Origin of the sequence: Dysgonomonas sp. PF1-14, from assembly GCF_029892965.1 — a bacterium.
Taxonomy (GTDB): domain Bacteria; phylum Bacteroidota; class Bacteroidia; order Bacteroidales; family Dysgonomonadaceae; genus Dysgonomonas.
This window is the reverse complement of record NZ_JARXWN010000022.1, coordinates 1-57,671: the sequence shown is the minus strand read 5'-3', so window position 1 is coordinate 57,671 and position 57,671 is coordinate 1. Positions and strand designations below refer to the sequence as shown.

Annotated in this window: 53 protein-coding genes, 1 tRNA gene, 1 rRNA gene and 1 pseudogene; 52 read left to right on the top strand and 4 right to left on the bottom strand. The window is 37.4% G+C overall.

All coding sequences use genetic code 11. The features are described from left to right. The first annotated feature begins 120 nt into the window (after positions 1-120). From M2448_RS18845 to M2448_RS18605, 49 genes are all read left to right on the top strand, one after another. Positions 121-3,096: a T9SS type A sorting domain-containing protein gene (locus M2448_RS18845; protein ID WP_280647738.1), complete on the top strand. Its 2,976-nt coding sequence runs from the start codon at positions 121-123 to the stop codon at positions 3,094-3,096. Positions 3,097-3,114: 18 nt separating this feature from the next. Then, positions 3,115-13,023: an RHS repeat-associated core domain-containing protein gene (locus M2448_RS18840; RefSeq protein ID WP_280647739.1), complete on the top strand. Its 9,909-nt coding sequence runs from the start codon at positions 3,115-3,117 to the stop codon at positions 13,021-13,023. Between the two features lie 54 nt (positions 13,024-13,077). Beyond that, positions 13,078-13,671 (top strand): hypothetical protein, encoded by a 594-nt coding sequence (locus M2448_RS18835; protein WP_280647740.1) that lies wholly within the window; start codon positions 13,078-13,080, stop codon positions 13,669-13,671. 174 nt (positions 13,672-13,845) lie between these two features. Beyond that, a complete protein-coding gene (locus M2448_RS18830) occupies positions 13,846-14,793 on the top strand; it encodes an RHS repeat-associated core domain-containing protein (RefSeq protein WP_280647741.1) in 948 nt (315 codons plus the stop codon). Positions 14,794-14,827: 34 nt separating this feature from the next. Beyond that, entirely contained in the window at positions 14,828-15,388 is a 561-nt protein-coding gene (locus M2448_RS18825; RefSeq protein ID WP_280647742.1) for a hypothetical protein, read from the top strand. Next, complete coding sequence (locus M2448_RS18820) at positions 15,375-16,070, top strand: hypothetical protein (RefSeq protein WP_280647743.1); 696 nt, start codon at positions 15,375-15,377, stop codon at positions 16,068-16,070. Before M2448_RS18825 ends, M2448_RS18820 begins: the two co-directional genes overlap by 14 nt. Positions 16,071-16,344: 274 nt before the next feature. Further along, the gene (locus M2448_RS18815; RefSeq protein WP_280647744.1) at positions 16,345-16,641 is read left to right on the top strand and encodes a hypothetical protein; all 297 of its coding nucleotides are present in this window, start codon (positions 16,345-16,347) and stop codon (positions 16,639-16,641) included. 616 nt (positions 16,642-17,257) lie between these two features. Then, positions 17,258-19,294, top strand: a complete 2,037-nt coding sequence (gene mobC / locus M2448_RS18810) for a conjugal transfer protein MobC (protein WP_280647745.1) — start codon at positions 17,258-17,260, stop codon at positions 19,292-19,294. Positions 19,295-19,722: 428 nt separating this feature from the next. Next, complete coding sequence (locus tag M2448_RS18805) at positions 19,723-20,334, top strand: hypothetical protein (RefSeq protein ID WP_280647746.1); 612 nt, start codon at positions 19,723-19,725, stop codon at positions 20,332-20,334. A gap of 74 nt (positions 20,335-20,408) precedes the next feature. Continuing rightward, complete coding sequence (locus M2448_RS18800) at positions 20,409-20,960, top strand: hypothetical protein (protein ID WP_280647747.1); 552 nt, start codon at positions 20,409-20,411, stop codon at positions 20,958-20,960. Between the two features lie 703 nt (positions 20,961-21,663). Continuing rightward, entirely contained in the window at positions 21,664-22,209 is a 546-nt protein-coding gene (locus tag M2448_RS18795; protein ID WP_280647748.1) for an antirestriction protein ArdA, read from the top strand. Positions 22,210-22,237: 28 nt separating this feature from the next. After that, entirely contained in the window at positions 22,238-22,699 is a 462-nt protein-coding gene (locus M2448_RS18790; protein WP_280647749.1) for a hypothetical protein, read from the top strand. A gap of 23 nt (positions 22,700-22,722) precedes the next feature. Beyond that, positions 22,723-23,619, top strand: coding sequence for a PRTRC system protein E (locus M2448_RS18785; RefSeq protein WP_280647750.1), 897 nt, complete (start codon positions 22,723-22,725; stop codon positions 23,617-23,619). Between the two features lie 11 nt (positions 23,620-23,630). Further along, on the top strand, positions 23,631-23,846 hold the full coding sequence (locus M2448_RS18780) for a PRTRC system protein C (RefSeq protein WP_280647751.1): 216 nt from the start codon (positions 23,631-23,633) through the stop codon (positions 23,844-23,846). 16 nt (positions 23,847-23,862) lie between these two features. Further along, positions 23,863-24,906, top strand: coding sequence for a hypothetical protein (locus M2448_RS18775; protein WP_280647752.1), 1,044 nt, complete (start codon positions 23,863-23,865; stop codon positions 24,904-24,906). Beyond that, positions 24,887-25,576 carry a PRTRC system protein B gene (locus tag M2448_RS18770; protein ID WP_280647753.1) on the top strand — a complete coding sequence of 230 codons (690 nt, stop codon included), beginning with the start codon at positions 24,887-24,889 and terminating at the stop codon, positions 25,574-25,576. Before M2448_RS18775 ends, M2448_RS18770 begins: the two co-directional genes overlap by 20 nt. Beyond that, complete coding sequence (locus tag M2448_RS18765) at positions 25,573-26,346, top strand: PRTRC system ThiF family protein (protein WP_280648050.1); 774 nt, start codon at positions 25,573-25,575, stop codon at positions 26,344-26,346. Before M2448_RS18770 ends, M2448_RS18765 begins: the two co-directional genes overlap by 4 nt. Before the next feature lie 275 nt (positions 26,347-26,621). After that, entirely contained in the window at positions 26,622-28,424 is a 1,803-nt protein-coding gene (locus M2448_RS18760; RefSeq protein WP_280647755.1) for a DUF3945 domain-containing protein, read from the top strand. Between the two features lie 27 nt (positions 28,425-28,451). After that, on the top strand, positions 28,452-28,724 hold the full coding sequence (locus M2448_RS18755; protein WP_280647756.1) for a DUF4099 domain-containing protein: 273 nt from the start codon (positions 28,452-28,454) through the stop codon (positions 28,722-28,724). A 65-nt stretch (positions 28,725-28,789) separates the two neighbouring features. Beyond that, positions 28,790-30,901: a type IA DNA topoisomerase gene (locus tag M2448_RS18750; RefSeq protein WP_280647757.1), complete on the top strand. Its 2,112-nt coding sequence runs from the start codon at positions 28,790-28,792 to the stop codon at positions 30,899-30,901. A gap of 2 nt (positions 30,902-30,903) precedes the next feature. Next, on the top strand, positions 30,904-31,095 hold the full coding sequence (locus M2448_RS18745) for a DUF1896 family protein (RefSeq protein WP_280647758.1): 192 nt from the start codon (positions 30,904-30,906) through the stop codon (positions 31,093-31,095). Positions 31,096-31,237: 142 nt separating this feature from the next. Further along, positions 31,238-32,023: a hypothetical protein gene (locus M2448_RS18740; protein WP_280647759.1), complete on the top strand. Its 786-nt coding sequence runs from the start codon at positions 31,238-31,240 to the stop codon at positions 32,021-32,023. Positions 32,024-32,626: 603 nt separating this feature from the next. Further along, the gene (locus tag M2448_RS18735; RefSeq protein WP_280647760.1) at positions 32,627-37,507 is read left to right on the top strand and encodes an N-6 DNA methylase; all 4,881 of its coding nucleotides are present in this window, start codon (positions 32,627-32,629) and stop codon (positions 37,505-37,507) included. Positions 37,508-37,608: 101 nt separating this feature from the next. Further along, positions 37,609-37,836: a hypothetical protein gene (locus tag M2448_RS18730; protein WP_280647761.1), complete on the top strand. Its 228-nt coding sequence runs from the start codon at positions 37,609-37,611 to the stop codon at positions 37,834-37,836. Positions 37,837-38,064: 228 nt separating this feature from the next. Beyond that, on the top strand, positions 38,065-38,463 hold the full coding sequence (locus M2448_RS18725) for a hypothetical protein (RefSeq protein ID WP_280647762.1): 399 nt from the start codon (positions 38,065-38,067) through the stop codon (positions 38,461-38,463). 148 nt (positions 38,464-38,611) lie between these two features. After that, a complete protein-coding gene (locus M2448_RS18720; protein ID WP_280697222.1) occupies positions 38,612-39,184 on the top strand; it encodes a hypothetical protein in 573 nt (190 codons plus the stop codon). Continuing rightward, the gene (locus M2448_RS18715) at positions 39,181-39,681 is read left to right on the top strand and encodes a hypothetical protein (RefSeq protein ID WP_280648071.1); all 501 of its coding nucleotides are present in this window, start codon (positions 39,181-39,183) and stop codon (positions 39,679-39,681) included. Before M2448_RS18720 ends, M2448_RS18715 begins: the two co-directional genes overlap by 4 nt. 14 nt (positions 39,682-39,695) lie before the next feature. Further along, the gene (locus tag M2448_RS18710) at positions 39,696-39,980 is read left to right on the top strand and encodes a DUF4120 family protein (RefSeq protein ID WP_280648070.1); all 285 of its coding nucleotides are present in this window, start codon (positions 39,696-39,698) and stop codon (positions 39,978-39,980) included. A gap of 34 nt (positions 39,981-40,014) precedes the next feature. Next, positions 40,015-40,440, top strand: a complete 426-nt coding sequence (locus tag M2448_RS18705) for a hypothetical protein (RefSeq protein WP_280697220.1) — start codon at positions 40,015-40,017, stop codon at positions 40,438-40,440. Continuing rightward, complete coding sequence (locus M2448_RS18700; RefSeq protein WP_280697134.1) at positions 40,437-40,664, top strand: hypothetical protein; 228 nt, start codon at positions 40,437-40,439, stop codon at positions 40,662-40,664. Before M2448_RS18705 ends, M2448_RS18700 begins: the two co-directional genes overlap by 4 nt. Before the next feature lie 78 nt (positions 40,665-40,742). Next, positions 40,743-40,919, top strand: coding sequence for a hypothetical protein (locus M2448_RS18695; protein WP_280697218.1), 177 nt, complete (start codon positions 40,743-40,745; stop codon positions 40,917-40,919). A gap of 40 nt (positions 40,920-40,959) precedes the next feature. Further along, entirely contained in the window at positions 40,960-41,196 is a 237-nt protein-coding gene (locus tag M2448_RS18690; RefSeq protein ID WP_280697216.1) for a hypothetical protein, read from the top strand. Further along, positions 41,193-41,621, top strand: a complete 429-nt coding sequence (locus M2448_RS18685) for a hypothetical protein (protein ID WP_280697214.1) — start codon at positions 41,193-41,195, stop codon at positions 41,619-41,621. Before M2448_RS18690 ends, M2448_RS18685 begins: the two co-directional genes overlap by 4 nt. 12 nt (positions 41,622-41,633) lie before the next feature. Further along, on the top strand, positions 41,634-42,320 hold the full coding sequence (locus M2448_RS18680) for a radical SAM protein (RefSeq protein WP_280697212.1): 687 nt from the start codon (positions 41,634-41,636) through the stop codon (positions 42,318-42,320). Positions 42,321-42,334: 14 nt separating this feature from the next. Continuing rightward, on the top strand, positions 42,335-42,865 hold the full coding sequence (locus M2448_RS18675; protein WP_280697210.1) for a hypothetical protein: 531 nt from the start codon (positions 42,335-42,337) through the stop codon (positions 42,863-42,865). A gap of 15 nt (positions 42,866-42,880) precedes the next feature. After that, positions 42,881-43,639, top strand: coding sequence for a phosphoadenosine phosphosulfate reductase family protein (locus M2448_RS18670; protein WP_280647904.1), 759 nt, complete (start codon positions 42,881-42,883; stop codon positions 43,637-43,639). Between the two features lie 13 nt (positions 43,640-43,652). Beyond that, positions 43,653-43,925 (top strand): HU family DNA-binding protein, encoded by a 273-nt coding sequence (locus M2448_RS18665; RefSeq protein ID WP_280647905.1) that lies wholly within the window; start codon positions 43,653-43,655, stop codon positions 43,923-43,925. A gap of 393 nt (positions 43,926-44,318) precedes the next feature. Continuing rightward, on the top strand, positions 44,319-44,843 hold the full coding sequence (locus M2448_RS18660; RefSeq protein ID WP_280647906.1) for a hypothetical protein: 525 nt from the start codon (positions 44,319-44,321) through the stop codon (positions 44,841-44,843). 299 nt (positions 44,844-45,142) lie between these two features. Then, complete coding sequence (locus M2448_RS18655; protein WP_280647907.1) at positions 45,143-45,382, top strand: hypothetical protein; 240 nt, start codon at positions 45,143-45,145, stop codon at positions 45,380-45,382. Between the two features lie 13 nt (positions 45,383-45,395). Further along, entirely contained in the window at positions 45,396-45,557 is a 162-nt protein-coding gene (locus tag M2448_RS18650) for a hypothetical protein (RefSeq protein WP_280647908.1), read from the top strand. Beyond that, complete coding sequence (locus M2448_RS18645; protein WP_348523110.1) at positions 45,547-45,855, top strand: DUF4326 domain-containing protein; 309 nt, start codon at positions 45,547-45,549, stop codon at positions 45,853-45,855. Before M2448_RS18650 ends, M2448_RS18645 begins: the two co-directional genes overlap by 11 nt. A 69-nt stretch (positions 45,856-45,924) precedes the next feature. Continuing rightward, positions 45,925-46,890: a hypothetical protein gene (locus M2448_RS18640; protein ID WP_280647909.1), complete on the top strand. Its 966-nt coding sequence runs from the start codon at positions 45,925-45,927 to the stop codon at positions 46,888-46,890. A gap of 40 nt (positions 46,891-46,930) precedes the next feature. Further along, positions 46,931-47,506, top strand: a complete 576-nt coding sequence (locus tag M2448_RS18635; RefSeq protein ID WP_280647910.1) for a hypothetical protein — start codon at positions 46,931-46,933, stop codon at positions 47,504-47,506. Positions 47,507-47,510: 4 nt separating this feature from the next. Then, positions 47,511-48,047 carry a hypothetical protein gene (locus M2448_RS18630; protein WP_280647911.1) on the top strand — a complete coding sequence of 179 codons (537 nt, stop codon included), beginning with the start codon at positions 47,511-47,513 and terminating at the stop codon, positions 48,045-48,047. A gap of 19 nt (positions 48,048-48,066) precedes the next feature. Further along, the gene (locus M2448_RS18625) at positions 48,067-48,468 is read left to right on the top strand and encodes a hypothetical protein (protein ID WP_280647912.1); all 402 of its coding nucleotides are present in this window, start codon (positions 48,067-48,069) and stop codon (positions 48,466-48,468) included. Positions 48,469-48,566: 98 nt separating this feature from the next. Beyond that, positions 48,567-48,956: a hypothetical protein gene (locus tag M2448_RS18620; protein ID WP_280647913.1), complete on the top strand. Its 390-nt coding sequence runs from the start codon at positions 48,567-48,569 to the stop codon at positions 48,954-48,956. A 350-nt stretch (positions 48,957-49,306) separates the two neighbouring features. Beyond that, complete coding sequence (locus tag M2448_RS18615; RefSeq protein WP_280647914.1) at positions 49,307-50,368, top strand: zincin-like metallopeptidase domain-containing protein; 1,062 nt, start codon at positions 49,307-49,309, stop codon at positions 50,366-50,368. Between the two features lie 290 nt (positions 50,369-50,658). Beyond that, complete coding sequence (locus M2448_RS18610) at positions 50,659-50,976, top strand: hypothetical protein (RefSeq protein ID WP_280647915.1); 318 nt, start codon at positions 50,659-50,661, stop codon at positions 50,974-50,976. Between the two features lie 12 nt (positions 50,977-50,988). Beyond that, positions 50,989-53,388 carry a ParB/RepB/Spo0J family partition protein gene (locus M2448_RS18605; RefSeq protein WP_280647916.1) on the top strand — a complete coding sequence of 800 codons (2,400 nt, stop codon included), beginning with the start codon at positions 50,989-50,991 and terminating at the stop codon, positions 53,386-53,388. A 12-nt stretch (positions 53,389-53,400) separates the two neighbouring features. On the opposite strand, the pseudogene M2448_RS18600 reads toward M2448_RS18605, so the two are convergent. Next, positions 53,401-53,788, bottom strand: a pseudogene (locus M2448_RS18600) (transposase); the annotation flags it as partial. 330 nt (positions 53,789-54,118) lie between these two features. On the opposite strand from M2448_RS18600, the gene M2448_RS18595 reads away from it, so the two are divergent. After that, positions 54,119-54,973 carry a hypothetical protein gene (locus tag M2448_RS18595; protein ID WP_280647917.1) on the top strand — a complete coding sequence of 285 codons (855 nt, stop codon included), beginning with the start codon at positions 54,119-54,121 and terminating at the stop codon, positions 54,971-54,973. 633 nt (positions 54,974-55,606) lie between these two features. Here the strand turns inward: M2448_RS18595 and M2448_RS18590 are convergent. The 3 genes from M2448_RS18590 to M2448_RS18580 form a co-directional block, all read right to left on the bottom strand. Next, positions 55,607-55,888: a helix-turn-helix domain-containing protein gene (locus M2448_RS18590; RefSeq protein ID WP_280647918.1), complete on the bottom strand. Its 282-nt coding sequence runs from the start codon at positions 55,886-55,888 to the stop codon at positions 55,607-55,609. A gap of 16 nt (positions 55,889-55,904) precedes the next feature. Then, positions 55,905-56,276 carry a helix-turn-helix domain-containing protein gene (locus M2448_RS18585; RefSeq protein WP_280647919.1) on the bottom strand — a complete coding sequence of 124 codons (372 nt, stop codon included), beginning with the start codon at positions 56,274-56,276 and terminating at the stop codon, positions 55,905-55,907. A gap of 112 nt (positions 56,277-56,388) precedes the next feature. After that, positions 56,389-56,970 carry an RteC domain-containing protein gene (locus tag M2448_RS18580; protein WP_280647920.1) on the bottom strand — a complete coding sequence of 194 codons (582 nt, stop codon included), beginning with the start codon at positions 56,968-56,970 and terminating at the stop codon, positions 56,389-56,391. Positions 56,971-57,327: 357 nt separating this feature from the next. Between M2448_RS18580 and M2448_RS18575 the strand changes: the two genes are divergently transcribed. Then, positions 57,328-57,401, top strand: a tRNA-Ala gene (locus M2448_RS18575). Between the two features lie 187 nt (positions 57,402-57,588). Then, positions 57,589-57,671: ribosomal RNA gene (locus tag M2448_RS18570) — 23S ribosomal RNA — on the top strand; the annotation flags it as partial.

The window sequence follows — 57,671 nt, the reverse complement described above, 5'->3', positions numbered from 1 at the left end:
TTCTTTTATTCAATAAATAAAATCTATATAGTATGCTTTTATGTATAGTTTGTAATGTGTTATAATGTGTTTGTTTTCGAAAATAATTTAGAAAAATAACTAATATTAAATCATTTATTTATGAGGAAAAAACTACTCCTATTCTTCCTTACGATATGTATAGGAGGAATATACGCCCAATCCCCTGGTGGCATTGGCTCTCCGGAGCTTTGGTTTCAGACCAAATCCCTGAGTTCCAACTTGAACGGGGAATACCGCTGGGTGGATTACAGTGGCGACTCACTTCGCCTGAATGTCTATGATACACAAGGGGCTTCTGCCGGAGAAGAATATAAAACCTCTACCTTCCGCAGTTACAACGGTCATCCGGCAATCAGCCTTGACAAGTTGTTGGATACCAAGACCCGTGAGGTCATGCTCAAACGAACCAACCTGTCGCAAGCTACCATCTTTGGAGTGTTTGCACCCAATATCAACTTCAACTCCGAGATGCTCCTCTACGGGCTGAACGGACGAGGTGGACAAGGTATTTGGCTGAGCACCGATAAGATATATCCGAGCCGTGAAAGCAGCAAATCCGTATTCGACTACGGGCAAAGCGAAGGCATGGATCTGATGTACTCCGCTAACGACCGGGAAACCGATGTAAATAAATTTCGTGAAGGCTCCATGCGCATTGTTGCCTACTACCGTAGCATCCCGCCGAGTACAGGTATCTGGGGCGAGAGAGACAAAGCTGTTATCTCCTTCGGGTACTATAAGAGCAACAACACTAACAATACGGCTTCCTTCTCTATCCCTGTCTCTGCTAACAGACAGTTTACAGGCTATATCCCTGAATTTATCGCCTACAACCGCTTGCTTAACCCATTAGAACGCAGACAGGTAGATTCTTATCTCGCCGTCAAATACGGACTGTCACTGCCCGTATCCTATTTTGGCAGCAAGGGGCAACTACTGTGGGACTACGATGAAAATACAATATACAATAACCGCATTACAGCCCTTTATCGTGACGATGCCAGTGGATTGAACCAATTGGAATCGTCTACAAGTTACGAGGAAGGACCCAACTATGCAGACCTTGTAACTCATGATTATTACTATCTGAACAATCCCGGTAACCGCACCTCTTCCTCACGCTTGTTGGTTATCGGACGCCAGTATGGAAATAACCTGAGCAACGACTCCTATATGTTCTGGGGCGATAACAATGCCTCTACCAATGTTTACGAAATAGAAGGCCGACTCGGCATGAAAATGATGGATCGCCGCTGGCTTCTGAAAACCAATATAACCAATGCCCCCGAAAGCGAACGTGTATTGGACTGGCAAGTACAGGATTTAAATTTTAGCACATCGGGATATGTAACCCGCCTCGAAAAGACAACAGGACTTAGTGCCCCCGAAACAGGATACGCTTATACACAAAAACCGCTGAAAGGTAGCTCCGGGTATATCGGTATTGATTACACAAGCATATACGGTGATATCTATCTGAAATTCGGCGGACAGGGATTCGCCACAGCTGGAGGTTATGACTATGGTTATTATATCGCTTCCGATTACAAAGTCTACCCAATAGTCAGAGGAGTTGTATCAGAAACTTCCCTGACTACACTTGTATTGACCTCCCGGTTAGAAGTAGAGAAGCACAGCAATAAAATATTCCTGCGCATAGACGGTATCCGTCTGACAGCAAGTGAAATTACTCTTGACCCACAAGATGATAACAAGGCGTGGTACGCCTCGCTTGCCTTCACCAAAGGTGTATTTTCCACGAATGTGAACCTGCGTCATGGCGGCTTTACAGATACGGGCAACAGAGTGGAACTCTCTTATGCCACAAACAGAGCATCCGATTTCAAGGACAATAATAAAGGAACGAGCTTCCTTGTCATCGACCGTTCCGGCACAGGCAATTTTAATACATCGGATGTAGTCTATATACAAGCCGATGAGATTGACATTCTTCGCCAGAAAGTCATCTTCAACAATGTGTTCTTCGATGCCGATGCCAACGGAAGCGATGTCTTTACATTCGCCTACAATGAATCCGATATAGCCGGAGAGATAGACATTATCGACCCAAGTTGTAACGCTTCAGACGGAGAAGTAAAGATTATGCTTACCTCTGGTACGCGGGCATTTAAATACACCCTGACAGATACGAGTAGCAACACTGTCATCAGGTCGGGTCGTGAGAATAGTTATACCATCCATCTGACCGGGCTTTCCGCAGGCGACTACCAACTCAAGGTGGAAGAAGCAGGAGGCTTCAATGTAGAAGGTAGCAACAGCAGCGGTACTCCGACCCGTGTCAAGACCACGAACTTCTTCCCTGTCTTTGAGGGCAGCCTCGAATGGATGGTCACCAATACCACAGATACCTATATGATAGGTTATACCACTTTTGTGGAAGACGTGAATAATGCTAAAAACATTATCCACTACGGGCTGAAAAAACAAGGGAACAAGTTATACAAAATAGTCAGTGGCAAACTCGAAAGTACCAATGTTACCGTAGAGACAGGCGACGTGCTGACCATCGCCAAGACCATGAATAAGGTCACATACTATAAAAACGGGGAACAGTTCAGTTCCAACAGCATCAAAATATTGGATTACCTGCTGAAATTCTACGGATTGATTGATATGAGCGAGGGCCCGGCAGAAATACTGAATGTTAATGCCACAGGCTTCTTCAACTTAGCAGATTACAGTTGGCAGTCGATGAATGGAATTTCTGTTAAACAATCGAATAATGCCAGTCTTAGCTATGATTTCTCGTTGGAAGACCCATGTGCAGAACAACCAACCCCTCCGCAGCCGGAAGCACAGGCACAGCCTGACCTGCTGACATTGCGCTATGCACAAGGCTCGATGATGGTTCAGGCCCAGATTGAATTTGAAGATCCGGATGTAGTTTCCTTCGTGGTCTACAATCTTAACGGCCAATTAGTCAAGCAAGTGCACCTTAGCGTACCGCAGAAGATACAGATAGCCGATATTCAGTTACCGAATACTGGTGTGTATATTATCAAGGCTATTACTGTCAATAATGGCGAGTACACCAAGAAATTCTTTGTCCAATAACCTGAAAAAATAATGATCATGATACATCATAAAAAACGATACGCATTATTCGGCGCACTAGCAGTCAGCGCCGGAATATTGGGCGCTGTAATCTTTTCACAAGGACAAAGCGGGTTGGAATCCCGTCCGTCCCTTGATGAAGTAACGGTACAAACAGCCCCGCTACATGCCGCTCCTGCTATTAGGCAGGAAGCCATACAGAATGCACCTGAAACAGCTCTAAGTGCCCCTGCTACCGGAAAGACGAAGGCAAGGACAGAGCAGTACCTGTCTATGCAGATGGAAGGGATTATCGGCAACTATGCAGGAAAACAAATTGATAACCCTGCCGACAATATCTTTACAGTAGGTATTGATAAGCAACTATCTGATAACGACAACGTTTGGCTAAGCTATGAACTGAGCGGAGTAGCCGATTACATAGGTGTACCAATCAGTATCAACGACCGTCTGGCAACAGGTGGCTATCTGGTCAAACTATCGGAAAACACCACCCTGCAACGCCAGCAGCTAGATCCGGCATGGCTAAAGAAAGGGGAAAATCGTATACAATTCAGCCTGCCCGAAGGAGCTGACTACGGCTATAAAGTAAGCAACCTATCCATCGAGATAGAAAAAGTTGCCAATACATCAGCATTGGTTGTCAATACCACACAGGCCAGCTATAACAACAAAGCCTACCTGCATGGATTTATGCAACAAAAAGATATAGCAGGAGCTACTATCTATGTAGACGGCAAAGAAGTAAACATCCGTAACGGAAGCTTTGAAGCACTTGTTCCGGTAAGCGACAGCCGTAAGGTAACGGTAAAAGCTGTACTAGCCAACGGAAAAGAGATTACAAAAGAAATCGCTTTTACCACAGGGCAAACCGCCGATATCGAATATGCCCTCAATACCTATGTAGAGCAGAATGAAAAGACTTTCCGCAAAGGACAGGAAGACAAACTTCAAGTAGCCACAGCCCTGCTGTCAGTTGAGCCCGGCGCCTTGCTGTCAGATACAAAACATATCACCATCACCTCATTGCGTTCAGTCGACATAGCCGCATTAGATATGGGTATGAATAATGTAACGGCAGAACATAAAGGTTACCGCTTCCTGCCGCATGGCGAGCATTTTGCCGATGGCGCGACAGTAACGATCAAATACGACCGCACCAAGATACCTAACGGCTTTACCGAAGACGATATCCGTTCCTATTACTTTGATCTGGATACAAAACACTGGGTAGCGTTGGAACGTGATACCATCGATAAGAAGAACCAGCTTATCGTATCGCGCACCACTCACTTTACCGATATGATCAACGGTGTGATACAAACACCCGAATCACCCGAAACACAAGGCTTTGCCCCTACCATGATGAATGACATCAAAGCGGCAGACCCTACGGCTAAAGTACAACTTATCGCACCGCCGACAGCAAACAATCGCGGCTCGGCAGGGCTGAGCTATAGCTTTGAAATGCCTCCTGCCCGTAACGGCATGCAGCCATCTCTGGGCATACAGTACAACAGTGACGGTGGCAGTGGCTGGTTAGGTGAAGGCTGGGACCTGTCTACTGCGTCTATCAGTGTAGATACCCGATGGGGTGTACCACGCTACAACGACACCGAAGAAACCGAGACATACTCCTTTAACGGCAGTATGCTAATGACAATGGACGATAACGGCGAAAGCTCTGTAGCCCATCGTGGCGATAAGATAGACCGTAAGGCAGACCGCCAGTTCTATCCGCGAAATGAAGGCTCTTTCTCAAAGATCATCCGTAAAGGCAGCAGTCCGGCCAATTATACATGGGAAGTAACCGACAAATCGGGAACAAAATATACCTATGATGCCATATTGAAAGGTACTGCCAAAACTCTTAACGGAGATAAGGAAGTAGCTGTGGAATGGAAACTTTCCCGCGTAGAAGAACTGCATGGCGACTGGATAGAGTATGTTTACGAAACAACAGACGAAGCCGTAAAAGGCAGCCTGAAGGCCAAAGCCATCTACCTGAAGGAAATAAAAGCAGGTAACAGGGGCAGTGATGCACATACAGTCGTTACCCTGATAAGCTCCTCACAGAAAGACAAAAAGACGAACTCGGCCAGATATGGCTTCCTGACATCAAGCAACAGGCTGCTGGACAAAGTAACGATAGCCTTTGAAGGTGAAACACTCCGTAGCTATACTTTTGATTATAAAAAGGGCGCATTCAATACCAATATCCTGACTAAGATAAACCATATAGATTCCAAAGGTGAAGTCTTTGCTTCACATGATATGGATTATTATGATGATGTGAAATCAACAGAAGGCTACAAACCGTTCGAATCGCAGGCCGAAGAATGGAATTTGCATAACGACGGCATAGACGCGGGATTTATCAATCCGGTATCAGCTATGGGTATAGACGGATTTAGCGATAAGGCCAGTGCATTGGGCGGTAGTGTGACAACTTCGACAGGAGGTTCGTTCTATGCAGGAGTAGGATTAGCCGCAGATATGATAGGCAAAGGAAGTTCAGCTGGAGCAAGTATAAACTATTCGAGCACGACTACTAAGGGCTTGTCTACATTGGTAGACATTAACGGAGACGGCCTGCCGGATAAGGTATATGTGAAGAATGGATCTGTATATTACCGTCCGAATATATCCCAATCAACGGATTCAGATACTAAATATGGAGAAGAGATAAAAATATCCGGAATATCAAAAATTTCAGAAAGTAAAGGATCTTCAACTTCCGCCGGAGCTAAAGCGCATCCGGGTATAGGCGCATTAACCGTAGTTGCCGGAAAAGACTTCGATAAATCCACCTCGAAAACAACTGTCTATTTCTCTGATGTGAATAATGACGGGCTGATTGACCTTGTAGCAGGTGGAAAAGTCTACTTTAACCATATCGAAAAAGATGCAAACGGAAACCTCGTTCCTAAGTTTACATTGAGTAGCGGGGATACACCAAGTCCTCTGATGGGTGGCGGTATTATTGATGATTCCGATACAGAAGTTGATCCGCAGGAACAGGAAGAACTTGTACAGAACTCGCCTATGCTGGATGTTGTCCGCGTATGGGAAGCTCCATTTGCCGGAACAATCAAGATAGAAGGAAATGTACAGCTTCAGGCTCCACAGGCAGGATATGATGAATCCGAGTATGAAAATGCGGATGGAGTACGTGTTGCCATACAGGTTGCAGGTAGTGAAAAGTGGAATAAGTCCATAGCCAAAGGTGACTTTGCTACTTATCAGACCAATGTAAGTAGCGTAGCTGTTACTAAAGGACAGAAAGTGTATTTTCGGATACAATCCGGGACAGATAAGATGTCTAACGGTGCATTCGATCAGGTCGCTTGGTCACCTGTGATAACATATACCGACCGTACCAACCAAATCAATCCGAATGGTCAGGGAACAGCCGTATATAAATCCACGGAAAGCCATGTTTACAGCGAAGATAACAGCCTTCGTTTACCAAGTCCGGCCAATGTACAGGTAAAAGGTATATTTGAAAAACCTGTTACATCCGATAATGTCACTCTTCGCGTATTGTTGTCGAATGACGAAATGAATGATGACGGAAGTACAAACCCTTCTTATACTCAGTCAGTAGCCTATACAAGGGAATTTGCATGGAATGAAACACATTCGGGGGACTTATCCTTTAATATTACAAATACGATCAATGGTGTAAACCTGAAATTCGAGCTTGTTTCACAAACCAATATCGCTTTGGAAAACGTCGAATGGAAGCCTGTCGTTGAAAGTAATAATTCCGGGAGTACATATTCCAATCAGGCCGCTGTTTTATACTCTACTTTTGTCAGCCAGATAACAGAAGGACAGCCTTATAATCTGGCGGCAAATGGTAATCTAAAAATTGAACCGAAGTTTTCTGCTCTAACCGGAATAGCCAATACCTCTATTAACGGAAGCCTTACTATGGCCGTAAAGAGTGTTACCGGATTGGTGGCAAAACAAAATGTGACCATAACCAACGGTATCATAGCATCGAGTTCGATTGTAACTTCTGCTGCGGCACAAGCCGGTACTATCTGGGTGGAATATTATATAACCGATAAAGATTTAATATCCAAACTAGGTACACCTTCGGCTGTTGTGACTGTTAATTCTGCTAGTACAACAGTAGTAACCGCGATGTTCACAACAAGGGATTATGACGGTTTCGGAATTACTAACCGTGGATGGGGACAATTCGTTTACAACGCCAATGACGGACGCTATGGTAACCCTATATCGGAAAGCCTGTTAAAATTACCTGAAACGGAAAACGACAATATAGACCCGGTATCTACAGCATTCCTGCCAATGACAATTAACAGGAACGACAATACTCAAATTCAATGGGTGGGGCAAAATGCCGGAGCCTTTGTTGCCGGAGATATTATTAGCAGTGCGCGCTTAGCGGATCAAGATGTGATACTAACAAACCCGTTGTCCGGTATTTCAAATAGTCAGGCATCCGGAGGTAGTTGTATACCGGGTTCGGGTGCAATAGGTATTAGCCAAGAATCGTATAGTACAAGTAACGCTACGATGGTTGGAGCAGTGGGGCTTACCAAAAGCGACGCTAAGGGAAGCAATACCGTTAAAGTGACTACCATTGATATAAATGGAGACGGATATCCTGATATTGTAACTGAAAATCAAATTCAGTTGACAAATACTCGTGGAGGTTTTGATGGAGAAATTATAAAAGAGATAGAAAAGCAAAAAAGTGAAAGTGAAAGCTCGACTATTAGTTTAGGCGGAAATCCTGTTCATGCTTATTCTGCAGTCTCTGGTGCAATAAAAAAAATATCTAGTAAAAAAGAAGATACTCAACAGCCTCCAACGGATGCAGGCTCCGCAAAAACTCCCAGCAAAGCTAAAATCGCAATAATGAATGCGGTAAATAACTTGAATATATCAGCCAGCATTCCGAAAAATACGGATTGGACCGTCAGTTCATTCGTGGATATAAATGGAGATGGATTACCTGATATGCTTTTGGAAAATGGCAAAAAAGTACGTATCAACTTGGGTTATGGCTTCACTGATCCTGTCGATTATGATATTACAAAAATCCAGGGAGGAACAAGTAAAAGTACAGGAGTCAATTTAGGATATTCTTTCGGAGCTTCCAGTATTTCTGCCGGCTTTGGAGTTACAACTACATTCAGTACGGAAGATTATACCTTGATGGATCTGAATTCGGACGGACTTGCCGATAAAGTATGGGAAGAAAATGAAAAGATTTATGTAGCCTTTAATACAGGGAACGGCTTTGAAAACCCTATTGTCTGGGGTAGTTCCGGTTCAGTCAGTGAGACGGCATCAACAGCAGAATCATTGAATGCTTCATATACAATAAATATCCCAATTCCTTTTACTTTAATTAAGGTCACAATGAGTCCGAGCCTTAATATAAGTAAATCAATGAATCGTCCTCGTATGCAACTTCGTGACATCGACGGCGACGGTTACCCTGAGATTGTATCTTCGGATGAAGATGGCAAGATGACCGTTTACCGTTCGACTATAGCGCGGACAAATAAGCTGAAATCGGTTTACAACCCGCTTGGCGGCAGCTTTACCTTAGACTATACACGCTCGCAGGCCACTTACGACCATCCGGGCGGTAAATGGGTAATGCACTCCGTCGAAGTGAACGACGGGCTGAAAGACGACGGAGCCAATATGAAGTCTATCTTTGATTATCAGGACGGGAAGCAGGAACGCCACGAACGCGAATTCTTAGGATTCGGTCAGGTAATCACAAAAGATATTGATACCGAAGCATCCGAAGAAAACAAAGTCTACCGTAAAGCTATACAGCAGTACGATGTAAATAATGTGTACACAGCAGGCAACCAGCTTAGAGCAGTAGTAGAAGACGCCGCAGGTAACAAATATACCGAAAGTGTCAATGAATATTACACCTATAAGGTAAAAGCCTCTGCTGACAACTATACATTTACGGCAGATAACAACTTCTGTACCGACCGAGCCATAGCCTATACTCCGATGAAATATACCAAGTCAGTGGTCTATGAAGGGCAGGCAGACGGTATGATCGCCAACGAAAGCTACTATGAATATTACCTGAATGGCAACTATGGCGACCTGAAGAACTATAAATATAGCGATAAAGGTACATTAGGAAGTGCCGGAACAGGAGCATACAACTATCAGACATCCGTAGAATATACCCACAATACAGGTAAGCATATACTCGGATTGCCTGTCAAGGTACAGGTAAAAGGTTCTGACGGTAAACTATACCGTCAGACCGAAGCTGCGTATGATACGAACTATGCCAACCACCTGACTAAAGTAACTCAAACATTGAACGAACAGGGAGCTAAGGCAGAGATAGATATCACGTATGACAGATACGGGAATATCAAACAGAAAACCCTACCTGCCAACAGCAAAGGGCAGCGTATGTGGTACAAGTACCTGTACGACCGAGATTATGACATGTATGTGGAACAGGTAGAAGATGCCTTCGGATATCGCTCACAGTTGGAGAACTACGATTACCGTTATGGTATTCCGTTGGTTAGCCGTGATATGAACAGCTATACAATGGAAACCTCTATCGACCACTTGGGACGTGTGCTGACTATTACCGCACCGAACGAACAAGACGAAGACGCGCCATATACTATTAAGTTTGAATACCATCCGCAGATAGTAAAAGATGCCAACGGCATCAAGGCTCCGGCCTATGCTGTAACTAAGCATTATGACCCGCAGCATCCGGCGGATGATCTGGAGACTGTAACCTTTGTTGACGGATTTGGACGCGCCATACAGGTAAAGAAAGACGGTGTGATAACCGAAACTACCAATGGAACCAATCCGATAGACAAGAAAGCAATGATTGTGAGCGGCCGCGCTAAATTCGACCCGTTCGGACGTGTAAGAGAAGCATTCTATCCTGTATCGGAAGCTATCGGAAGTAAGACTGTGTTCAACCCTGCATTTGACGCAGTAACACCGACTAAGACCGAATACGATGTTATGGACAGGGCGGTTAAGACTATCCTGCCGGATAACAGCGAGTCGTTGATGGCTTATACCAAAGATAACGGCAGCCGTTTATTAGTAACTACCGTGACCGATGCGATGGGCGGAAAGCAATCCACCTTTACCAACGGTTCAAGGCTGACTGTGAAAACAGAACAGTACTCAGGTCCGGATGGTACGATCACTACTCGCTTCGAGTTCGACCCGATTAACCAGCTTCTCAAAGCCATTGATAATGGAAATAATGAAACTGTATCGGCTTATGATATGGCAGGACGAAGGACACAGGTTGTACACCCTGCATCGGGTACCACTATCTTTAAATATGACAATGTAAGCAATCTGCTCAGCAAACAGACTGCCAATCTCGCAGCCGAAGGTAAAGAGATTACCTATGAGTACGACTACAGCCGTTTGACGGCCGTTAATTACCCGGATAATCCACAGAACAATGTGAAGTATTATTATGGTAACAAGAATGCCAAAGAAAACCGTGTCGGTCGCCTGATGTTACAGGAGGATGCTACCGGAGCGCAGGAGTTCTCTTACGACCGTTTGGGTAATATCGAAAAGGTACGTCGTACTGTTATTATTCCGAACCAAGCCATTGCTACTTATATTACACAATGGAGCTATGACAGCTGGAACAGGGTAACACAGATGGTATATCCGGATGGGGAGAAGATCAACTACTCATACAATACAGGCGGATTACTTGAAAGCGTAAAAGGCGAAAAAGCTTATTCATATAACTATGTCAATAAACTGGGATATGATAAGTTTGAACAACGCATCTATATGAAATACTGCAACGGTGCTGAAACAAACTATGCTTACGATGAGCAGCGTAGAAGGCTGAGCAACCTGATGGTAATAAGCGGCAAAGAAACCCGCAGCCGGATAATGGATAATGCTTATACCTACGACAAGGTAGACAATGTCCTGAGTGTAATCAATACCGCGCCGCTTCCAAGCGTGGCAGGTATGGGCGGACAGATGAGCCATACATATAACTATGACGGCTTATACCGCCTGCAAAGTGCTACCGGTACATATACAGGTGCAGACAGCAAGTCGGCCAGCTATAGCCTTGCCATGAGTTACGATAACCTGCATAACATAACAGGTAAGAAACAGCATGTACAACAGCAGGGTATCCAGTTTGACGGTATATTGAAAGCAGGTTATGACCTTACTTATAACTATGCAAATAATCCGTTCCAGATCAGCAATCTGAAAGACGACAGTTACCGTACAGAAAGCGACACCATAGCCAACGATGTGATTAAGCGTGATCATGCTTATGAGTATGATGCTAACGGAAACCTTGTCTACGTCAATACTTCGAGAGAGAAGCAGGACGGCAAGGCCGAAGAAGGAGCCAATGAAAAGAAACTCGTTTGGGACGAAGAAAACCGTCTTCAATCCATCTATACAAATGGTTTTATAGCCGGCTATTGGTACGATGCAAACGGAGAGCGAGTAATAAAGACCAGTGGCGACGATGAAGGTATTTATGTAAACGATGTGTTCAGTGGCGGACGCACACAGACAGCAGATTTTACGGCTTATATTAACCCGTATTTGGTTGTTAGCAAGGGCGGACAGTACACGAAGCATATCTACATCGGCTCACAGAGAATCGTATCTAAACTCGGCGACCTCGACAGTTATGGGCAAGACCCAAGGCGAGTAGAGTACGCAGGCTCAGGCATTAACAATATTACCGTTGACTACAAGGGTAAGTACAAGCAATCGCAACAGGCGATCAAAGACAACTACGATGCCTTTGAAGTGCCGTACTACGGAACAGACAACGATGATTATGTAAATGGTGGTGGTTTCTGCTGCGATGATAACCCTATACTCAAATCTTTCAATCCAAGCCAGAATGACAATCCGGAGTTATTACAGTATTATTATCACTCTGATCATTTGGGTAGTTCCAGTTTAATTACTAATTTGGACGGTGAAATAGTGCAACATATTGAGTATGTGCCGTTCGGTGAGGTCTTCTTAGAGGAGCGGAATAATACCTGGAATACTCCATACCTTTTCAATGCCAAAGAGTTGGATGAAGAGACAGGTTTGTACTATTATGGGGCAAGGTATTATGACCCACGGACAAGCATCTGGTTGAGTACCGACCCGTTAGCTGAAAAATACCCCAACAAGACTCCTTATCATTATTGCTCAAATAACCCAATAAACTTAATTGATCCAGATGGGCAAACTGATTATTGGGCAGTTGAAGTAAACGGGAATAAAAAAGAACTCAAGCATTTAGGTAATGATGGTGTAAATAATGATGTAAACAAAATTGCAGAGTTAGGTAAAGATGATGTGAAGAAATTATCTAATTCTATTAAAAATATACGTAATAATAAGGCTTCTTCGGCTGATCAGAAACAAGTAGAAACCTCCTTTGTTGATTTAGAAATTCAATCTCAAGAAGATCAAGCCACATTTATATCAACTATGAGAACTGTGGCAAGTAGAGATCCAAAAAATTACAAAGAGATCGGCTCATATATGTCTATTATATTTGGAGAAAAGTCAGCTAAATTACAATTAAATGGGATTATTAGAGGAAATTCTAAACAAGTTGATTTTAGATTTGGAGGAGAATGGGGAGCACTTACAGACCCATCTGGCAATGTTATAACTGGAACAGTACATACTCATAATCATGATCTAGGATTATCTGGAACACAGCCTGATGATATAAAAGGTGCTGGCGATGTTCAAGGAGCAAAATCTACAGGTGTGCCTTGGTATACTGTCGGACCTAAAGCAATCCATTACGGACATGAAAACCAGTATAGGCGATTTAACAATGGGCAAATTAAAGCTGGGACGAATCTATTAAAAGATTCATTAAATAAATTAAAAGAATAAAAACTAAAAGAGAATAGCATTGTTACTAATGCTATTCTCTTAAAAAATTGTACAATGAGTATGCGAATTATATTATTAATAATATCACTTAATTGTATTCTATTGATAAATGCTCAGAATATTAAAACATTAGAAAACAATGAGAAACGTTTTTTTGTTTTGGATTCTTTAAATATTAAGGAATCCAATTTTGTAGAAATTGAAATAAGAATAAATTATATGGAATTTCTACATAATGAAAAGAATTCCACCCTAACCATAATACGCAAAAATAAAGATAAATTATGGACTGGAGAACAGTATAAATATTATTATTATAATAAAGAGAATTATGATTTTAAAAATATAGATAAGCAAACTATTATCTTTGATGATAGTTGGGAGAAAGTTTGGAACAGTATATTAAAAAATAATTTTCTGAACATCAAAACTGAAGCCGAAATTGAAAAAAGGCAACAACCTTTAATCGTAATTGCAGATGGGAATTACTATAGAATTGAAATCGTAAAGAAAAAAGGAACTAAAGTTATAGAATATTATAGTCCAGAGGTGAAGTTGAATGAATGTATTTCATCGAATATGTATTGTCCAGATATATCTAAGTTTAATGCTTTACTAAACTTATTAAGAAGTCAGATTAACTTTTGATTTAAAAAATTTGTTATCGAATTTCGTGTTATGTGATATACACCAGGCGACGATGAAGGTATTTATGTAAATGGTGGTGGTTTCTGCTGCGATGATAACCCTATACTCAAATCTTTCAATCCAAGCCAGAATGACAATCCGGAGTTATTACAGTATTATTATCACTCTGATCATTTGGGTAGTTCCAGTTTAATTACTAATTTGGACGGTGAAATAGTGCAACATATTGAGTATGTGCCGTTCGGTGAGGTCTTCTTAGAGGAGAGGAATAATACCTGGAATACTCCATACCTTTTCAATGCCAAAGAGTTGGATGAAGAGACGGGACTTTACTATTATGGAGCGAGGTATTATGACCCACGAACGAGCATCTGGCTGAGTACCGACCCACTGCAGGAGAAGTATCCGAATATTTCGACTTATGCGTATGCGTTCTTAAATCCTGTTAAGTTTATTGATCCGGATGGCGAAGATCCTATTGGAGCAACATTAGATGCTTTAACTGCATTTGTAGTTGAAGCAGGAATGAGTTATATAGAAAATATAGTATTGCATGATATGGACCCATCTATGGCTTTGAATAATGTCAGATGGAAAGATGCAGTGGTTGAAGCAGGTAAATCATATGCAATTTCTTTAATATTTACAGGGACAGGTTCTGTTAAGGCTTTATCTAAGGCTGCAAATTCCAAAATGGGAAAAATTGCAATTGAATTTAGTGCAAATATGATTGGCGAAATTGTAAAAATGTATAATAGAGGAGAATTTGGTGACGCTAATGGAGATTTTAGTATAAAAAGCCTATTGAAAGCTGATTTTAGTGACGCAATGATAAATTCTTTAATTGAAGCATTAGTTTCTCAAGGGTTTGCAAATAAAGCCGCTAAACTAGAGAAAAAATTCGATGATGCAATTGAGAATGTAGCTAACCAACAAAATAAATTAGCAACAAGTTTGGAAAGAAACGCATCTGAACAAGTCATTGAAAATCGGATGAAAAAGGTTAATCAATCTCAAAAAGATTTATTAAAAACGGCAGGACAAAGAGTCGTTAATGTAGGTGCTGAAGAAGTAGTTAGTAATGTTGCGGGACAAACCGTAGAACAAATCAGAACCAAATAACGATTATGTAATGTTTAAAAGACAAGACAATTCTATGATCGAAATTAAAAAAGCATTTTTTAAAGAATTAAATAAAACATCAAATATATATTTATTAATTGGAGGTGCTATATTGTTGTTTGTTGACAATAAATATTTTATGTCAAATACGATACATTTTCCAATAATAATCAAAATGTTATTCTTATTACTAAGTGTATTGATAGGTGTTTTAAAAAGTTTTATTTTTTTTAAAAACGGCGTGAATTTTTATAGTATTTCGATTACTCTGAAGAATTGTTTTGTCTTTTATTTTATTGTTACGGGTTGCTGCTATTTATCATTTAATTATTTAAATTCTTTATATTCAAAACAAAATCAAGTGATGGAGAATAATTTTTCAATTTTATCAATTCAGAAAAAAACGAGAAGAACATCAGATAAACTATGTATAAATTTTAACGATGAAAAGACATATATAAAAATAGACTTATCTCAGATATCTAATGAACAATATCCAATGTTAGACAATTATTCCTTAAATATGAGGTATAGAAAAGGAGTTCTTGGCTCTTTTGTCATCGAAGAAAAAAAAATACGATATGATGAAAATTAATTATTTAATTATTGCTTTATTTTTACCCTTATTTAATATTTTTGCACAATCATTTGAAGGAACATTAAGCTATAAAATAGATGTTACGATATTAAATGATTCATCGCACCTTACTTTGAACAACGAATTTTCACTAAATAAAGATACAATTACATATTTTTGTTCTGCACAAGGAGATTACGTTTCAATATGTAGTAACAATAGCAATTTTATGGATATTTTTTTAAATGAAAAGAAAAAAAAATATTCATTAGAAAATCATTCTAACATAATAACAGCTTTAGATGTTACTATTGACCTCGAAGAACTTTATGGGTTTAAGCCAACAATTGAATTGTTAGATTCTATTTATGTATTTGGTCAATTTAAGTGTAAAGCAGTACAAATTAAATGGGAAAATGGATTATTTAAGTACTATTTTGATAATCACTATTTCCAAATTGATCCCGAAATATACCAAGACTATAATTATGATCAATGGTATAACTATTTAAAAATATCGAAATGTCTGCCTATTATTATTGAAAAGAATTATAACGATGCTGTCACAGTTCAATATTCGTTGTTATTATATACTGAAGATAAATTCAATAATGACTTTTTATTACTACCCCAAATAGAAGAAATAGACGAGCTAAAAGGTGTTTTTCCCAATAAAGAATTTTATATAGTCAAAGAATAAATATTAGAAAATTTAGGTGGTGAAACTAGAAATGGATATCGTTTACACTTAGGTGAGACTAGTTATGGATGTGTTACAATTAATACAGGAGAAGAAGATAGATCTGGTGAATGGAGTGTTTTATCTAAAATAATAAAAAGCACTTCAAAAGTAAGAGTTCCTAAAATGGAGGGGCTTCAAAAATACATACCAGGCAAAAGAGATCAATATGGAGTAGTTCAAGTTACAGGAGAAAATAATATTCCTGAAAAACAGAAACAAAAAACAGAAGGCAATGAATAAAATTACATTTTCTGCTTTTTTAGTTATAATCATATTGATTCTTTTTGCTTGTAATAATGACAACTGTTCTAAAAAATTAAAATATGTAAAACTTAATTATTATTTATTTGAACATATAAGTTTAGATGGAAGCAGTTATTGTTGTTTAGTAAATGAATCTCTTACAAGTAATGAAAATTCTATTTTGAAATTATCTAAAATAGAAGTATCTGATGGTGCAACATATGAGCATTGTGCTGTGTTACTTGAAATTATAGACAAAATTCGGAAAATAAATATGTTGATATAATTAATAGGTCTAACTTAACTTAATCATAGAGGAGAAAAACTGTTTGATAAGTATTCTCAATGCAGGTTTAAATTACACAAAAAATGAAAATTGGCATAGAATTCCCTCTTTAAATCTTTTATATCCTAATTTATACAAAGTATTAAGTTCATATTAAAATTGATTGTTCAACACAGGCACATCTTATATCTCCCCCTGCCGGATAAACCGGCAGGGGGAGATTATTTTTATCCTCAAAATACCATTTTCAGAAAAAAAACATCAATAAGCCTGATTTATAATAGCTAACCCGTGGTGCATTAATATATAAATAAAAAGAAGTTGTTCATTCTCAGTTAAATGATTATATTTAAAAGACTTGCAATCAATTAAATATATGAACAACTTCACTCGAAATTACGAAACATATTAGAAATGTTACAACACATTGGAGGTAAAATGAATTTTCTGAATCAAAAACGTAAGCCCAAATTATCAGATTTTCAGGAAAAGACAAGATAAGATGAATAGACAAATGATGACATATTAAGACATATATCGTCATTTTTTTTCTACCATATTCAATTCAACTTTTTTTATTGCATGAAAATATAAACTCTAATTAATTATAATCAAGATGCAAAACGAAGATGATTTAAGAGGATTAGCCAAAGTGATGGAATTCATGCGGGGCATTAGTATTTTATTTGTAGTAATTCATATTTATTGGTTCTGTTACCAAGCAATATTAGAACAAGGTATCAATATCGGTGTAGTTGATAGAATTCTACTGAATTTTCAGAGAACAGCAGGATTATTTTCTAATATTCTGTGGACAAAGTTGTTTGCTGTTGTTTTTTTGGGATTATCTTGCTTAGGCACGAAAGGAGTAAAAGAAGAAAAAATCACATGGACTAAAATTTATGTATTTCTATTTTTCGGATTTGTCTTCTTTTTTCTGAACTGGTGGATACTATCCTTGCCACTACCTTATGTTGCAAATACAGCTATTTACATTCTGACAATGACTATCGGGTACATTCTGTTGTTAATGGCAGGTCTTTGGATGAGCCGCTTATTGAAAAACAATTTGATGGAAGATGTCTTCAACTTAGAAAATGAATCTTTTATGCAAGAAACCCGTTTGATAGAAAACGAATATTCAGTAAACCTGCCTACCCGTTTTTACTATAAAAAAAGATGGAATGAAGGCTGGATTAACGTTGTTAATCCTTTTCGTGCGACTATTGTATTGGGGACACCCGGTAGTGGGAAATCATATGCAATTGTCAATAATTATATAAAACAACAATTAAGTAAAGGCTTTTCAATGTATATCTATGACTATAAATTCGATGATCTATCAACTATCGCTTATAATGAGTTATTGAAGAATATGGATAAATATAATGTCCCTCCAAAATTCTATGTGATTAATTTTGATAATCCGGCCAAGAGCCATCGCTGCAACCCCATTGCACCGGAGTTTATGAGTGATATCTCGGATGCATATGAAAGTGCCTATACAATTATGTTGAACCTGAATAAGAGCTGGATTCAGAAGCAAGGAGACTTCTTTGTAGAATCGCCTATAATTCTATTAGCCTCCATTATCTGGTATCTGAAAATCTATCAGGACGGAAAATATTGTACTTTTCCCCATGCGATAGAATTTTTGAACAAACCTTACAAGGATATTTTTCCGATACTAACTTCGTATTCTCAATTGGAAAACTATCTGTCTCCTTTTATGGACGCATGGGAAGGAAATGCCCAAGACCAGTTACAGGGCCAGATTGCATCAGCTAAAATTCCTTTATCCAGGATGATAAGCCCTCAGCTCTATTGGGTTATGACAGGCAATGATTTTACATTAGATATCAATAATCCTAAAGAACCTAAAATACTATGTGTTGGTAATAACCCCGACAGACAGAATATTTATTCAGCCGCATTGGGTTTATATAACTCCCGCATCGTGAAGCTAATCAATAAAAAAGGGCAACTTAAATCCTCCGTTATCATAGATGAGTTACCTACAATCTACTTTCGTGGCTTAGATAACCTGATTGCAACAGCTCGAAGTAATAAGGTTGCCGTTTGTCTTGGTTTTCAAGATTATAGTCAGTTGAACCGTGACTATGGAGACAAAGAATCAAAAGTAGTGCAGAATACGGTTGGAAACATATTTTCCGGTCAGGTTGTTGGAGAATCTGCCAAAACCTTATCTGAACGATTTGGGAAAGTATTACAGAAGCGGCAATCCATGACCATCAGCAGACAGGACAAATCTACCTCTATCAGTACGCAGTTGGATAGCCTTATTCCTGCCAGTAAAATATCCAACTTGACACAAGGTATGTTTGTGGGGGCTGTTTCCGATAATTTTGACGAACGGATTGAACAGAAAATCTTTCATGCCGAGATTGTGGTTGACAATGCACGAGTCGCCGCTGAAACAAAGGCTTATCAGCCGATACCGAAAATAATGAATTTTCAGGATGCCGAAGGCATTGACAAGATGCAAGAACAGATACAGATCAATTATGACCGTATAAAACAAGAAGTAAAGCAGATTGTCATTGACGAAAAAGACCGTATTCGTAAAGACCCTGATTTAAGGCATTTATTACAGGAAGAAGATAATGACGAAGATAATGATGATAAAGAATAAAATTATCTGGTTTCGTTAGTGTATCCAACACTAAAATAATGAATAGAATTCTTCTGACAATACCCGTTGCTTGAGGAAATTTCGAATATATGACCTATTTAACAAAAGAATTCTACAACTTCCGGCACAATAAAATCACAATAAAATTGCTATATTTGTGCCAGTAATAAAGTAAAGGTTACACGATTTCTTTTGCATTCTCATAATCTGGAAAATTATTAATGCTATCGCAAGAGAAATACGAGTGTGCGCCTGTTATAGGGCGTGGACAGTATTTCCGATTGCATAGGCTGTTTCCAGAGCCTTGAGAATGGGGATATTTGTTCCACGCTTTTTTTGTTTTCTGAAATGAAGTGGAACTTACACTGTTTAATCAAAAATAACTTCTGTATTTTATTCATACAATCCAAAACTAAAACGTACTGAAAATGGCAAAAAAGAATGGGACTGGGAGATCAGATTGCATCATATATGAACAGATTGAAAACAAGTCGAAAGAAATAATTATACGTGAAGGTTTTGAGAATATCACATTGAATCAACTACAAAAAGAATTGAATATAGATCCCATAGTATTTTATGAAAGGTATGATAATCTTGAAAAATTGCTTGACCTATTAATCCGTAAATATGATTATTGGATTGCAGATATTTTTCATCAAAAATATAAAGAAGACGATATCTTTAATAGTATATGCGAAGTTTTTGATGAAATTATAAATATGCTGAATTCAGATAGATTTATCTTAGAAATTGCTCTTTGGAACATTCATTCAAGGCATTATTTAGCAAAAAGGGCAGGTGCATCTTGGAGTATAAACTCTATGGCTTACATCGATAAAATCAATAAAATAATAAATAAAAGTTGCGGATTTGATTTTTCATCCGTATTTAATATGCTTTTAAGTGGTTTGTTCTACTTGTTTTTAGAGGATGCATCGAAAATCGCTGATTCAAAGGATAATAATATCCAAATAGAAAATCTGAAAAAACAAATAAAAGATACTCTTCTATCTTTGATACCTTCTCCTAATGAGTGATTTTTTTCTGCACTATATAAACATTATTATATATAATTGTTTATATTTGCCTTGTTAAATTTAAAATACTAGCCATGAAAAGAATATATTTTATTATTTACGGCGTTCTTTTTCTGTTAGCAGTCGGTTGCACCAAAGGTAATCCATACGAATCATTAATCAGTGATTATGCCCAGACAGACAGGCATGGCACCTGGACGGACATACAATTCGAAGCAATTGAGATTGAGGAATTAGCACCCATAACAGTAAGCGACAGTCTTGAAATTCTGAAAGAAATATTTGAGTCGGATAAAGCTTTATTACTTAAGAATTTAGATCATTTATTAAAATCATCGGAAAAAGACTTGGACCGGGAAAATAAATCCCGGATAAAATCAAGTACGATGATTGATATAAGTACTAAACGTATACGTGATACGAAACATCGGATTGACTCTGTTAGTAGTATACAGTTTAGTTCTGTCTACGATAAAGAAAGCTCCGATAAAGTTCTGTTACAACCTGTACGTTGTCACTACTCATATGTATTTCCCCAAGGAAATCCCGTTCAAAAGCGAACCGATATTTTTTACTTTACAGCTGAGAAAAATAAGATTGTAAAGCAGAAACAAATCAAACAATAGTTGTTACAAAAAACGAAAGTCTAACTTCGCATACTATGTCCCTTTGGCGAAGTTATTTTTTTGTTCGTTACTGGACAAATTCAGGCCCATAAAGGGTTTCAATGAAAAATATTTATACAAATATTTTTCATTGAAAAATTTGTCATTCCGAACAATTTATTTTAAGCCAAAGGGACATAGTATGCGAAGCCACTTCTGACGCATTAAAAAAAAGAGATCTTAAAATCAAAATCAACACATACTTCTTTCCAAGTCAAAGCCTGTTTTTTTACTCCTGGTATTTTATTAGGGGACAAAAGTTGCTTGCTCTTCCTCTGCATATAAATTTCACTTTATTTATGTAAAATAACCTGTCTGTGCTTACTGCCCGGTATTCTTTCTTTCGGCACGTTTTCTGGTTTTGGTTTACTTAGGCTAAATCAGTCAATAAAACTGAACCCCGATAAAATATTAGCACTGCTTTATTCCATGATTCCGGTTAAGGAAAGAAAGGCGAAATCTATAACTAACAGACTCTTATTTTTTGACGGCAAAGGTACTGCGTGTTCTTTCCGGGATGTCAAGTTACACTTCATTTTTATCCGAAAAATCTCCAACCCGTCTACCGCCGGGCTTGTATTTTTCGGTAAAAACTTGACATCCCTGCACACGCACTTTGTCCGTCCTAAAAAAATAAGAGTCTGTTAAATATAAATTTTTGAATATGAAAGAAATAAATATAATTGATGCAAGAGTATATATAATTACGGATTATAAGAACTCTCTAAACAATATATGCGGTGATTGGCTGTACCTTATCCATTATAACAGCCTGCAAGAATTTAGAACGGCATGTGAATACCTCCATACGGATGAGCCGTATCCAGTTTGTTTATATTTCGATTATGAGAATATCCCCGATGCCTATATCAGCCATCACTGGATTTCTCCGGATATATTTAATATTATCCGTCTAGCTCAGCAATTATGTCCGCAAGAGCAGGTGATATTTTCCCGGTGGTTTAATTACCAGCAACCAGACTTAACTACCAGAACACCTGAATCCATTTTCAAGGCTTTTCAATTTTGTATGGAAGGCAAATATAAGAGTCCGCTCCATTTCGGGTATCATATTGCCCGGGAATCACTCGGTATTAATGAGAAATCATATCCTTGTTTCGATTTTACCGGATATACTGAAAATCTCTTCAAGGATATGTACCTGTTTATAGACGGCTATGTTTTTAAAAATATCAGAATCAATGATTAAATAATAACCATTAAAAACAATAAATCAGATGGAAACTAATTTAACATTACAGGAAATTAAACTCTTGTCAAGAAACCAATTCATCCGGTTGCTTAAATCAGAAGGATTCAAGGTAAAAGTTGTAGAAAATGACGATAACTACCTGTCTGTGTCGTATATCTCAAAAAAAGAAATGTATCAATTGTGTAAGGTCTATGGAATGACAGGCTGGTACGACGTGCAGTCTAAGACCGCTATAATCGGGATGTGGGGCAATGCTGGGAGTCAAGAAGCAATTGTTAAGTCCTGCGGCATAACGACATTAAAACATAACCTACGTAAACTGTATGATGTAGAACAGAAAATATCCAAAATGATAGGTATAACATTAATCATCAAAGATATAACCGAAAAGAGATTTCGCCGCTATCTTGTCGAATATGATATAAAAAATTTCATGTATAACTACGCTGACAAGATAGGCTATATCATGATAAGACTTAATAATTAATTAACCCATTAAAAAAGACGATTATGTTTAAACAATCATTTGAATTATTACAGGACGGACAGATTCTAAACATCACGATTTTGAAAAAAGGAGAGAAGTTGACCATCTGTGCATTACCCGATTCTAAGTTGGTCAATGAATCTGTCAAATCAAAACTGATGCCCCTTTCAGTAACCGGTACGCCGGAAGAATTGGATAAGGGTTTCTGGAGTGTATTTGCTGCGAATATTCCTAAAGCTGTTGGTTTAATTTCTAATGCAGAACAATTCAGCAAATCAATCGAAAAGGCAGATCTGGATATACAGCGTGAAGGAAGTAAAAATGCCTCAGCACAAAAAGGGAAGATAAACAGTAAAGTACAAAAGCAATTTGAAGAAGCTGAAAATCTAGAGAAACGTGGGCGTATACCGGAAGCCCTGATACTCTATCGAAAGATATTTGAAGCAGATAAAACCAATAAAAAAGCTGAAGCGAAAGTTTTTGAATTGGACGGGATCTTGAGACAAAAATCATTATTCACCCCAACAGATATGCTAAACGTTGATCAGGATAATTCTGATTCGGACGATAATGATGGTATTCAAGCGGAAGAAGACGATAACGCCTATTCCTTTGACGCAATGGACGAGTTAGAAAAGCTAAATGAGCAAGCTAAACCTGGTCAAATTAAGGAAAATGAAGTAAAAAAAGCTGTTTTAAATAATCCGCCTTCGACAGTAGACCAATTTGCAGAGCTTCTTGGTAAAGGAAATACGAATGGGTTAACTACTATAGTTATACCCGGTAAGACATCCGTAGAAGACGCTGCCCAAGAAGCAAAATCTATGGCAGCTGAAGCCCCTGCATTCGATGCGGATATGTATCAGAAGTTCTTACAATTCCAGCAAATGCAACAAGAATATCAAACTATAAACCAATAAATACAATTATTATGGCATTAGAAATTAAAGATGTATCCAGGGAATTAGTAATAGAGAAAAAAGGTGTGAGAATTCCCCTTCAAGATCCAGATATGACCATTGATGAAGCGATGGCCGTTTACTCAAGTATTCATCCCGAACTGACGACCTCTACGGTTACAGGTCCTTTTTACGAGGATGATAAATATGTGTACAAGGTAAAGACCACAATCGGGACGAAAGGATGAATAAAACTAAATTGAAATGCGAACAGGAACTCAATCAGTTACATGCTCGGCTGGGGAAAATACTATTATCGGAAGAAGAACGCAAATCGATGATCAGGGGCATTGTCCGGGTAAAACGGAGACTGCTTCGGTCAGAAAACCAAGCCATGATTTTCTGAAAACAGTATTCAAGACACGTCCTTTAACGGATAGTCCCTGCAATCCTTATAGTGCAACCCGATATCGTTACCTGAATAACTCGGTAAAAAAATATGCCCGGTTACTTGGCAAGCCGATGACGATTGCGCAGGAAAATGGAAATTTGTCCTTACTCGGCGAGCAACTGGGGCTTTTACTCCCTAATACACAAGAATACCGTCTGATTTTAGAGGACGGTATTCTTAAATTCCAGATTGTTGATATGCGGAATGATAGGTACTTGTTTCATCTTCCTTGCAAAATAATAGAAGAAACAGACGGAGATTTCAAGGAGTTGCTGATCGAATTTTTCCGTTTGCTACAAAAACAATATGGTTTGGATTCATTCCTTGACAACCAATATTTTGAATTTGCTTTTCAGTATTTTGAACGTGATTCTGATCCTGAAGATGAATTTATAAATTTGGTAAACCGGTATCGCAAAGGAGATATTTGTGCAACATTAAGGCAGGTCGATCCAGATAAGCCATGCAGCTTTAAAGGATTGAAAAAAAAACTCAAGATGTTCGAGCCTTATACCCAGCGGGAAAAGAGGTGGAAGGAGTTAATTAGTGAAGGACTTCAATTTTTAAGAAAGAGGCGTTGTCTTGGCAGTATGTGTATGCAGCCGGATATTGATCCGGAGAATTATTATACTGTCGGTATTGAACACTCATTAGTTATAATTTATGATGATGATGGAATTGAAGAAAGTTTTCTTGAGTTCCTGAATGATAATGCTCAGGAGTCCGGCTTTGATTTTTTTAGTGCAGGAGTGAAAACTATTTCCCCATATATCAAAAAACCATTGGAGTTAGATCCTTATATTATAAATTTTATTAATTGGATAAAGAAAATAAACCATGAGTTATACTACATATGATTACATCAGTTATTCGGAAGATGTCTTAGTGCCCCGGATGGCATTAGTTGTCTATGGAACCCTTCATGGATATACCTATCTTGAATCTCATAGTATTGATGAAAATGGACGGATGCTTTCCGGCGTACCTCTTTCAGAAAAGTGTATTTCCGAGTTGGTTGGTTCATTCTCACAAGAACAAATATCTATGCCGCACGGACGTGTGCCTGCAAATCTATTATATTTCGACAATCGGATCGGGCAAACCAGGTATGTTTGGTATGAACCTCCTAAGAAACAGATGATGTATTTCACTGAAAGTTTGAATATACCCGACGGGGAGTATTATATTCCGGGTATTCTCTATGTTGTATCGAATGAACACCTGGATGTATATGCTTTTAAAGGAGACAAGCCGAAAGATAAACTATTCCATGCACCATTTTTCAATACAACTCAAGGCAGTGTCTGTCTGGGAAGTGCTACACTCGACTATCCGGAGAACCCTTCTTATCCTGACTTTATTGCTTATTGGGAGAAAAAATTCTGGCTGACGACATTTACCCATCTGGGAGGCTCTCAGAATCCGACGAAACATAACTTAGTTTCGGTTATAAAAAAATCAAAAACCAAATTTGATATGGACGAATTAATCCCGTCAACAAAAACATTAAACCAATTATTATCATGAAGGCCATGCATAAAATTCCAGACTGCTTGATAAATCCCAGTCATCAGGTAACTGTAGCATTAATAGGTTGCGGAGGGACAGGCTCTCATGCTATCGGACATCTGGGGGCAATCGACACCTGTCTGAAAACACTGGGACATCCAGGAATAATGGTTTATGCCTATGATCCCGATCTAATAACAGAAGCTAATAAAGGGCGTCAGCGTTTCAGTGGTGCCGATATCGGTCTGAACAAAGCAATAACATTGATAAGCCGTATAAACAGGATTCAGGGATCGTCATGGGAGGGCATTCCTGAATATTTCACGAAAGATACTCATGTCCCCTGTAATATATACCTGTCTTGTGTTGATAATGTCAAGTCGAGGATAACGATTTCCAAAATAATCAAAGATAAAAGAGACAACCATCATTTTGAACCTTACAAGAAACCATATTATTGGATGGACTTCGGAAATCTGAAAGATACAGGGCAGGTAATTATAGGTACGCTTTCTAAAATTGAGCAGCCGAAATCAAAAAAATACAGATTCATCGAAAAACTGCCTATCATAACCGAGATGTTCGATTTGACGCAGATAGACGAGAAAGATACCGGTCCTTCCTGCTCTGCTATGGAAGCCTTGACAAAACAAAACCTGTTTATAAATCCGTCATTAGCCACATTAGGTTGCGACCTGCTGTGGCAGATGCTATCCACAGGGATGACCGACAAAGCAGGGTTGTTTTTGAATTTGAAATCGATGAATGTAAACCCTATAAATATTTGATAGTATCGTGATTTCGTCTAAGTGAGGGAGGAAAGCTAAAGCTTGTCCTCCCTTTTTTTATTCCTTTTTAGTTTTCGTAATGATCCTGCCATCCATCTTTTTCGACGGTATTCTTTCCGCTTTACAAGTTATCCCAACACTGTCTCTTTCATTCGAAGTACGACAAATATCGACAAATGGAGACAAATATCGACAAGTTGCTAATAATCAGTAGTTTGTGTGAAAATGTGTTTTATTTTTGATTGAAATTTAATAAAACTCAAAATAGCAATTATATGGAAGATCAAAAAAAACAGCCGGATACGAGTCATGCAATAGCAGCCGATGAGCAGTTGATGGATATACTTCTTGTGATGAATGAAAAAGAGAAAACTATCCAAGCGGTTAAAAAAGTAGATAAAGACGGTAAAATACAGACTGTTCCAGCCGACAAAGAGCATCAGAACGATTTTTTGCAAATAGGTCATAATTCCGATGCCTTAGATGTCCTACTTACTACCGTAAAAAATTTTTATGCTCAGGCGCGTTCCCCCACACAATATAAAATACTCAAGGTCCCCTTAAATATTTTTAGGAACAGCTTTGACCTGATAAATGAATTAGCTAAAGGAGCAAGTAACCGTTCCATAGCCGCTGATGCTTTCGCAGAGAAGTATCAGATCGATGCTGCTCCTACACAATCTGCAACAAATAAAAATAGTAATCATAAAAATCAAGAAGAAATGGCAAAACAAAATCAGACCGAGCCGCAAGTTGTACAAGATACAACAGAAAGACCCCCACGATTTAATGAATCGATGGTAAATTGGGGAAAACTAGACGATTTAGGTATCTCAAAACAATTCTTAATGGACAAGGGAGAATTGTCCAACCTGTTGAACGGGAATAAATCAAGAAACCTGATTCCCCTTTCGATAAATTTAGGTGCAGCTATCATTAAAATGGATGCCCGGCTTTCCCTTCAACAAAATCAGAAAGGGGAGGTTATTATGGCTGTACACGGAGTAAGGCAGGAGCCGCAGTTAAACCGCCCCTATTTCGGACATATCTTTTCAGAAGAAGACAAGAATAACCTCCGGGAATCCGGAAACATGGGGCGTGCGGTTGAACTCAAAGACCGTAACAATGAATACCATCCATATCTTATCAGTATCGATAAAATGACCAATGAGATTGTAGGTACACGAGCAGACCGTGTATATATTCCGGATGAAATAAAGGGTGTGGTATTAACTGATCAGGAAAAGCAGGACTTACGGGAAGGGAAAAAAATCCATCTCGACGGGATGATAGCTAAAAGTGGGAAAGAATTTGAGGCTGACATTCAGATCAATGCGAACACAAGAGGTATCGAATATATTTTCGACAATACGCAACAAAATCAACAGGGAATGTCTTTCGGAGGCGTAGAGCTTAGTCCTCAACAGTTGAAAGATTATAATGAAGGGAAGGCAATCCTTGTCGAAGATATGGAACGCAAGAATGACGGTACTCTTTGGTCTTCATTTATCAAAAAGGATGAACATACGAGTCGTCCCAATTTCACATTGTATAATCCAGATACACCGGAAGGAAATAGGGAAGTATATATCCCTAAAGAGATAAACGGAGTCCAACTGACCGGAGATGAGCGTGATGTCCTTCGTCGTGGTGAACCTATATTCCTTGACGGAATGATAAATCGCCAGGGACAGGAGTTTTCTTCTTATGTGAAAGTTGATCAGGAAACCGGTCGTCCCCAATATGCCAAAAGCCCTGATGACTTTACACAAAGGCAGGAATTTAAAATCCCTGCGGAAATCTATGGTGTTGTCCTTTCAGGTCAGCAGCGGGCCAAATTGCAAGACGGTAAATCCGTCCTAATCGAAGGAATGAAAGGATATGACCAGAAAGAATTCAGTGCTTATGCCAAAGTTTATAATGGAAGCATTCGTACTTTTCCCGAAGATCCTGATAAACCTAAAAAAGCCCAGCAAAACAGACAGGACGCCGCAGACCATAAACAAGGAAAGCGTGAAACTGTCAAGGAGCAGAAAGAAAACAAACCGAAGAAAACTCAAGGACGTAAAATGTCATAATCAGTACTAACCATAATTTTTTTTTAAATGAATAATAACAATAATAAACCTAGCCTTTACAAAGAAACGGACGTGAAGTGGGATGAATTGGCAGCGATTAATATTTTCAAAGATGAACTGGAAAAAAGTGGAAATTTGGAAAAATTATTAAACGGCAAAAAAACCGATGTAATTAATATCCATTTGATGCTGCTCGGTGTCGATGTTGATCTGTATGCCACCCTACAAATCATCCAGCAGGGAGAAACCCCTATTGTTGAGATTGTCGGCATAACGCCGGATTACAACTCATCGAATTAATCATTCAGTATTTATGCTCTCCGCAGGAATGCGGAGAGCTAATAACAATCTTAAACAAAAATCAAATGATTGCAATAGTCGCAGAAAAGCCCAGCGTAGCACAGGATATCGCTCGTGTGTTGGGTGCAACTCATAAAAAAGACGGATATATAGAAGGGAACGGGTATCTGGTAACATGGGCTTATGGGCATTTAGTGTCGTTAGCCTATCCCGAGGACTATGGGATAGATAGTTACAGTCTGAAAAGCCTTCCCATTCTTCCCGAACCGTTTAAACTTATTCCCCGTAAAAAACGTACTAAAAAAGGATATCAGACAGATGGTACAGCAAGTAAGCAATTGATTGTAATAAGGAGAGTCTTTGATAAATGCGAAAAAATTATAGCAGCAACCGATGCTGGAAGAGAAGGAGAACTAATATTTCGCCATATCTATAATTACTTAGAATGCAAAAAGCCGTTCTCCCGTCTTTGGATAAGCTCTCTGACCGATAAAGCAATAAGAGAAGGATTTGAAAATCTGGCTGACGGGACATCTTATGATAACCTGTACCTTGCTGCGGAAGCCCGAAGTAAAGCTGACTGGCTAATCGGGATCAATGCGAGCAGGGCGTTGTGTCTGAGTTCAGGCGATGGGAATAATTCATTAGGAAGAGTGCAGACACCGACATTAGCCTTGATATGTAAAAGATATCAGGAGAATGTCAATTTTCAGCCCCAACCTTACTGGCAGATGTTAATAAAGCTACGGAAGGATGACGCGATTTTTCCGGTAAAAGGAATAACTGATTATTTCGATAAAGCGGAAGCGGAAGATTTGTACAAACATCTGAAAACCTATTCTGTCGCTAAACTGTCAAAGTTAGAGCAGAAGCAAACGGCTGAAGAACCTCCCTTACTTTACGATCTGACTAACCTTCAGAAAGATGCCAATACAAAATATGGCTTTAGTGCTGAAAAAACATTATCTGTTGCACAGAAGCTGTATGAAGGTAAATTTATTACCTATCCACGTACCAGCAGCAGGTATATATCTTCAGACGTGTTTGAGGTTGTTCCCGATCTGATAGCCAATCTGAAGTCTTATTCTGCATTTTCCCACTATGCCTCTTTATTAGCTGTTATGAAATTAAATCAGCGGTCAGTGGATGGGAAAAAAATTACAGATCATCATGCCCTGTTAATCACAGAGAATATACCTCACAAGATAGGTAAAGAAGAACGAATCATCTATGAATTGATTGCCGGACGTTTTTTGGAAGCCTTTTCAGGTGCATGTCTAAAACACATTACGGAAGCAGAATTTTCTTGCGATAATATGCTCTTTAAAACTAAAGGCTGGGTAGTCAAAGATAAGGGTTGGAGGAATGTATATAACGCTCCTGACGAAGACGTAAATAACAACCAGCCACTTCCTGAGCTGACAGAAGGAGAGTACTTGCATATTGAGAGCCATAACCTGCTTCAGAAAAGTACTAAAGCCAAGCCACTGTATACAGATGCGGGCTTATTGTCTGCTATGGAAAATGCAGGAAAGGAAGTTGAAAACAAGGAGTCGAGGCAGGCAATGAAAGACTGTGGCATCGGTACACCTGCAACAAGAGCCGGAATTATTGAGACTTTATTAAACAGGGAATATATAGTCCGGAATAAAAAATCCCTGATACCCACTAAAAAAGGAATGGCGTTATATAACTCTATCAAGACCATGCGCATTGCAGATGTAGAGATGACGGGATTATGGGAGAATGCGCTGGCCAAGATAGAAAAAACTCCGGATTATTACACGACTTTCTTGAATGGGATGGTAGTGCATACTAAACAGGTTACGGATGAAATAGTAAGTGTAATCAAGGCGGAGAATACACATATTGAAACCCCTTATGTCTGTCCGAAGTGCCGTTTGGGAAAAATAACCATCCATCAGAAAATAGCCAAATGCAATTATTCGAAATGTCGCTATACATTTTATCGGGATATATGTGGTAAAACACTAACTGATAATCAGCTGAGCGAATTATTTAACAAAAGTAAATCCCCCTTAATTAAAGGATTTAAGGGAAAAAATGGCAATGCTTTTGACGCATATATCGAATTTACTGAAGGAGGCAGGCCTGTTTTCAGGTTTCCGCAGAAAAAAGAAGAGAAAGATAACAACACAGAATCAACCGCAAATTAATCATGTCTTTTTTCTATAACATACTATTCCATTATTTATCAATCTATCATCCGCTACTGGCGGATGATAGATTGTTTGTCGAAGCCCGAAGCCGGGAGGCCGAAGAGCTATATGTCTATTTACTACAAGAAACAGATACAAAGGAATACGCAGCCTATGAGTTGTCTTTGAATGTTCTGTTTGATGAATTTTAGCGGTAATAATTCTGGCAAAACCCTAAATAATTGAGATTCTGATCAACATTCTGTGCTTCACATATTTATATAAAGAATATTTAATATATTTTTGATTATTAAAATATAAATTGTTATCTTAGAGAATCTTTAAACTTGTGTTATGTTTACAACTTTTCTAGGTGACATAGTATTGCTTTTTTCGCTATTGACTTCAATGGTTGCAGTATGGGATATGGTATCTCGGAAAGAAAAAAGGGAACATGCGACTATAGCTATAATAGTTGATAGGGTAACTAATATAGTATATTATGAAGAAAGATTAACACGTCAAACTTTAATAAGGATTATTCGAGCAGAATGTTTTGAAAATAACATAAATGAAATTCATATAAATTTAATTATAGATGAATCCATAAATTATCTATATAAAAGATCTGAAATATACAGGGATTCAATAAAGATAAGAAAGGCAGAAGATATATTAGATCGTCTAGGAGGTAATTATGAAGTTCAGATAATAAAACGAAAAAAATTAAATAGCTTTATAATAATATTTTTTGTAATTGCAACTTTAGCAATACTCCTAAATGTTTTTAGAAAATTAGAAAAAGACTCAATTGATATTCCCAATAAAAGTAATGTAGAATGTGTCTATGATAGTATCCAAGTAAAAATAATAGACGGTCCGGGTCACGTTGATTGTCATGATCACCCCATGGGTGTTGGAGGTAGCAATACTGTTTATGAAAATCAAGTGTTCTCTGATATGACTGTGCTATTACTTATTATTTCATCAATATCCATATTGCTTGTTATTATTTATTTATTCTGGTTTTTTTTAATAAACAGAAAAATAAATAATGAGATAGTTAAATCAAATAATCAATATATAGCAAAATGTTTCAATGATATAACCCACAACGCCGGTGCTGAGACACCAAGTTGAAAAATGTTTATTATTGGGATTTTAATGCTTAGTGATATTTTTATAAATCTTAATATTGTTTTTATTCCATTTGCATAGGCTGATTTAGAAAATAGCATATAATCGGATTACCACAACTCTCGGTAGTCCGATTTTTGTTTTAAGTAAATTCAAAACAGGCTGATGTTTTTTAGAAAAAAAAATGACCTCGGAATTTATGTTCTTCCTCTTTGCTTGTTTTTCTCCTTCTAAAGCGAAAAATATATACATAAGGATTTCCATTAAAAACAATACTTAGATATTTTATTAGTTGCAAAAATGGCATCATCGGCAAGATAGGTAACCTTTTTGCGGAAACCCCTATTGGGAGTATTGTATAGAAGATATGTCCCTTGTTGTAAATAATATATTACGGATTCGCAAAATATAAAAGATAAAATCTGCCTATTAGATTTCATTCGGCAAAGATATGCCGTCTTCCGGGCGGATATACAAGGTCAGTGCCTGCCGGTTCAGGGCTAAATCTCCAAACCTCGCATGAGCGAGGCTGGTATTTAGCCCTGAAACCTTGTATATCCTGAACACAGCATGCTTTTGCCCTCTGAAATCTAAATATGCAGAAATATGTACAACAAGAAAGAACATCTTCAGGATAATATTCTGGCGATACAAACGGCATTTGAAACAGGTTCTAAACTACCATCTGATAAGGAAAAATCGTTTTTGAGAAAATTCTCGGGATTCGGAGGTCTGAAATGCATCCTGCGACAGTGTGAAAAAGATGAATATCTTGAACAATGGCCAAAGTCCGAACAACATCTGTTTGGTGGTTGTCGCCAGTTATATGAAGTAATAAACAAATACTCCGAAGACAATGACCAATATCGGGAGTATGTAGACAGTATGAAAAAATCTGTTTTATCTGCCTTCTATACCCCTTATGAAGTGGCTCAAGCCATAACATCCTCCCTTCATCAATCCGGAGTTATTCCATTAAATATTTTAGAGCCCAGCGCCGGTACCGGGATCTTTCTGGAAGCCTGCCGGATTTTCGGCCATCCCGGTATCGTTTCGTGTGAGAAAGATAAACTGACAGGAAAGATATTACAGGCTTTATATAAAGATGATACATTTGTTTCTGTCCATATCGATGCTTTTGAATCATTGGATAAGGACCATGAAAACTCTTATGATTTAGTTATTTCCAATATTCCTTTCGGTGATTACCGCGTCTTCGATGCCGGTTACATTGACAGTAAAGATAAAATAAAGGAACAGTTCTGTAAAACTATACACACCTATTTTTTCATGAAAGCGGCCGATATGGTCCGTAACGGAGGGATTATTGCCTTTATTACCTCTCAGGGCATCATGGATACGCCGAGTAATAAAAGTCTGCGTGAATGGCTGATGAAACGTTGTAATCTGTTATCGGCAATTCGTTTGCCCAATAACCTATTTAAAGAAGGAGCCAATGTAGAAGTAGGAAGCGATCTGATTATCCTTCAAAAAGATATCGGTAAAGTAGTTCTGATGCCGGAAGAACTAAACTTTATCGAAACCCGTACTTTTGGAAACGGGTTGAGCATTAATAATTATTTTATGGATTTCAGCCGGGTTCTCCATACCCGTGCTGTTGACGGTACTAACCCCTATGGATGCCCGTCCATAGAATTCTATTATGATAAGAATATGCAATCGTTGGCTGATAATCTTTCTGTTATGATACAAACCGATTGCCAACTGAATTTTAACCGGAAATTGTTTGATGATTGTAAATTATTGTCGGAGAAGGAGGCGTTAATAACTGAGCAACAAACGGAAGAAAATAGTGTAGATGACTCGGTTATCAGCCTATATGAACTATTCGGAATACCACCAGAAGAACAGAGCCAGTTAGAATCTAAAAAACGCAAGAAGGTTTCTTCTGATACCGGTTATACAACGGAATCACTTTTTTCGGTACTGGATGACATCGAGCCTGCAATATTATTGGAAAATACGAAAAGGCCCCGTTTATATACTGAAAACATATACACTTTCTATAAAGAAGATATTTTAGTATTGGATAAAGGACAAATCGGAGCATTACGTTTCAGAAAAAACAGGGATGGTAATCCCGAAGCTCATTTCCACCCATTGGATCTGACAGCAAAACAAGTATCCATATTTATGGATTACATACCGCTGAGAGATACCTATTTAGAATTGTATTTTTATGAATCACAACAACAGAAAAAAAACGATGTACTCCGGTATGATTTGAACGAAAAATATAAATTATTTACAGAAAAGCACGGAGACCTGAACAGCCGGAGCAATTACCGAATGATACCGTTGGATGTGTACGGGAAAGAAGTCTTGGGTTTAGAGTCTTATTTCAACGGACAAAAATGCCTTGCCGACATATTTACTGAACCTGTAACCCTTCTCTCCGGGAAGAGGTTGGAAACTGATGACCCGTATGAGGCTTTAGCTTCCAGCCTGAATACCTACGGATATGTTCATTTGGATTATATGTCATCAATTTCCGGTAAGTCTGTTAAAGAACTGAAGGATGCACTTGCCCGACAGATATATTATAACCCCTTATCCGGAGATTACGAATATAAGACAGGGTTTATATCGGGCGATGTTATAGCTAAAGCTGATGAAATTGAAAAATATATAGATGAAAATCCTGAAGCAGAAGATATAGATCCCTGTAAGGAATCATTGGAAACATTGCGTAAAGCTATCCCTGTCCCTATTGTTTTTTCTGATATTCAGTTTAGTCTGGGAGAGAGGTGGATTCCTACAAGCTATTACAGTGAATATGCCTCAGCGATTTTCAATACGGAAGTAAGTATTTATTATTTGTCAGATTTGGATAATTTCCATATAGAAGCCAAAGATTCATATACTGTAGAAATCAGGCAACAATATGCTGTTAATGTAAAAGATGGAAAAACCCGCCTTATTAACGGAATTACACTGTTTGAGCATGCTTTAGTAAACACAATACCTAAGATAACTAAAGTTATCGGCAAGAATAAACTGACAGGTGAAGATATCCGTGTCCCTGATTCGGAGGCCATGCAATCTGCCAATAATAAAATCGAATCCATACGTTCCGGCTTTACTGATTGGCTAAATGGGAAGCCGTCAGATGTAAAGAATACATTGGCTGACCTATATAACCGAAGGTTCAATGCTCGGGTAAAGCCTGAATATGACGGTAAATTTCAGACTTTCCCTGATCTGCAATTAGCTCCGTTAAACATTGAAAAACCATATGACAGCCAATATGATACGGTATGGATGCTCAAATCCAATGGCGGAGGCATCGTTGATCATGAGGTCGGAGCAGGTAAAACTCTGACAATCTGTATTACATCCCATGAGATGAAACGCCTGAAAATGGTAAGCAAACCAATCATCGTCGGGCTGAAAAGCAATACATACGCAATTGCGGAAACTTATGCAAAAGCATATCCCAATGATAAAATACTATATGCGACCGAACATGATTTCTTAAAAAAGAATCGTTTGAAATTTTTTATGAAGATGCAGAATAATAACTGGGATGCCATCATTATGACACACGAGCAGTTTTTCAAAATACCGCAATCAATGGATACATTAAAAGATATTTACCAGTCGGAATTAGATTCAGTTCGAGAAAATCTACGTACTTACCTTCAATTGACAAAAGGGAAAGAAACACCTAAATTGCTGAAAGGACTTGAAAAACGACAAGAAAATCTCGAAGTCCGTCTAAAAGAGCTTCATCATAAAATGCAAAAACAGAAGGATGATATGATCGACTTTAGGACAATGGGCATCGACCATATCTTTATCGATGAATCTCACTACTTTAAAAATCTGGCCTATAATACCCGTTTCTACAGGGTTGCAGGGCTTGGCGACCCCCAAGGTAGCCAACGAGCCTTTAACCTGCTGACAGCTATCCGGACAATACAATCCCGAAACGATAAAGATTTAGGAGCAACCTTCCTGAGCGGCACAACAATAAGTAATTCATTAGTTGAGTTATACCTGTTATTTAAATATTTACGTCCAAAAGCCTTAGAAGCGCAGGGCATCCGTACATTCGACGCATGGGCGGCTGTATATGCTAAAAAGACCTCCGACTTCGAATTTACCGTTACCAATGAAATTAAATCAAAAGAAAGATTCCGCTATTATAAGAACGTACCGGAATTGGCAAGTTTTTTCATGGAGATAACAGATTATAAAACCGCAAAAGATATAAATATAGAAAGGCCCGAGAACAATGTAATTCTCTATCCTACGAAATCTACTCCTGAGCAGGAAGAATTCCAAAAGATACTGATTGAATTTGCTAAAACCGGAAACGGCGAGTTGATAGACCGTCCGGGAGTTGATTATAAAAGTTCCCGGTCCGGACGTATGTTAGTTGTTACGGATTTAGCCCGCAAAGCAGCTCTGGATATGCGTCTGATTAATTCAGACAAATACCATGATCATCCCGATAATAAGCTGTCGCAGGCTGCCGGAAAGATAGCCGCATATTATGAAAAATATAAACCATACAAAGGAACACAATTTGTATTCTGTGATTTGGGAACCTATAAGCCGGACCAATGGAATGTCTATTCAGAATTAAAAAGGAAGTTAGTTGAGGATTATGGAATTGCCTCTGATAAAATCCGGTTTATCCAGGAAGCCCGTAATATGAACCACAGAAAAGAACTTATCCAGGATTTGAAGGCTGGGAAGATAAGTGTGATGGTCGGACACACGACAAGTTTGGGGACCGGAGTGGATGCACCCGATAAGGCTGTCGCTACACATAATATTGATATTCCCTGGACCCCCAAAGACATGGAGCAGCGCACCGGACGAACCGTGCGTAAAGGAAATATAGTAGCAAAGGATTATGCTAATAATAAAGTAGATAACTACGTGTATGCCTGTGAAAACAGCTTAGATACCTATAAATTTAATCTGTTACTGAGTAAGCAAACATTTATTCGTCAGTTGAAAACCAACTCATTAGGTAGTCGTACCATTGATGAGGGTGCAATGGATGAAGATGGCAATATGAATTATGCCGAGTTTATGGCCATCATATCCGGTAATACAGATTTATTAGACAGGGTAAAGTTAGAGCGGAAAATAACTTATCTCGAAAGCGAGCAACTGATATATCGAAAAGAGCGGAATACCGCAGAAGAAACCCTATACTACTCTCAGGAAGAAGCTAAAAAGAAAATACGTATCCTGTCCGGACTGGAGTCCGATATGGAAATATTGGATAATCAACTTCCAAAAGGAGAGGATGGCAAACGCCCCAATCCCATTATGCTGTATGACTTTGATAAAAACGATAATGCGGAAGCTATTGGAGCCAAATTGCTGGAAATTGACAAAACAGCAGAGACTTCCGGCGAATATACAGAGATAGGTACATTGCTAAACTTTAAGATACTCGTTAAAACGCAACACTCTAAGAAGGGAAGTACAACCGTTTCTTTATAGAGGGGGCTTGTAAGTATTCGTTTAACAACGGGATACTGGCAAATGACTTCTTATTAGCCGCTTCCAACTTCATCCGTGCTCTGGATAAGATTCCCAACCTGATGGCTAACTATAAAAATGAAATAAACAGGTTAGATAAAGACATTTTATCCCTGAAAATAATAGTAGATACTCCATGGAGGAAAGAATCGGAATTAGAGCAATTGAAGAGTGAACTGTCTGTACTTGACCGTAAAATTCAACGTGCACTGTCTGATGCGGAAAAGAAGGAATTTCCAAAAGAAGAACACATAGAACTCATCGAAGAAGAAGAGGTTATCCTTATATAGACAATGTATATTGGTTATTCCGATGCAAAGTTATTTCACGTTTTAGGAATTACAAGGTATGCTAAAGCGTTTTCTGTTAAATCTCCACACCTCGCTTCGCTTCAGGTCGTATTTAACAGAAAAACCTTGTACTTCCTATACGCTTCAATTAGCAGTCTTGCATTAGAATAACCGGATACTTCCAGCGAGGGGAGTGTTTGATTCATTAATTAAAAACAATAAAAGAAGATGGAAACAGTTGTCGTACAGAAAACGAAGAACAAGTTGTTAAGGGATGTTCACACGGTATTAAACGTATATTTTCCCCATCAAGATTTTAAGATTGATATTAATACAGCGGGAAATTATGATGAAATAACGATAAGTTATACTGATGGTGCTACAAATATCCGGGTAAAGAATGCACTGAAACATTTAGAAAGGCCGCCTGTTTCGGATATTAGGATTAGAGGAATCAGGATAAAAGTTGAGCGTAGTATGAGTGAAAAAGCGAAAAATCTGATTCTAAATGAAACAATGACTGTATTTCGGCTTGATTCTATACCTTCTGATAATGAGTATTTTGAGCCTATGAAAGGTGTGTTTCGGAAATATATAGATGCAATTTTCAAGATACGGGAATTTTAATCGAACAAAAATAGGAAATATGAAAAAACAAAAGGATTAAAAACAGCATCGGGAATGATTAAAAAAAATAAATCATTCTCATTAGAACATATTATTAGCTGATTATATTCAGCATGAGAGATTTCTAACTAATAAAAATATAAGAAAGATGAAACAGGAATATTACAGGCTTAAACTAAAAAATGAAGCCATCTGCGAAAGGACAAAATGTCTGATAATTAGAACTTTGAAAGACAATGACGGACGCATTATCCTTGAAAGGACAAAGGAAGAAGAGGCTGATGACGATTATCCGTTGATAGCGATCCTTCCGGGACGCAAAGACGTGTATAGTATCTGTGTAACCGATGTATATATAGATGAAAACGAAACTATCTATGCAGACGGTATCGACGATGATACCGGTTATCGTAAAGAAGGCTTTATAATCGAAGAAAATCAGTATTCCGATATCCTGTATTTTATCGGCTATGTTCTGGATTGGTTTGACGATATGGATGAAAAAAATGTACTGAATTCACTGAACTCTTCCATTATGGAATTGGCATGTAATCTGGCGGAAAAAGAAATGGTCGATACTTACGGCAAGCTGCCGGAAGATTTTGCCGATTCTAAAGAAGAATGTTACACCGAGGAATATCAGAATATATTCAATCCGCTTTACGATAAATACTACAATAAGCTTTCAGAATTGGCTGATTTTGAACTCAGAGCCTTATGATAAAAGAAGAAATAGAATTAGGGATGGTTTTTACCTTCGCAGATCATCCGGAAATAGAATATGTTGTTATCGGAATATACCCGGATAATGTTTCATTGGAAAGAATTACCCAGAGAAGCGAGGGAAGTAACCGTCACGGCTGCGGGTACGGATGGTTTACATACGAATCGACAAGCTACATCCGTAAAATGGGCAATAAGGAATTAAACAGATATCAGACCCGTGATCCTTTATGCAGTCTTGAAAAAGGTATATACAGGACAAAAAAGGATATAGTAAATATCGATTTCAAAACACTGGCAGAAGATGGGGAAGTTATCAGCATTTCCGGAGTAGAATGCGAGAAGTCGTCCTGTGACAATAACTATTGTCTGGAAATTACTTTCAGGCGTTTTGGCTTTGCAGAAGATTTTACAGCAACATTCTACCAGAAAAGCAAGATGGAATCTATCCATCTCTTCTGGAATATTTTTAAAAAAGTAAATATAAATGCATAAAATACAATTGAACTATGGTAATAAAATGTGAAGAAAGATATCAAGAGGCAATGGCTTATGCCAAGAAGACAACCGATAAGACTTTGCAAAACTGTCTTGACAGGTTGAAACAATATGAAATGAATGCCGATTGTGAGGTATATCTGTATAAGGACTTTGCGCCACTATCTTTTTATTTTGATTTGAAGGATAATGCAGGAAAACGCATCATGAACGGAGGGCTGTTGTTTCATGGCAACCCGGATGAATCTTTCGCTGTACAGATGACACCAGAAATAGGCTGGCAGATACATACCTGATTGATAATTGTTTAATTTGGATAAATGGTATTTTATGAGAAAAATAAGGATCAATTATATCGACAGGATCAAAGAAGTCCCGCTCATCTCTTCTAAAAGAGACGGTCGGGAAAGAATCATTGTGATAAAAGGCTTGTTTGAAGGTAAACCGGAGCATAAGACGACCGGTACTCTGCCGGTAAAGGAGAATGTAAAATTTGAAAACGGAGAATTCGCCCGGGTAAAGGGTGGATTATTCAAGGTGCAGAAAATAGTCAGTGTAAAAATGAAAAAAATCACAATTCCCTTATGGAAAGCCAATTTATTCATATCCCTATTCAATGGAGATGGAGGAGACGGTTTTGAGAAAGATGAGATAGAAGAAGCTATCCTGTTTATTGAAGAAAATAAGCTGTGTTCATTAACGGAAATCTCAGAACCCGCTGATAATGAAATAACCTGTAAATTCAGAATAAGATGAATAAAGAACAGAACCATGCCTTAGAAAAAGAAGTCCAGGCTATCCGCGATTTTACCAAAGAGTACCTGCAATGGATACAGCAATGGCAGGAAGACCATCCGTTCAATCCGGCGGATACAAGCGTATATGAGATTATTTTCAAACAGGACAATGAAGAAATGGTGCGGTGCTTGCAGAAAAAGTATCAGCTAAGCGATGAAACTGTATCGTTGTTTTTGGGATAATAATTACATAACATATAATGAGATAATAATAACTGCCTGGAGAGATCCGGGCTTTTTCTTTTATAAAATCATAAAACGATGGAAAAAGACATTTACAAGGAAAACGGCTATAAAGACCGGAACGATTATTTAAAGTCTTTATCAGAGGATTATAGCACAGACAGGCACATTGTAAACTCTATGGCTGAAGTATTGAGTGAAAACGAAGATTTTGACGGATTGATTTGTGCATTGGAAGATTTTCCGATGCTGTAAGTGTAAGGTATTCAGTAATAAATTTTAAAACATTCAAATTATGTCAACAGATAATATTTTTATATACGTGATGCCGGTTTGTGATTTCTCCAGTGAAGAGTCAGAAACCTTGTCTTTAGAGCAATTAGATGAATTGACAAGACAGGATAAGATAGTAAAATACCGTCTTGAAAATTTTATAATAGCCATCAATGATGAATTCTGTGATTGCCTGACAGAAAGCTGGGTAGCATTGAGGACTACTAATGATATGAATTCATTAAGCATAAGAATATGAAAGTAATATGTACCCGGTGTGGAGGAGAGGATGTAACCTGTGAAGCATGGGTTAACCCGAATAAGAACAATATGGATAAAGCTCTGGACCATTTTTCAGATGAAAGTTTCTATTATGGCTATTGTACAGACTGCCATAGTTCTACTGTGCTTAGTGATTGTGAAGAAGTGATACAGGCTGTAGATTATTTGTCCGGAAGCTACAAAGAGGCTACCGGAAAAAAACCTGCAAGCGCCAGATGTGAGATTACTTACCGGGATGAGAATAACCAGTACGGCGAATGCCTGATAGGACTGAATGGGCAATCAAAAGATAAGGAAGGTTTGTTGTGTTGTGTAGATGGTATCGATGGATTGAAGAAACTCTGTTTGCCGGAAGGCAATAAGGACTTTATAGTCACATGGATTATCGAAATGGGATCTTAATATTAAAATTTCATGGAAAAACTAATACTCAGGACATTGTCCATTGAAATAACCCGTAAATGCAATATGCTGTGTAGTCATTGTATGCGGGGAGATGCACAGAACCTCGATATCCGCCATAGCAACATCAGGAATGTACTGAAACATATCCGATGTATCGGACATTTCAATATAACCGGTGGCGAGCCTTCCCTGAATATTAAGGCAATCAGGTATATACTGAAACAGGTGGAACTCTTTGAAATTGAAGTCTATGAATTTTATATTGTAACCAACGGTTCCAAAAGTTCTTTATCCGATGAGTTTATCGCCATATGCTCAAAACTCTATGATTACCAGCAGAAGAAAGATATGTCCGGAAATTTCCGTATGCTGGAGATGAGTGATGACTGCTTCCATGATAACAGGTTCCATGCTGAAATCATTGAAAAATTAAGTTGCTACCCCTTTTTCGGATTAAGAGGGCAGGCAGACTATATCTTTCTCTTTAAGGAAGGTCGAAGTTGTTCCGGAAATCAAAATCACATACATCCCTTAACCCTTAACGAAGGAAATCATTTAGAAGGAAACGTATATCTGAATGCTGAAGGGATGATACTCAGCAATGGCGATTTAAGTTATCAGAGGCAAACCGGAAATGAATTATGTCATTGCTGTTGTTTTTGGAGTTATGTGAAATACCATGTGAAAAAATATTAGATAGAAAAATAGCTATGGCGACATTTCCCAATAGTTTGTACGAAACTCCCGAAGAATGGCTCCGGGAGTTTTTTGATAAAGTGGACTTGGTCCGGATTTATAAGAAAACAGTCGAAACCCTACATTACAGGGAGTTAAATCCTGATTGGGAAAGACCCGTTGTTATGTATGGAATCCGTAAAACCCACCATAAATGCATCAAGAAACAAGAGATAGCCGTTATTATAGACCTGATGCCTTGGCAGGACAGGGCGAGAATGGCTGAAACCCATTGGTACAAAATAATCTATAAACGTCCGGCCACAGATTTGGAATGGGATGAAATGAAGCTCAAAAAACCGACCCGACGATACTGGATCTGGTCTTATTTTATAGAAAAAGGCTGGGCAGAGGAGCGGATTGTATCGCATATTATAAAAGATGACATCGCAGAATACGGATTAAGTTGTGATCATGGTAAACGTTTACTACATGCCTTTGAGAAATTTATAGGTCGAAAACTAAAGCTTGACTGCTCTTATACTTCTATTCAATCACTTATCTGACTCGGTACATTAAAGATGTCTGTTGCTAAGCGTGTATGTGTTTCCATCTCAATGGGCAAGGATAGCCTGTGTCTTCTGCATATGCTGATAGAAAAAGGCTATCCGGTGGATGAGGCGGTGTTTTTTAATACGGGAATGGAGTTCGAAGCCCTTTATCGGACACGGGATAAGCTGCTTCCTTTTTTAAATACACATGGAATTAAATTTACAGAACTACATCCAAACAAGCCCTTCATATGGATGATGCTGGATAAACCTGTAAGGAAACGAGGGACAGATATTATTCATAAATACGGCTATTCTTGGTGTGGTGGTCCCTGCCGCTGGGGTACAAGTGAGAAGATGAATGTCTTAAAGAAATATATAGGGAATAATTGGGATTTAGTTGGTATAGCAGCCGATGAACCGCATCGGTTTGAAAGAGAAAAGAGATCCAATCGTTTACTACCTTTAGTAGATTGGGGTGTAACAGAAGCTGATGCCCTGCAATACTGTTATGACAGAGGATATACATGGGAGGAAAACGGAATACCCTTGTATGAAATCTTAGATAGAGTCAGTTGCTGGAATTGCGGGAATAAAAACCTGAAAGAATTATATAACATATATCTATATCTGCCCGATTATTGGGGGAAATTAAAAGAACTGCAAGCCCGTACAGAACGTCCCTTCAGGAGAAACAGCGGAAAAACTATCTTCGACCTGGAAAAGGATTTTTATGAAAAAACACAGAAAGAAGACGAGGTAAGAGAAAAATCATGTATTTTTGTTTAAAACATAATTTTTTATGACAAAAGCAGATCTAGTTAGTGAAATTTCGAAAAATACGGGAATAGATAAACCCTTGGTGCTTAAAATTGTTGAAGAGCTTATGACAACAATAAAAAACTCACTTGTTGAAAATAAGAATGTATATCTTCGCGGTTTTGGTAGTTTTGTTGTAAAACGCAGGGCGGAAAAAATAGCTCGTAATATCAGTAAAAATACAGTTGTTATTATTCCGGCTCATAATATTCCATTTTTCAAAGCATCTAAAGCGTTTACCATAGAGAAAAAATAAATGGATAATTAAACATCAAAAATATCAGTAAAATTTAGTATTTTTGTATTTAGCGTTATATCGTTTTGGCACATAGTTAAAACGTTTATCTTGAATATTACCATCATTAAAGATGGATTTTATATTATCAATATGTGGTGCATTAATCTGTTAAAGGGTTGTAGTGATACTTCGATAAAAATGTCCCACACATTTTAAATGAAACACGCTACATTGGTAGCTGTCTGAAGGTAGTTTAATACCGATTGTTCTAATATCTTTTGTCGATCAGTGACATAGGCTGCGTGCTGTTTTTAATCTGTATATTGACATTTATCGAAGCGGAAAACCTATAAGTATTCTGATTATCATAGAGTTGCCGTATTGCATATTCCTTACACAAAACTATCGGCTATGCGTAAAGTAAACAGTTTTTTCTTTCTTGTATTCATGTGTCACTCATTGCCTTGGGCTTGTAGCAGAGAAGCACTAAAGAATAACTATTCCGATCTGACAGATGCCCATTCGAAAGAGCTTGAAATATTTAAGAAAAAGTTTGATGAAAATGAAATCATAATTGATAGTATAAAACAAACTGTTAATAAACTATTTAATTATCCCATCGAAATATCTGTTGATGCTATTAATGCTATGGATTACCATTCTGTTCCTTATTACGGAATGTCAGATGGCTCAAAAGCGTTTATTTTTTCATTACATTTTAAGAAGGTCTATGAAGTGAATATTTATTATCAGGGAGATAATAGATATACAATTATGGGGAGTGATTGTTTTTTTATCTCTGATGCATCAGTAACGGTTAAGCCGACCAAAGATAATAATTCCAATACAAATTTTCTAGAAGCTAAATGCCAACAATACAAGAAGGAGAAGGATACAGGAGAGTCAATACAAGATATTTGTTGTTTAGTCCGTTGATTAATTACTATTAAAAACACATGCAAATAATTCCAATACAAATTAATTCCCATCTCTTCCATATTCTCAAATTATTTTCATTCTATTAATAACAACCTGAAAATAAAAAGAAAAGCTTAAAGTCAGGCTTTCATTTAATTTCATCAGGCAAAGTTATGGGCGGTTCCGGGCGGATGTGCAAGGTCGTGCCCTGACGGGTTTTTGCAGAAATCTCCACCCTGCGGGTTGTATTTCTACAAAAAACCTTGCATCCTGAACCACCCATATTGCTTGCCGCTGAAATTATAAATGAAAGCCTTATGAAAAATATAAAAGAGAATAAGTATTGGACGATGGCCGTTCCGGTTGTGAAGGTTATGCTGCTGGCCTTCATAATTTATACAATTATTCAGTTTTTCAGTACCATATCGCAAAGTACACTGTATATAATAATAGGAATCGTACTGTCATGGAGAGTATGGCGAGCGTTATTCAGGCTTACCTGGCTGTTGATTCAGATAGCCATTGCATTCGCAGTTATCTATTTACTAATCTTTTAAAATAATAACAAACATGAAAACATCGGAATTATTAAAACAGATCGAACAGGCATTCGCTCAAAAATTAGAAGAAAAAACCGGTTGGGGCAGGAATGAGATCAAAGCTGCCTATCGTTCGGCTGTGAACGAAACATTAATGGAAATCACTGATAAAATAATCGAAAATGAAGAGTAGCAAAGATAATAATGAGACAAAGGTAGTAAACATACGTATGGAAGAATACGATGTATATATTGGCCGGACGGGTAAAGGACAGGACGGTTATTTCGGTAATCCTATCCTTTTGAGGGAAAATCAAACAAGAGGAGCTACGCTTGAAAAATACGAAGAATATTTTTATAACCGGATAAAGAACGATCCGGAGTTTAAGCGAAGAGTTCATGTATTGAAAGGAAAAACATTGGGATGTTTCTGCAAACCCTATCCCTGTCATGGAGATGTTATAAAGAAATATTTAGATACAATAAAGTAAATTAATATCAGACAAATAAATGCTCGGGCTGTATAAGTCCGGGCTTTTTTGTTTTAAACACAATAATTTATGGAGAGTATAACGACAAAAACAATCAGCCCGGAAATATCCGATGTCATAAAACAGGCATTTCTGGAGAATATGAATAAAGAATATGAACTTGTTTATACGGACTACCGGGATAATTATGACGATTCGGGTAAAATAATACAGGACTGTATCAATAATCGTAATACGGAAGCAATAGAGAACAATCAATGGGAAGCTGATAGTCTCTACGAAAGTAGTACCATAGAATTGAGTAATTTAGAAAATAAAATTCTTTCCACTCCTGAATATAAACATCTCCACCCTTATATATCAAGATGGTTAGATAGGGAAGATAACTGGACTTTTATTAAAAATACTATCATAGACCGCGATATAAGTGCTCCTATTCAGAAAATGGTTGAAAGGAGTGAACTTCGTAGCCGAGCGATCCTTTATACCAACTACGATTGTCTTCCCCATAATTACGATATGGGTAATACCTATTGCTATGACGAATATTTCAAAGACATCATTGATGTACTTTGTCTGAATCCTAAGAAAGTAAAAGAAACTTTCAACAAAAAAGGGATCAACACGATCGGGCGCTGGCCGGACAAACGTAGCCGCAATGGAAATGAAGCCGTCAGTTATGCAGATCTGACCGATGAAATACTGAATCAATCTTGTTATGGATTACTTACATTCATGGGGTTACTGCCAATCAAAAGCCTGTATGAGAATAATTTCGAAGAATATAAAAGTATTGTTATTCCCAAAGGGAATAACTGCGGTATGTTCAACGACTGGAACGGAGGAGGTTCCCTGATGGAGATGGAATTACTGCGTGACTTATATGTGCCTGTCCGCTTTTCCGGAAAAACAGAATATGACAGATTTGAAATGTGTGTTGATGAACGAGGTTGTAATAACGGCTATTGTATCGATGAAGTCTACGGGCTTATTCGTTCCGCATGGGGGAAAGAATTTCAATTAATATATAAATAACAGAAACGGAAATATAACTTAATTATAAACTCAAAATAGTATGGTGAAAAAAATAACAAAAGAAGAAGTAACATTGGAATACCCCGGTTACGGCAAAATTACAATTCCTGCGGGAGTAGAAGTATTCTATGACAGGAACCTTCCGGAAGAAGAACGCTTGTTCCATGTCAATGATCGGCAATGGATCGATGAAAAATATCCTCAATTTGCGGATAAACTGTTTTCGGATATGCAAACTGCAAAAATGTATGTTCCTGCCGATAATCTGATTCATGTAATCCGCCTGAAATTTGCTTTTGACGAATCAGGCTATTGCAGGGATTACTTTAAAACAGATGAAGGCGTATTAGTCTGTCGTATGGAATCCCATGAAAATCATGCACAGTGGTATACGGTAACGCAGGATTATCTGGAGCCATTATTCCCTTTCCGCACAAATATGCTGATACAGGTACTTGATGCCAGTGGAAATATCGTGATGACAGAACAACAGGAGAAAACAGACTATGGGTATATAAGCCTTATGAAATTTCCTTTTTCCTGGCAAAAACCGGAGAATGGGGAAGAAGAGAAACTATGCAGTAGAATTTATAATTTAAGATATGAAGAGGACTAATATTATGGCAAAATCAATCATTAGTAAAATGATAAAACTCTACGGACATACTATTGTGTTGGAGTTGGATGTAACGCCATTATCCAGTTTTTTGACCTATGAAATAAATTGTATTCTATTTAATAATAAAATAATAGAATACTTGAAAAAACGGATTGCCCTCCAATTAAAGAGTAACCAAAAGAAAGGTTCTTTCAAATTCAGCAAGTTTCTGGAACTGAATGATCAAACTGTTGTGAACAAGCGAGTTCGCTTAATATGCCAATGGAGCATACCGATCGATTATATGCAATTGTTCCGTATTTACAGATGGTGGTACAACTGCAATATTCCCCAAGACGGAATCTCAGATTTTTTTTCAAAAACGTTTGAGGAGAGGGTAGCGAATTATTATATGGAGGAATTTTGCATAACACATAGCTATAATATTATTTCTATGGTAGCTTCAATCGGCAAGGAAGAAAAGCATGGTATAGCCTTTTTCCATGGAGTAATGAAAGAGGTGGAGGAATACGAAAAAAAATCAAGGAATCAAATGTGAAACTAAAGACGTATCTATTATGGAATTAAAAGAATTAGACGAACTATCTCTGGCTGAATTGGAAAAGTTAGAGAGAATATATTTTATTCAGCACGATGGCTGGACTACGGAGTTTGATAAAAGTATAAACGATATATCCCGTGTTAAAATAAAACAATTCCAGAAAGAAAGAGGAGCGTGCTATCTGGGAAGGATAAACGAATACGATGAAAATGCAGAAATTAAACTTACACTGTATGAAAGACAAGTAGTATACAATTTTGAATATACATTTATTGTTCCCCATGATGACCCAAAGCTGGTTGAGCTGCTGAAAAAATACCATAAGAGAGGGAATAGCCCCGATTTAACCACGAATCAGATCACAGAGATAACTAACCGTATCTATGAAACAGGTGGGATGTTCCTTTACTGGTCTTGATATTCAGATAGAATAGTTTTATAAGATAATGCTAATATAAACGGACAGAAACCAGTGGTTTCAATTATTCTATGAAATGTTTAAAATAATATTTTAAAATGAAAACTTTACGACAGGTCTGTGTCTTTGACCTTGAAACTTCATCCCATTCGGTCGGGCTTGTAAACTATTTGGGCCAAAACCGGATGGAGAGTGCAATCGATTTGTTTACCGGAGAGACGAATCCCGATAAACTAAGGATAGATGATACGGACTATATATTTGTGAATATTGAATATCAGGATACAATATATGTAGTCTATATTGATGTGGAGTACAAGGACAATGGTTCTGACATTGAAACCATCCTGTACCGGTTCTTCTCGGATGATTATCGTTTATATTTTGAAAAGCAATATTCTTGTTGGCAGAACTACCGCAATAACTGCATAGCTTTCAGAGATGGCAGGGGAATTACCTACACTATTTGGAAATACACTGATTGCTGACAGCTTAAATTTTGATTTGCAAATTAAATATTCGCTTCACTACCCGGTAGTGAGGCGTTTGTGTTTTTATGCGAAAAAATAAAATGAAAAAGACAGAATATTCGGAAAGTACATACATGGACAGGACTATGAACGGAGTGCAAGCGCTTTACCCTCAAAGGCAAAGTTACTTCGTGTTTCTATCGGAAATAAAAGCCTTCCCCTTCGGTTTTGGAAAAAATCTCCACCCTTTGGGTCGTATTTTCCCCAAAAGCCTTTGTATTTCCTGAAACACGTCACTTTGGGGCCTTTGAAGGTAAAGCACCTGCCTGATAAGCAGGGGTAAAATTATTCATTAAAAACATATTTATATGAAAATCAACAGTAAACGATTAAAAAAGACAGCGGAGAAATTTACCGCATTGATGATCAGCCGGATAATGGAGGTTGATAAAGACTGGACCAAACCCTGGCTTGAAGTAAAAAGGAAGGATTTCCTTCCCCGTAATATCACAGGGCGCCTGTATAGCGGGGGCAATACCCTGATGTTGCTGATATACTGTATGTACCATGATTACAGCAGTCCCGTATTCCTTACATTCTTACAGGCGAAGAACATGGGTATTTCAGTTAAAAAAGGAGCCGTATCCTTTCCGGTTTACCATATTCCGTATATGTATTACAACCCGCAAACACAGGAAAAGATATCCATAGAAAAATTTCAATTGTTGGATGAAGCCGAACAGAAACAATACTACCTGATTCCGACGCCAAAATGTTATGATGTCTTTAATTTAGACCAGACCGATTACAGCGAGAAATACCCCGAAGAATGGGCCGAACTCTTATCCCACCACCTGATAGCACCTTCCGTATCCGGTGTAGGGAAGTACTCCAATTCTCTGTTGGACGAGCTTCTTGAATATCAAAACTGGGTATGCCCCGTTGAACAGCAATTCTCGAACAGGGCTTATTATTCTCCGGCTCAGGACCGGATTGTATTACCCTATAAATATCAGTTTACCACAGGAGAATCCTTTTACGGGACGGCTCTGCATGAAATGACACATTCGACAGGGCATAAGGATAGGTTAAACCGCCTGAAAGCGGGTTCAGTAAAAGGGAGTGATAACTATGCCCGGGAAGAGTTAGTAGCTGAACTATCGGCAGCACTTATGGGCTACTATTTAGGGATAGAAACCTATATCCGGGAAGACCATACCTCTTATTTAAAATACTGGCTGGGAGCATTACAACAAGATGCCGGTTTTTTAATGGAAGTCCTTTCCGATGTGGTTCAGGCTGTAAAATTTATATGCAACCGGCTTAATTTTAATCCGTTTGAGCAGGAACAAGCAGAAACAAAAGTATTGCCAAAAGAAAACAAGAAACAGAAGTTATTCGCATTCGATGAGCTAATGGTAATTGACTGATTATGTATAAAGAATTAAAGTGGTTGGTCAGAATATGTTACAGACAAGGGCTTATAGGAGAGCAGGAGAATTACCTGAAGCTGGTAATAAGAAATAATAAAAGAGAAATCCGGCTACAGTTCTATCGTAAGCCTCCTCTGGAAATTCGGCAACATATCCGTTTTTATAATTTTAAATGGAGTCGAAAATACGCTTACTGGCATGCAAGGCTGAATAACAGTCGGATAAACAACATCAAAAAGGTTTTCCGGCTTATTTATAGACAGAATAATAACTAAAAAGCAATAAAAATGAATATATGCACCAACATAGCAGTCGTATCGAGTACTGACAAAAAGATAGTAGAGAGCATATTACAAGATATCGATGAAAATTTTGAATGTTATACCGATATAGAAACAAACAACAACGTCTGTGAACTTGAATTCAGTTCCCGCGGGCAATTTTCAGAAAATATTATGTCGGAGATAACCGGAAAACATCAGGGCAACAACCTGTATATGCAAGTCCTTACCTATGATCTGTCCGATGAATTAGTAGAATATCATATCTATGAAAATGGGCGGTGGGTTGATAAACTGGCAGAGAAATATCAATATAAACGATAAAAAAATGTAGACATGGAAAAAATAGAAGGAAATAAATACGCATTACACAACTCCTATTTTAAAAACAAAAAACAAGGCAGTCCCGACACCTTGTTGGAAATTGTACAATATTGGAAACTGTATGGTGAATTACCATTTAACTATACAGGTGATGACTGGCTGTATCAAACCGTGATTGAACGGCAGAAAAAAAGAGGTGTTATACTGAGCCAGTATCCAACACCGGATTGTCTGGCAAAGCAGTTGGTAAAATTAACTGATAATTTTTTACCCAAAAATAACCGTGTATTGAATGCCTGCTGTGGTATCGGACAGATAACTAAATATTTGTTGGATAGCAAATTGGATGTAACAGGATTTGATATCGATGAAGAGCTCGTAGAATTGTGTCGATCAATATACCCAGACGCAGAGTATTATACCTATGATTACAGAGAGGAAATTATGGAGGAAGAAAAGTGGGATCTGATTATATCTAATCCTCCATTGGAAAAAGCAGACCTGCACTCATTTTTATCCTGGTTGTCAAGAACGCTGAGTGATGTAGGTTATGCCATCATTTTGCTTCCGAAAGATTATTTAGGTAAAACATACCCACCTAAATTACATAAATGTTTACGGAGATTTGATGTGTGCCATAAAGAAGCTGTCTGTGAAGAATCTAAGTATAGTATGCTCAGTCATGAAATATGTATATTGTCCCTGACGGAAGAATATAAAAAGGAGAGAACCCTTCAAAAGCCAAAACTAACAGGAAAAGCAAAAAGTATAGCTGAAGATAAAATAGTTGGTTCAGAAGATTTAAGGAGTATTGAAATGGTTCCATTGGATAAGATATCTCCGAATCCTTTTAATCCGAGGAAACGGATTAAACAAAATGAACTTATCAGTTTATCTCAGGGAATTAAAGAGATAGGATTGATACAGGCTATAACCTTGCGTCCGAAAGACAATAATTGTTATGAAATCGTTTGTGGGGAAAGGCGGTATCATGCTTTTCTTTTGAATAAAGAAGAAAAGATACCCGCTTTCATAAAAGAATATACAGATGAACAGGTTCTAGAATTGGCTATTGCAGAGAACGTCCACAGGGAAAATCTGACAGTCATGGAAGAAGTAAATTCTTATAAAGCCCTTCTTGATAATGGTAAATGGACAATCGATGATATCGCTCGGAAATTTGGACAAAAAGAGATGTATATTAAGAACAGGTTGCGTCTTTTATTACTTATTCCGGACTTCCAGAATCTGCTTGATGACCATGAAATAAAAGTTAGTATTGGCATAGAATTGACAAAATACACAAAAGAAATACAAGGAAGGATTTACAAGGAACATTTCGTTCATGAGGATAGCACCAATTGGAAAGATTTATCTGTCAAGGAGTTTATTACCAGAACGGAACGTATATATACCAATGACCTTTCTGTATTTCCTTTTGACAAGACAGAGTGCAATACCTGCCCTATGAATACCGGAACATATAACCTGTTCGGGGAAACAGGCAATAGCCGTTGTACTGATACCGGCTGTTTAGAGGGTAAAAAAAGAGAATACATGATCAGTCTGTGTAAAGCGCAAGTACTACAAGACGCTTCAGTTGAAATCTGTGTACAACCCTATGATAGGGTGGATGAAAACTTGAATAATATACTGAAAGAATCTGGTGTGGGTATTACTGCGGCAATAGTAAAAGAGTTTCCTCCACTCCCCGAAAAACCGGACAAGGCAAAATACTATAAGGAAGAAGACTATATCAAGGCTCATGATGAATATCTTGCGGCAGAATATGACTATAGTGAGCAAATGGAAAAGGTTCATGCTGAAATAAAAGCCGGAAATCTGAAAAAAGGGCTGTATGTTGGAGATGGAATTCCCCGCTATTGTATAATTCCCGTAGATAAATCAAAGGAAAATAATCCTGTTAAAAATCTAGAAGAACAAAATATGAAGAATAAGGATAACGCCTTAAAACAAATCTTTACAGAATCTTTGCATCTGCTGAAGATGCAAAAACTGCCGGGAACAACACTTAGCCTGTTTGAAGACGAATTATTCATTTTTATACTGTTAGACTATTTGGATAAGAAAGATTATCCCTTATTCGGTATAACAAATCCTAAACAGAATATTCTGACGGATAAGGACAAAGATACTATTATTAAAACCTTGAGCCCGGAACAACGTGGTATCCTGATAAGAAGTTTTATGGTTAAGTATTTTGCCTCCAATAATAAGTTTAGTCCTAAACTGAATGTTTTGCTGCCACAACTGGCGATACAATATTATCCGGCTGAGACAAAAACTATAGTTAGCAAACATATGGATACATACAGAAAAAGTAATGAGATAATCACATCTAAAATCAAAAAATATAAAGAGAAAACAGAGTATGCCAAAATGATAAGTTAACCCGTGGTACATTTAGACAATACGAGTTTTTAAATTGTTAATATTCTTGTTATTTAGTTTGTTTATCAGTTGTATAGCCTTCAGAGCCATAATCTTAGATAAGATTCTGTTTTTGAATTCGTCAAAAGATTTGGCATAATTCCTGCGAATCATAAACTGATCACATAGTTGAGAAAAGAGCGTTTCAATGCATTTCCTGGATTTACGGAAAATATAGGCTTGAGGTTTATATTCCCTCTGATTTCGGCGCATTGGCACTTCTAGTTTGATTTGTTAAGAATAAATCCCTTTAATAATCAACACTGATTTATACTTTATCTCCTAAAATAACACAACCTGTGTACATGGATTTTATATCTTTCAGATAATGAATATCATGTACGGAAGCTTTTGTCAAATCAATGACTATTAATTCAATATCTGATAGCTTGGGTTGGCGTATTTGATTCAAAAAATTCATCTTACTTTCTACTAATTGCAATGTTTCCAATATTTTTTCGTAATTTCGAATGAAGTTGTTCTTGTATTTAATCGTTTGGTAGACAATTAAATATAATCATTTGTTTGATAATGAACAACTTCTTTTATATTTATCTAAATGCACCACGGGTTTTATATATATCTTCAACGGCAAATATATAATTGCAGAATGTTAAGGTGGATAGAAAAATTGTTATTTAACTATTGTGAAATTTGCTATATTTACACTAAATAATTGAATATAACTGAAATGAAAGTAAGAATTTCAAAAGATTTTAAAGTAGAACTAAATACCCTAATTAAATTAGAGTGGAAAAAATTCTATCCTGTATTGATAATACATGAAAGATTTGAAAAAATAGTCAAATGGATAATAAGATTATTAGCAATAATAGGTGTTTTAAGTTGTTTAATTACTTTTCAGAACAAATGTGAAGCCCTTTTATTTTCAGTTATAATTGTATTAATTCAACAATTTTTTGAAAGAGTCATATTTGAATATACAACAATTATTGTATCTCCATTACCTAATTTCAGGGTTGATCTTACTCAATGGTTGACTAACGCTTTTTTTATTCCTTTAAATGCAGATGGTTCATATAATAGAAATGAAACAGCGGTCTTTGCTCCTTGTTTTAGGGATGAAGAATATGGAATCCAATTATTCAAATTTTTGAAACAATGGAATTTTGAGCAAGATAATGATATAGAAAACAATATAATAATATCATTTATAATTGAGCCAAATGCAAAATACTCAACATACATATATCATAATCCCAAAAGGAAAAATATTGAAAAAATACTTGAAGATGAGAAAGAAAAAAATAAACTATCAAAATATGGTAAACGCCAACAACAATTAATAGCAAGTTTTATTTTCGGAAAAAAACTAGATTTCATTACAGGTTCATACATCGAAAAATTTCTTGAATTTCAAGAACAAAATAAACTTTTCTATTTTATGCCATCACACCCAATCTCTGATAATGGTAGACGAGGAACAAGCTTTTTAAGACAGGCAACCATTTTGAAGTATAATTTTAAACTAAAGAATAGAAATGAATTAACCAGAAAAGATATAGAATACCATTTCCCTTTATAGTCTTCAATAATATTTTTTGCAGTTCTCGTCATTGCACAAAAAAAGATTTCTTATCAATATTATTCAATGATAATCACATGGACCTGTCATCATCCATAAATATTGATACTGTCTACAATATAATGATCGTGAGAACCAATACAGTAAGCTGTTTTTTCTTCGCAATAAATCCCGATAGTAAAATAATCGTCGTTTCCTGCGATTGTAGACACTACGTTCTATCCTTGAAGTTAAACCAACAGGCAATTTCCTAAACAAATCCCTTTCCGAATCAATCTCTAAAAAACTCAGCAGTCAAGTCGATATCTGATAGCTTAGGAAAACGTATTTGATTCAAAAAATTCATTTTACTTTCTGCTAATTTGCAATGTTTCTAATATTTTTTCGTAATTTCGAGTGAAGTTGTTCATATATTTAATCGTTTAGTAGACTATTAAATACAATCATTTACTTGATAATGAGTAGCTTATTTTGTGTTTATCTAAATGCACGACGGTATAAGTTAATATTATCCCTCAATAAATACAGGTAAAACAAAACCCGGATTGCCTCACGGTTTTCCGGGTTGAAATGTTACCACAAAGAAAATGATCAAATATTCTGCTTCACAGCAGTATCGCATATATATATAGATTATAACTTTCTTTTAAAAAGGATTTCCGGTATCTCTGACTTTCGATAATAGGCTTTACCTTTGTCTATCATATAATACTTAATCAATCCTTTTTGCCTGTATCTTTGCAATGTTCGTTTAGTAACTCCTAATATATTACACATATCGTGATTATCTAAAAGTTCATCACCATTCAAAGGATCTTTTACTTTAAACAGCCTGTCGAGTTTATTATCTATCTTGTCAAACCGGGAAAGGAGCTGCTCTAAAATTTTCATGATGATTTCTGATTTGTCATTCATTTTTATTCTTTTTTATTTATTTCCGGTTTTCATTGCCTCTTCTTGAAAATATTAATTCGGTATTGTAATTTTTATGAGTGTTCTTGTGATTTTTATTGTACATGGAGTTTAGCACCTCTCTTTTATGGAAACGGATAGCTCCGCCAAATTGGATACATGGAATCAGTCCTTCTTTCTTTTGACGTTCAATGGTTTTAGTGCTGAACCTCAAATATTCAGCAACTTCTTTTAGAGTCATAATCTGGTCTAAATCAGTTTCTTGCATTAATTTAATACATTTTTCGTATACCGGTGCAGAGTTGTTTATTATTGATTCAATGCGGTCTAGTTTATTCATTATTATTCTGAATGTTTCATCTTCAATAGTTATGATTTTATCTGTTCCCATACATTAAAATTTTATCTGTTTGATGATGCAAAGTTGAAGTAAATAGAAATGAATCGTTCCCGATGAAGGACCTTACTTCGGGAACGATTTCTAATATTTAACTGTATATCAGTTAGTTTAATTTTAACTTTATAACCTCTTTGAGATTATTTATCAGTGAATCAAGATATCGGGTAGGCTTAATTTTTCTTGTACATATTTCATCAAAAGTGTTGTAATAATTACCCAAATCTACCTGAAAGATAAATTCGAAACATTTTACAATCTTATGAATACTGGCCTCTCCGTTATTAATAGACTTGCCAATGGAATAGATTAATTCGACCAAAGCCACTTTTTTGTCTGTCCAGATCAGCAATACAGGATATTCCTTTTTATCTGAAAGAGCTTCTCTCAAATCGGGATTCTGAATTTTATAGTTTAGAATCTCAATTTCAGTTTTAACAAAATGTTGCAGTTTCTGGATGAGTTCGTTAGTGGAAGATAAGGCCACACTTTTGCACTTGAGTTGGAGATCACTCTCTAACTCCTTTAAAAGCCTGTAGACAGAAAATATATTGATATCTGCGCAACAGTAGTCGATTAATAGATGTATCAGTTCATTAAATTCTTTATTGATATTATCCTTTTGAGATTGTTTCTCTAATAATATGACGAAAAAGTTCGCATATTGTTTATTAAGTTCTTGAATCATTAAATTTCTAATTATTAATTGATTAACTCAAGACTTAACTGATGATATGAAAAATATTTTAAAAATAGTTCTGTGAACTCTTGCAAAAGAAATAAAAAGGCTTTACTTTTGCAACCCGTTAGACATGGAGATGTTTAAAAGAGGCAAAAAAATAATGATATATTATTGAAGAAATCGTGAAGATTTTTTGATTCACGGAAAAATAGAAGCTGGCAATCCGGCTGTTTCAGCGGGTTTGAAGCATGAATTTATTTTTTTTATTCAACTCTGCCTGGGACTACGATGACAGTTAACAGAGATCAGTTATCACCACAAGTTATCATTACTTGCTAACTGCTAACTGTTCACTGAATACTCGGGGGATTAGCTCAGCTGGCTAGAGCACCTGCCTTGCACGCAGGGGGTCAACGGTTCGAATCCGTTATTCTCCACTTGATTTAATTAAGACTTATGACTTATGACTGATGAATCCAATCATATTCATAATTAATAATTCATAATTCATAATTAAACAAACGATCTTTGACATGATGTAAAAAAAGAGCAAGTAAAGTTAGTTTATTTTTATATAGACTATCAAACCCACGTATCATATTATATATAATACGTAAAAGAATAAAGAAAGTAATAAAGGGCACATGGGGGATGCCTAGGCTCTCAGAGGCGATGAAGGACGTGATAAGCTGCGAAAAGCTAGGGGT

What these genes read in the sequence shown, in the direction of transcription:
- M2448_RS18705 (WP_280697220.1), top strand. Translation starts at nt 40,015, where the DNA reads ATGAGAAAAATAAGGATCAATTATATCGACAGGATCAAAGAAGTCCCG.
- M2448_RS18745 (WP_280647758.1), top strand. Translation starts at nt 30,904, where the DNA reads ATGTCTTTTTTCTATAACATACTATTCCATTATTTATCAATCTATCAT.
- M2448_RS18725 (WP_280647762.1), top strand. Translation starts at nt 38,065, where the DNA reads ATGGAAACAGTTGTCGTACAGAAAACGAAGAACAAGTTGTTAAGGGAT.
- M2448_RS18620 (WP_280647913.1), top strand. Translation starts at nt 48,567, where the DNA reads ATGAAAACTTTACGACAGGTCTGTGTCTTTGACCTTGAAACTTCATCC.
- M2448_RS18660 (WP_280647906.1), top strand. Translation starts at nt 44,319, where the DNA reads ATGCGTAAAGTAAACAGTTTTTTCTTTCTTGTATTCATGTGTCACTCA.
- M2448_RS18680 (WP_280697212.1), top strand. Translation starts at nt 41,634, where the DNA reads ATGGAAAAACTAATACTCAGGACATTGTCCATTGAAATAACCCGTAAA.
- M2448_RS18755 (WP_280647756.1), top strand. Translation starts at nt 28,452, where the DNA reads ATGAATAATAACAATAATAAACCTAGCCTTTACAAAGAAACGGACGTG.
- M2448_RS18735 (WP_280647760.1), top strand. Translation starts at nt 32,627, where the DNA reads ATGTACAACAAGAAAGAACATCTTCAGGATAATATTCTGGCGATACAA.
- M2448_RS18765 (WP_280648050.1), top strand. Translation starts at nt 25,573, where the DNA reads ATGAAGGCCATGCATAAAATTCCAGACTGCTTGATAAATCCCAGTCAT.
- M2448_RS18710 (WP_280648070.1), top strand. Translation starts at nt 39,696, where the DNA reads ATGGTAATAAAATGTGAAGAAAGATATCAAGAGGCAATGGCTTATGCC.
- M2448_RS18820 (WP_280647743.1), top strand. Translation starts at nt 15,375, where the DNA reads ATGATGAAAATTAATTATTTAATTATTGCTTTATTTTTACCCTTATTT.
- M2448_RS18605 (WP_280647916.1), top strand. Translation starts at nt 50,989, where the DNA reads ATGGAAAAAATAGAAGGAAATAAATACGCATTACACAACTCCTATTTT.
- M2448_RS18775 (WP_280647752.1), top strand. Translation starts at nt 23,863, where the DNA reads ATGCGAACAGGAACTCAATCAGTTACATGCTCGGCTGGGGAAAATACT.
- M2448_RS18615 (WP_280647914.1), top strand. Translation starts at nt 49,307, where the DNA reads ATGAAAATCAACAGTAAACGATTAAAAAAGACAGCGGAGAAATTTACC.
- M2448_RS18690 (WP_280697216.1), top strand. Translation starts at nt 40,960, where the DNA reads ATGTCAACAGATAATATTTTTATATACGTGATGCCGGTTTGTGATTTC.
- M2448_RS18700 (WP_280697134.1), top strand. Translation starts at nt 40,437, where the DNA reads ATGAATAAAGAACAGAACCATGCCTTAGAAAAAGAAGTCCAGGCTATC.
- M2448_RS18780 (WP_280647751.1), top strand. Translation starts at nt 23,631, where the DNA reads ATGGCATTAGAAATTAAAGATGTATCCAGGGAATTAGTAATAGAGAAA.
- M2448_RS18590 (WP_280647918.1), bottom strand. Translation starts at nt 55,888, where the DNA reads ATGAATGACAAATCAGAAATCATCATGAAAATTTTAGAGCAGCTCCTT.
- M2448_RS18645 (WP_348523110.1), top strand. Translation starts at nt 45,547, where the DNA reads ATGAAGAGTAGCAAAGATAATAATGAGACAAAGGTAGTAAACATACGT.
- M2448_RS18785 (WP_280647750.1), top strand. Translation starts at nt 22,723, where the DNA reads ATGTTTAAACAATCATTTGAATTATTACAGGACGGACAGATTCTAAAC.
- M2448_RS18715 (WP_280648071.1), top strand. Translation starts at nt 39,181, where the DNA reads ATGATAAAAGAAGAAATAGAATTAGGGATGGTTTTTACCTTCGCAGAT.
- M2448_RS18685 (WP_280697214.1), top strand. Translation starts at nt 41,193, where the DNA reads ATGAAAGTAATATGTACCCGGTGTGGAGGAGAGGATGTAACCTGTGAA.
- M2448_RS18630 (WP_280647911.1), top strand. Translation starts at nt 47,511, where the DNA reads ATGGCAAAATCAATCATTAGTAAAATGATAAAACTCTACGGACATACT.
- M2448_RS18805 (WP_280647746.1), top strand. Translation starts at nt 19,723, where the DNA reads ATGGCAAAAAAGAATGGGACTGGGAGATCAGATTGCATCATATATGAA.
- M2448_RS18750 (WP_280647757.1), top strand. Translation starts at nt 28,790, where the DNA reads ATGATTGCAATAGTCGCAGAAAAGCCCAGCGTAGCACAGGATATCGCT.
- M2448_RS18730 (WP_280647761.1), top strand. Translation starts at nt 37,609, where the DNA reads ATGGCTAACTATAAAAATGAAATAAACAGGTTAGATAAAGACATTTTA.
- M2448_RS18655 (WP_280647907.1), top strand. Translation starts at nt 45,143, where the DNA reads ATGAAAAATATAAAAGAGAATAAGTATTGGACGATGGCCGTTCCGGTT.
- M2448_RS18815 (WP_280647744.1), top strand. Translation starts at nt 16,345, where the DNA reads ATGAATAAAATTACATTTTCTGCTTTTTTAGTTATAATCATATTGATT.
- M2448_RS18625 (WP_280647912.1), top strand. Translation starts at nt 48,067, where the DNA reads ATGGAATTAAAAGAATTAGACGAACTATCTCTGGCTGAATTGGAAAAG.
- M2448_RS18770 (WP_280647753.1), top strand. Translation starts at nt 24,887, where the DNA reads ATGAGTTATACTACATATGATTACATCAGTTATTCGGAAGATGTCTTA.
- M2448_RS18675 (WP_280697210.1), top strand. Translation starts at nt 42,335, where the DNA reads ATGGCGACATTTCCCAATAGTTTGTACGAAACTCCCGAAGAATGGCTC.
- M2448_RS18800 (WP_280647747.1), top strand. Translation starts at nt 20,409, where the DNA reads ATGAAAAGAATATATTTTATTATTTACGGCGTTCTTTTTCTGTTAGCA.
- M2448_RS18840 (WP_280647739.1), top strand. Translation starts at nt 3,115, where the DNA reads ATGATACATCATAAAAAACGATACGCATTATTCGGCGCACTAGCAGTC.
- M2448_RS18740 (WP_280647759.1), top strand. Translation starts at nt 31,238, where the DNA reads ATGTTTACAACTTTTCTAGGTGACATAGTATTGCTTTTTTCGCTATTG.
- M2448_RS18795 (WP_280647748.1), top strand. Translation starts at nt 21,664, where the DNA reads ATGAAAGAAATAAATATAATTGATGCAAGAGTATATATAATTACGGAT.
- M2448_RS18695 (WP_280697218.1), top strand. Translation starts at nt 40,743, where the DNA reads ATGGAAAAAGACATTTACAAGGAAAACGGCTATAAAGACCGGAACGAT.
- M2448_RS18845 (WP_280647738.1), top strand. Translation starts at nt 121, where the DNA reads ATGAGGAAAAAACTACTCCTATTCTTCCTTACGATATGTATAGGAGGA.
- M2448_RS18670 (WP_280647904.1), top strand. Translation starts at nt 42,881, where the DNA reads ATGTCTGTTGCTAAGCGTGTATGTGTTTCCATCTCAATGGGCAAGGAT.
- M2448_RS18640 (WP_280647909.1), top strand. Translation starts at nt 45,925, where the DNA reads ATGGAGAGTATAACGACAAAAACAATCAGCCCGGAAATATCCGATGTC.
- mobC (WP_280647745.1), top strand. Translation starts at nt 17,258, where the DNA reads ATGCAAAACGAAGATGATTTAAGAGGATTAGCCAAAGTGATGGAATTC.
- M2448_RS18580 (WP_280647920.1), bottom strand. Translation starts at nt 56,970, where the DNA reads ATGATTCAAGAACTTAATAAACAATATGCGAACTTTTTCGTCATATTA.
- M2448_RS18595 (WP_280647917.1), top strand. Translation starts at nt 54,119, where the DNA reads ATGAAAGTAAGAATTTCAAAAGATTTTAAAGTAGAACTAAATACCCTA.
- M2448_RS18835 (WP_280647740.1), top strand. Translation starts at nt 13,078, where the DNA reads ATGAGTATGCGAATTATATTATTAATAATATCACTTAATTGTATTCTA.
- M2448_RS18760 (WP_280647755.1), top strand. Translation starts at nt 26,622, where the DNA reads ATGGAAGATCAAAAAAAACAGCCGGATACGAGTCATGCAATAGCAGCC.
- M2448_RS18825 (WP_280647742.1), top strand. Translation starts at nt 14,828, where the DNA reads ATGATCGAAATTAAAAAAGCATTTTTTAAAGAATTAAATAAAACATCA.
- M2448_RS18585 (WP_280647919.1), bottom strand. Translation starts at nt 56,276, where the DNA reads ATGGGAACAGATAAAATCATAACTATTGAAGATGAAACATTCAGAATA.
- M2448_RS18610 (WP_280647915.1), top strand. Translation starts at nt 50,659, where the DNA reads ATGAATATATGCACCAACATAGCAGTCGTATCGAGTACTGACAAAAAG.
- M2448_RS18720 (WP_280697222.1), top strand. Translation starts at nt 38,612, where the DNA reads ATGAAACAGGAATATTACAGGCTTAAACTAAAAAATGAAGCCATCTGC.
- M2448_RS18665 (WP_280647905.1), top strand. Translation starts at nt 43,653, where the DNA reads ATGACAAAAGCAGATCTAGTTAGTGAAATTTCGAAAAATACGGGAATA.
- M2448_RS18650 (WP_280647908.1), top strand. Translation starts at nt 45,396, where the DNA reads ATGAAAACATCGGAATTATTAAAACAGATCGAACAGGCATTCGCTCAA.
- M2448_RS18635 (WP_280647910.1), top strand. Translation starts at nt 46,931, where the DNA reads ATGGTGAAAAAAATAACAAAAGAAGAAGTAACATTGGAATACCCCGGT.
- M2448_RS18790 (WP_280647749.1), top strand. Translation starts at nt 22,238, where the DNA reads ATGGAAACTAATTTAACATTACAGGAAATTAAACTCTTGTCAAGAAAC.